Source organism: Salegentibacter salarius (assembly GCF_900168265.1).
Classification (GTDB): Bacteria; Bacteroidota; Bacteroidia; order Flavobacteriales; family Flavobacteriaceae; genus Salegentibacter; species Salegentibacter salarius.
Map to the genome: position 1 here is coordinate 1 of NZ_FVZF01000015.1, position 57671 is coordinate 57671.

Consider the following 57671-nt stretch of genomic DNA (forward strand, 5'->3'; position numbering starts at 1 on the left):
CTAAAGGTTTTAGCGCAAGGCATTTTTTAAAAAATCATTCTCCACTTTAAGCTCCCCAATGACTTTAAGAAGCTGGTCTTTCTTTTCCTCTGCTTCCGATTTTTTTGATTTTTCACCCTTGGAAAAAACAGTATCGGCCTCCTTTAGGAAATCGCGTTTCCAGGTGCCTATTTGCTGAGGGGTGATTTCAAATTTTTGTGCAAGCTCCTTGACAGTTTGCCGCTCCTTCAAGGCTTCAAGGACTACTTTCGTTTTAAACTTGGATGTGAATTTTCTTCGTGTCATAATACAGTAAAATTAAGGTTATTTTTGAACTTAACTTACTGTCCTAATTTTTGGGGGATGATCAATTCTCTCAAGAGGTTTCCAGGAAGATCAGCTGATATTATCTATGAAGAGATTATTTAAAAATGGCACACATCAAGATTATCAGATAGTGAATTCTGAAGGTAGTAATTTCTTTAATCCTGATTTATTTACAAACATTGAGATTAATGGATTTCATTTCAATGATGTTTTGATATTTAATACTGAGCTTACCTCCTCTATAAATCGAGTAATTTATTCTCCAGAAAATGGTATTGAATATATAGATTTCGATGATGGTAGATATTTAAAGTTGGATAGATAATAAGCTTGGCGCAATACCTGTGTATATAAATTAGATTTTTATAAAAAACGTTTAATTTTAGAAACCAGGAAATAAAATGGATCATCCGAAAAATCCTCATTCCAACTACCAACTGCAAAATGCTCCAATAACATCTTATCTTTCTTGTGATTAGCTAACTAAAGATAAAGAAAAGAAAGAATTGTCGGGTCTTAAATTTGTGCTCACTCGAGTTTCAGGTAATAAGAAGTGCTTCGTCCGCCGCCCTCTTTAACAAGAATTCCTTTTTCATAAAGATCTTGGAGATCTCTGGTGGCAGTAGCTTTCGAGGTTCTATTCAAAGAAACATATTTTCTTGCATTCATACCACCTTCAAAACCTTCCGGGCCTGCTTCGAACATCCTTTTTAGAGCCTTTAGTTGTCTTTCGTTAAGTTTATTTTTGAACCGGTCGAAAAACTTAGTTTTTTTCAGGGTAAAAGCAACTAAAGATTCGGCATCTTTTTGAGCAGTAATTGTTGTATTTATGAAATAAGTTATCCAAGGAGTAATTTCATTCTTTCGTTGAGCTCGTTGTAATTCGTCATAATAATCCTTCTTATTGTTTTCAATGGTCTTAGAAAGACTAAGTAATACTGGCCTTCGCATAAATTGTGAAAGGGCTTTTTCTGAAATGGCTCTTCCAATTCTTCCGTTGCCATCTTCAAAAGGATGTATTGATTCAAAATAAAGGTGGGCAACGGCCGCTCGAATGATAGGTTTTCTTATTTCTGTTTTGCCTCCCTGGGCTGTGTCATTAAACCATTGAATAAACCCTTTCATTTCAGAAGGAACTACGTTAGAAGGTGGAGCTTCGTAATGGATTATTTCTCTACCCAAGGCACCCGAAACTATTTGCATGGGTTCCTTGTGACTACGCCATTTTCCCGCTTCAATTCTGCTATTTCCTTTCATAAGCATCTTGTGCCATGTTAAAAGACTGTTTTTTGTTAATGCCTGTTGATAATTTTGCTGAGCATCTACCATTAATTCAGAAATTCCCTGTGCACGAAGATCTTTAGTTGTATGCTTTGTATAAAGCCCCAGATTATTTTTAATGGAGGACATCACGTCTTTCCTGTCAAGATATTCTCCCTCAATTTCTGAGGTTTTTATTGCTTCCGAAACCAAAACTTCAATTATGGATTCCATTTTAATATCCTGGGGTAATCCTTCTAATATTCCATTAATTCTTCCGCTTCTTTCAGAAAAATGAAAAAGGAGATCCTCTACATGTTGTGTAGAATACTGAAATTTTGGCCAGTCAGGTTGTTGCCAATTGTATTTCATGAGCCGAATATATTAATTAATCGGCTCAAATATACGTAATTCTTGATTTGCTTGTTTTACTAATCGGCTCAGAAATATTGGTGATAGGTGCATGTGTCTCAAAATTTTTCAAGAACGAAAATCATCCTTTTTTTTGAGTATCTTCAAACTGGGGTCTGGGCACTTTAAGCTTTCCGAAAAAACCACCCACTTAAAGTAAAAAATATTACTTTTATGAACTGGTCTTTAAATTAAATTCTAATGTTAGAACTGGGAAAAGTTTATTTACCAACATGGCTTTCTTATGACCCGAAAACCAATATGATTTCTCTGGATTTACCTGAAATTCATACTCCAGATTATTTTAAGAACGTTTTCTATTCTTTACAATTGGCTTTTAGTGGGACTCGTGTTACAGTTATGTACTATGGTGAGGATGACACTTACCTCTCACAGGTTCTTTACTTTGAGGATTGGGAGATTGCCGGGGGAGATTTAGAATCAGAAAGTTTCGGTAAAATTCAGGAAAGAGCCTTGAAGGCCTTGGGTAATTATATTCCAGACCTTAATAGGGAGGTATATGATCTCTTTAATGAAGAATAGACTCTATTAAATTGTGAAAGCCTTTGACTAAGAATAGAAAAAAGGACGCCCTATTTTTCCTTCTTAGAGTTGTTTTTTTCTGAGTCTTTAGCAGCCTTTTCTTCTAATATCTTTCTCAACGCTTTCATATCATCACTAATTTTTCTATCCACAATTTTTGCGTAATGTTGGGTTGTTCTTAAATCTTTATGACCTAGCATTTTGCTTACAGATTCTATAGGCACTCCATTAGTTAATGTAATAGTGGTTGCAAATGTATGGCGAGCAAGGTGCGTGGTAAGGTTTTTTTTAATTCCACACAACACAGCAATCTCTTTTAAAAAAGCATTATAGTTTTGATTTCTGGGAACGGGAAGAATTAAGTCCTCGTCCTTTATTTCAGGATGATCTTTATAACGCTCAATAATCTCTTCCGCTATTGGAAGTAAGGGGACGCTGGTTATAGATTTAGTTTTCTTTCTTTTTGTTCTTATCCATCTTCCACCATCTATACCTTTAATAATATCCTTTTCAGAGAGTTTTTCTAAATCACCAAAAGCCAAGCCGGTATGACAACTGAAGACGAACATATCCCTCGCAATTTTTAAACGGTCAAAATGAAGTTCTTTTTCCACCAGGGCTTTCACTTCATCTTCATTTAGGAATTCCCGATCCACGGTTTCATATTGAACCTTATAATTATAAAATGGATCCCTGTCCATCCATTGATTAGCTAGTGCAATTCGAACTATCTTTTTAAAATTATTGACATATTTCAAGGCTGAGTTATGATTACACTTTCTTGTAGTTTTTAAAAAATATTCAAATCTTGTAATAAACTGGTAGTCTATATCTTTCATTCGGAAATCCTCGGTTTTATAAACCTCGTTTATGAATTGCTCAATGTGGTTATAACAGGTCCAATATCGCTTAGCGGTGCTCTTAGAGATACTTTTACCAGAAAGGCGATCCATTTGTTCATTGTGCTCTTTAAATACCTCTAAGGTCATTTTAGATTTATGTTTGGTTTCGCCTTTTAGCTCTTTAATCATTCTGGAAGAAGTGATCATTTCATCATTATCAGATAATACCTGATGAATTTTATTAAGCCTGTGCCGAATATTGTTGATATGGGTATTGATCTCTTGGGAGATGTGATTTTTTCCCATCACTTTCTCAAGTTTTGAATTCCATTTTTCGGGTTCTATCCTTCTGGTAATACTATATTCTTTTCTCTTACCATTTACGGTAAGCCTAAGATATATAGGGGCTAAGCCTCTTTTGTTGATCTTTGAATTTAATAGGTGAAAATGTAAGTGAAAGTCAGTTCTCATAATAATGAATTTTTTAGGTCTCGATTCGTAATAAATATACCTAAAAAAGGGTCTCGATAGAAAATTTTAACTTTGCGTAAAGATTTGTAAAATAGGGGTTTATGTGTCAATCGAGACCTATTTTTCAATTTTGAAATAGGTCACCGAATTGGTCTCGATTTATTTGATATAATTTGGGTTATTTTGATATTCTTAAAAACAAAAAACCCCGTAAATCCTAGGATTTCGGGGTTTTTGAAACATTTTGAAATGTTAAAAGTGGAGTCGGAGGGGTTCGAACCCTCGTCCAAACAAGCAATTCAGATGTTTTCTACACGTTTAGTTTTCACTTAAATTGTCGGGAAAAAGTCTGGCCGAAAACTACCTAACTTCTTCCGTATCCTCAATTAGATTTTAGAACTGCATCAAGGTCCTACAGTTCCTATATTTACTTTATCGGTGCCCCTAATGCGAATGCCGTAAATCAAGGCCTTCGCGGGACATCTTGGCTCCCTGTCTTACAGGGACTAAGCAATCCTACTGTGATTCGGATTATGCAGCCAAGGCGTAGTTATCTTCGCCGTTTAAAAAAGTGTGAAATATGAGATTTACGAGCTATATCCCAGCGCTCGACGTGCTTACAACTCAATTAGACTCGCTGTCAAAACCAAGTCGACCCCATAAATAAAGAACATCGTCATTTCCGCAAAGACGGAAATCCAGTCAGTCTTAACTGATCTGAGCCTACAAAGATACAATTTTAAATTCATACCTTTGAAAGGCATTCATAAAAGAACAAAACCCATACCAGAAATGATAAAATTTGCACTGATTAAAGAAGAAAAAACGCCACCAGACCGTCGCGTGGTTTTTTCGCCTAACAAACTGAAAGAACTCGTAAAAAAGTTTCCGGAAGCTAATTTTAAAGTGCAAAGTTCTGATATTCGTATTTTTACCGATCAGGAATATCGCGATGCCGGTTTTGAAGTTACTGAAGATGTTTCAGATTGCGATGTTTTACTGGGTGTAAAAGAAGTTCCATTACCGGCGCTAATTCCGAATAAAAAATACTTTTTCTTTTCCCATACCATTAAAAAGCAACCTCATAACCGCGATTTGCTTAGGGAGATTCTTAAAAATAATATCGAATTATACGACCACGAGGTAATTGTAAATCAAAAAAATCACAGGCTTATTGGTTTTGGCCGATATGCCGGCCTCGTAGGAACTTACAATGGATTTAGGGGAATTGGTTTAAAAGAAAATTTATATAGTTTACCTAAAGTAGAATCTCTGCCAGATCTAGATGCCATGTTGGCAGAACTCGATAAAATTAAAATTCCGCCAATTAAAATATTATTAACCGGGGCAGGAAAGGTGGCCCGGGGCGCAAAAGAAATTTTAGATCATTTAAAAATCAGAGTGCTGAACGTGGAGGATTTTCTGAATTTCACAGGAGAAGAGCCGGTTTATTGCAATATAGATGTGCTTGATTATAATAAAAAGAAGGATGGCTCCGCGGGCAATCAGAAAGAGTTTTTTAAAGAACCAGGCAAGTATGATTCTAACTTTTTGCGTTTCGCTAAATGTAGTGATTTCTTTATATCGGGACATTTTTATGGAGATGGAGCGCCGGTGTTTTTTACTGCTGAAGATGCGAAATCTAAAGATTTTACTATAAAATATATAGCAGATATTTCTTGTGATATCAATGAGCCTATTGCCAGTACAATTAGGCCTTCAACCATAGCTGAGCCTTTTTATGGTTACGATCCTGCAACTGAAACCGAAGTAGATTTCCGCGAGAAAGAGAGTATTCTCGTTATGGCGGTAGATAACTTGCCTTGCGAATTACCAAAAGATGCTAGCGAAGGTTTTGGCGAAATGTTTATGGAACACGTAATCCCGGCTTTCTTTAATAATGATAAAAATGGAGTCTTAGACCGAGCGCGAATGACTCAAAATGGCAGGTTAACTCCAAAATTCAGTTATTTACAAAATTATGTAGATGGAGTGTAGGTTCTGTTTATAAGAATTTTTATTATAAAACAGGCTTAAATTCCGATTATCTCTGTTGATGGTCTAAAGATGTAATTTGAGAAAATAGTCTTTTTTTCTTATGTAGCTTATGCATTTTCAATGTCTAAAGATTTTATCTCTTCCTGATATTCTGAAGGTAGGATCAGCGATTTAAGAAGTCCGTCTATTTTTAAACTTCTGCTAATTTTATAAATAGTAATCACGGGGTTTAGGAAAGAAAACTTTCGCAAATTTAAATAGTTACGAACGCTAACTGGCGTAATAAGGCTTTGTGTTTCCAGTAATAACTTGTAACGCATTAACCCCAGGTGTTTGCTATATTGTTGGTAAAGGTCTTTGGTATATTCTCCATACTTAAGATTTTGCTCCAGGTGTTCTTGTCGCATCTTTTCAAATTCCTGGAAATTTTCTGGTAGATCTTTTAAATTCATTCTTTTACCTACCCGGAAAAAAACATCAAAAACTTCTTCCTTTTCAGAAAGTTCTAGGTTGCGTTCCAGGATCTCAAAAGACCTGATAGAATAATCTATAAGCATAAAAAGTACGTCCCGGTAAGCCCAGTCTGGAATATTTTTACCGCGTTTATTTTCCAGCGAAGCGTGAATTGAATTTATATGATCTATAGCCTTAAGTGCGGACGATTTTTCAGCAAAAACAATTTCCCGGGCATAGGAAACCGTTGAGAAAAGCCTGCCAAGTGGATCTTGAGGTAAACGGCCGGTATAATAAAGCCAATCAACAGCTTTGTTGAGCGCAAATTCAGCCGAAGCCCCGGCGAAAATAAAGAGAATGGTATCGCCTTTGCCCCAAATTTCCCGAACTATAGAGTTTTTGTCTACAAAATTTTGCATTGATCGTTTTTGAAATATTCTTCTGCTAATTTTTTAACTTCCGGCAAAAGGAGTTCCAAAAACTCCCACAGCAAGTTCTGCCCAAATCATAAAAAATACTGCAAGAATAATTCCACCAATTATAAGTCGGTTTTTACTACTGGAAACCTTTGTCAATACAAGGTCAATTCCCAGTCCGGTAACCAGGAGTAAAATTCCCATAATAATAAAATCTGAAGCAGTCCAAACCACTTCGTTGCTAAACTGCATCGCGATTAACGGTATTAAAAGCAGCATTCCCACAATCAGAAGAATAATTAAAAAATTGTTGCGTTTTCCTGCCATATTTTTTCTATTAATTTAGTGAATTATGCAATTGGAATTTTGAAAATTCCGAACTTTATCAAAAATCAGAATTATGATAAACCGAACTTTCTTCCTTTTATTGCTTTTCATTTTTACGGGAACTACTCTTTTTAGCCAGGAGATGGAAGTGATGAGTTACAATATTAAATATGCTAATGAAAATGATGGTGAAAATTCCTGGTCTAACCGAAAGGAGCATATTACCAACCAGATAAAGTTCTATGAGCCTGAAATTCTTGGAGTTCAGGAAGCTTTGGTAAGTCAGTTAAAACATTTTGAATCTGAAATTAAAAATTATAAATATGTTGGAGTAGGGCGAGATGATGGGAAAGAAGCCGGTGAGTTTAGCGCTATTTTCTATAATGCTGAAGCGTTTGAAGTGCTGGAACATAATACTTTTTGGCTTTCGGAAACGCCAGCTGAAATCTCGGTAGGCTGGGATGCGGCAATGGAGCGTATTTGTACTTATGCTAAATTTAAAGATAAAGATTCAGGGAAATTATTCTGGGTTTTCAACACCCATTTTGATCATGTGGGAGAAAAAGCCAGAGAAAACAGTGCAAAGCTCATTTGGGAAAAAATTTCAGCATTAAATAAAGAAAATCTTCCGGTAATATTAATGGGCGATCTTAACCTGGAACCGCAAACCAGTGCAATTCAATTTTTATCCGAAAAAATGAACGACTCCAAAACTCTTGCTGAACTTGATTTTGGGCCTGAAGGTACTTTTAACGGCTATAATTTTAAAGAAGCCGTGAAGAGAAGAATTGATTATATTTTTGTTTCAGATAATATTGAAGTAAAAAAATATGCTGTTTTAAGCGATTCAAAAGATTTAAAATATCCATCAGATCACCTGCCAGTTATGGTGGAAATTCAGCTAAATTAATCTCAAAAAAGATTATAAAAATCAATAAAAAAAACCTGCCGGTCTTCTGGCAGGTTTTTTCAAATAAAATATTGGTCTTATTTAGATATCCATAATGGAATTTCCGGTTTTTCACCAAATAATTCTTCGGTTACGCTTCCCACCAGGAGGTTCGATATATTGTTAGCTCCTTTATCGGCAACAATCAAAATGTCTACCTTATTTTTCTTGGCATGCTCCAATAAATTACTGGCTACACTAGAATCTCTTCCCGGAATAATTAGCGGTGTTACTTCCCCGTCATAATCAAGTTTACTTAAAAACTTTTCACTTTTTTGCTTCGCATGTTTCTCGATCTTAGGTGCCATGGCTTCTTTAGATACATAAGGTGAAAATTGAACAGGAACAGAGTATACATAGGCTGCAGTAACCGGCGCCGAAGTTGCTTTTTGCAACATTTGGGCAACATTAAAGATTTTTCGTGATTCCCTGGAAAAATCAGTTCCAGCCCAGATATTTTTAATTTGCGGTGTGAAATCTCTTGGAACAGAGAGGATATCGCATTTTAATAACCTGAGCAATTTTGTGCTTACTACACCGGTTCCCTTATGTCTTTTCTTATTACCCATAACTACCAGGTCTATATAGTATTTATTAGTAATATAATTAATAAGAGATTCCGTATAAGGGTCTTCTGAAATAAGGACTTCCCACTCTGCTTTCCCCTTAAACCGGCTTTCTACTTTTTCGTTTAATTCATCGCCTATAACTTCATCTAAATTTATGTCTTTCATTTGCTCATCGAAAAGCGATGAAATTTCATATGTTTTGATGTTATGGACAAAGTAAACCTTTTCTAAATTTAAAGTATCAGCCAAAAAGGAGGCGTAATCTATAAGGGTATTGTCTATGTCTGAAAGGTCTAAGGCAACCAGAATATTATTGAATTTCTCCATGATCCCTATTTTTTATTGTTGTTCTTTATTTTTTGAGATATTTCTTTTCTTAACGATGTCGTTTACGATCTCCTCGTAGTTTTCCATCTCTTTTTGCTCTTTCTTATCCTGAAGTTCTAAATGATCTTCTTTTAAGCCTTTATAGAGAGAATAACACATAATGAGGAGTATGACCGCAAATGGGAGACCGGTGACAATTGTAGCTGTTTGTAGTGCCTGTAGACCGCCACCAATAAGTAATACTGCGGCTACGGTTCCTTCGGTTACAGCCCAAAAAATACGCTGCCCTTTAGGAGCATCAATCTTTCCTCCTGAAGTTAAACTATCAATTACCAGTGAACCGGAATCGGAAGAGGTAATGAAGAAACCTGCGATAAGAATTACGGCTACCACGTTTATTACCATAGATAGCGGATAATCTTCAAAAAAGACAAAAAGCGCAGTGGCGATATCATCGTTTACCGCATCTACAATACTCATGTCACCACCCATGGCATCCTGGATAGCCACACTACCAAAGGCAGACATCCAGAAGAAAGTTACCAGAGATGGAACAAGTAATACGCCCAGTATAAACTCTCTGATAGTTCTACCTTTAGAAATACGGGCAATGAACATTCCTACGAATGGAGACCAGCCAATCCACCAGCCCCAATAAAACACGGTCCAGTCGTTTTGCCAGGAGCCACCTGTAAAGGTTTCACTCCAGGTAGAGATTTCAATGAAATTAAATAAATAACTTCCAGTATTTTCTACAAAAGATCTAAAAATAAAGATGGTAGGTCCTAAAATAAGCGCCAGACCAAGTAATACTAAAGCTACACGCATATTCCACTCACTAAGGAATTTAACTCCCTTATCTACCCCTAATACTACCGAAATGGTAGCTACCAGGGTAATTCCGGCAATTAACATTACCTGAGTGGTTATACCGCTAGGGATATCAAAAACGTGATCAAGACCTGAAGCAATTTGTTGAACTCCAAAGCCTAGTGATGTTGCCAACCCAAATAAGGTGGCCAAAACTGCAAAAATATCTATCGCATCTCCAATTTTTCCGTAGATTTTATCACCCAGGAAAGGATAGAAAATAGAACGAATGGTTAGCGGTAATCCACGGGTATAGGTGAAATAGGATAGTGCCAGCCCTACTAGTGCATAAACTCCCCAGGCGTGAAAACCCCAGTGTAAAAAGGTGAAATTCATAGCCTCTTTTGCTGCAGCTGCAGTTCCGGCTTCAGCGGTTGGAGGTGTATTAAAGTGCATTATGGGTTCTCCCACACTAAAGAACAATAGCCCAATTCCCATACCTGCACTAAATAACATCGCGAACCAGGAGAGTGTTTTAAACTCCGGTTTGGCTTTTAGGCCACCTATCCGCATTTTGCCAAAAGGGCCCAAAGCAAGATAGATAAGAAAGACCAGGAATATATTTACACACATTACAAAAAACCAGTCGGCGTTGTTGGCCACTGCGTTTTGAATATCTGAAAATACTGATTCTGCCTGTTTTTTAAATATTAGGGTTAAGACGATACTTACAATGATGATAAAAGAGGAAATGAAGAAAACGGGGCCGTTTACTTCCAATCCAAAGATTGACTTTTTCTCATCGCTTCTGGTAACTTTTTTTGCCATATAATTGGTTTTCAGAAATTAAATTAAAAATAGTATCCTATGTTGATATTGAATCTTGCTTCCCATTTTGCATCAGGAATACCTTCTGCGAAATCATCTACAAAATCGCCTCCCAACCAGGAGTGGTTATAACCGGCAGCATAATCTATATAGGTATAAACCTGCCCGGCGGTAACCAAAACTCCCGTCACGTTCATATAAGAATCGGTGAAATTATTATTATGCTTTTGCATATAACCAAAATCATTGTAGAATTCCAAATTTGAAACAGGTCCCAGGTTAACAGGGACGTTTCTTGAAATTGCCAGGGAGTATAAATTAAAATCGGCAGCAACCTCATAAGGAAAACCGTATGCTCCAAAAGTTAAGGATTCTCTGGTTTCACCTTCAGCATTAATAGGGTTGTGCGCAGCTGTTAAAACTTGTGCTTTTAAATTCCACCGGTTTTGAGTGATCTCGTAATGTGCAGCGAGTCCGTAATGGTCTCCTGTTTCTTTGGTATCTAAATTGTAAAGACCACCGTATTGCGCAGAAACTCCTAGACGATTTGCTGCTTTCTCGCCAAACTTATAAACGAATTTTCCGTTGAATTGATTGATTTCCTTATTTCTTCCAATTACATCATAAGAATAACGGCTCGCCGAGGATTCGGTATTACTTCCAAAAGCTAATTCTTCGGCGCCTTTAAAGAAAGCCAGGTGATATTCATATTTTTCACCGGCATGAATATATTTTACTCCCATATCGTGATCATCTTCGAGCCCTACATAATAAGTAAGGTTAAAAAACCAGTTGTGAGAATTATATTGCTGAATGCCAAAGGGAACCTGGGTTAGCCCAATTTGTATTTCGTCTAAATCGTTAAATTTGTAACCCATCCATCCTTGCTTCATCACACCACCACCAAAGGCATCAGAGTATAAACGATATTCGGCATTTAGATAAACTCCTTTATATTTTGCATCGAAATTTATTCTGAAAATATCATAACCAAAATCGCCACCACGGTTTTTTTGGCCATCCTTCCAGGAAGATAGATTATAATTGTACCTAAGAGCACCACCCACAGAAACTTCGGGTTCATTTTGCGCAGTTAGAGGAGCTACTATAAAAAAACTGATAATAGCTAAAAACGAATTAAAAGAGAAGTGATTCCCTGAAATCCTTTGGTTTCTCATTAAGATAATATTGCTTGGTTAATTGCCAAATTAACTTAATTTAAATCGAAAAATTTTAAACTGAGCTTGTATTAACATTTATTTAATTAAATAAAAGAGCCGTTAAGAGAGCTATAGGTTTTGTTTACTACTACGGTAAAATCAAAAATGAAGGGGAATAAAAAACCTTCCAAAGTTTTGGATTATAAGAGATTCAATTGGAGAAAAACAGTCTTAGATTTTGATGAATATTAATAACAACTCCGTGTAATAAAAATCAAACCAGGAGCTTATGCAACGGTTTTTTAATAAAGTAAGTGGTAGTTAAAAGAAAGTCTGCTTTAGGCCTTAGAAAATTATAATTTATTTACAGTTTTTCTTATTGTAACTAAATTACTTAATAATATTTCCAGGTAATTAAGGTCTAACATATTAGCACCATCACTTTTGGCGTTGGCCGGGTCAAAATGAGTTTCTATAAATAGGCCGTCAACTTTATTTACCACGCCTGCACGGGCAATGGTTTCAATCATATCTGGTCTTCCGCCGGTCACACCGCTGCTTTGGTTTGGTTGCTGGAGGGAATGGGTGACATCTAAAACCGTAGGAGCAAATTCGCGCATTGTAGGAATTCCTCTAAAATCTACAATCATATCCTGGTAGCCAAACATGGTGCCGCGATCGGTAACCATTACCTGCTCATTATTACAATCGGTCACTTTCGTTACCGCGTGTTTCATACTTTCAGGACTCATAAATTGTCCTTTTTTAAGGTTGACTACTTTTCCGGTTTCTGCCGCGGCAACTACCAGATCTGTTTGCCGAACTAAAAAAGCGGGGATTTGAAGAATATCTACATACTTAGCAGCTAATTTCGCATCGCTTACTTCGTGAATATCGGTAATGGTAGGAATTTCGAAAGTTTCAGAAACTTTTCGAAGAATTTTCAAAGCTTTTTCGTCTCCAATTCCGGTAAAACTATCAATTCGGCTGCGGTTTGCCTTTTTAAAAGATCCCTTGAAAACGTAGGGAATTTCCAGTTTGTTAGTGATTTCTACAACTTTCTCGGCAATTCTTAGTGCCATTTCTTCGCCTTCTATAGCGCAAGGCCCGGCAAGTAAAAAGAAGTTGTTGGAAGCTGTATGTTTTAACTGCGGAATTCTGTCAAGTTTCATAAAAAAGGAATTGGTTGCGCAAATATAATAGAATTAAGCGGTAGGAACAATTCCAAAAATACGTGTTTTCCCGAGGGCTTTTTGCTTTTAAATCCTAAGGAGTGATAAGTTTTTATTGTAATTTACCCTGTTAATTTTAAAATTATGGAACTTCAAAACATACTAATATCTGAGCTTCAACACGAAGTAGTGATTACTGAAAAATTCCTGAAACGAATTCCTGCTGATAAAATGAATTGGCGCCCGCATAAAAAATCTATGAGTATTAGGCAACTGGCTAATCACCTTGCTGAAATTCCCAGTTGGATCACCGGAACTATGGAAATGGATGATATGGATATGGCTGGTTATAAAGCTCCTGATTTTGCTAGTGTAGAAGAAATCCTTGAAGTTTTACGAAATAATACTGCTGAAGCTGAAGCTGCTCTACGAAAGCCAGATAAGGAATATGAAAAGAACTGGAAAATGATCCAGGACGGGAAGGTTTTAATGGATATGCCAAAATATAGCGTTTTAAGAATGATGGTGTTTAACCAGTTACCGCATCACAGGGCGCAATTGGGAGTTTATTTTCGGTTATTGGATATCCCGGTGCCGGCCACTTATGGTCCTTCGGCCGACGAAAGTTAAAGATTGCTTTTAAATTCATAGCTTTGAAAAAAATTAAAGCTATGGGAAGTATTACAGAACAGTTTAAAAATTATTACACCGCTAAGCGTTTGCTGGTGAATGCGCTAATAATGACCGCAGCTACCATTTTCTTCATTTACCAAAGACCTGAAGAACCTTTACTGGGAATAGGTTTTGGAACTATTGCTCTAATTTATTTCGGTTTTTTCGTTTACAAAAAGCTAAAAGTAAACTCCTGATTTTATAAAATATCTTCACGGAAATTAAACTTTTGATTTACAGATAGTTTGGGTTAAAATATTTTATTTTGAATAAGTAGCAATAGATACTTGTTTCTTTAAAAATAGCCGTACATTTGCAGCCTTAAAAATGAGGCGCTTATATGACAGCTATTAAAAACATCGCGATTATCGCGCACGTAGACCACGGTAAAACTACCCTGGTAGACAAAATTATGTATCACTGCCGTTTGTTCAGGGACAACCAGAACACCGGAGATCTTATCCTGGATAACAACGATCAGGAGCGGGAGCGTGGTATTACTATTACTTCTAAAAACGTATCGGTAGTCTATAAAGACACCAAAATCAATATTATTGATACTCCTGGTCACGCCGACTTTGGTGGTGAAGTAGAACGAGTATTGAATATGGCCGATGGGGTTTTACTTTTAGTAGATGCCTTTGAAGGTCCAATGCCGCAAACACGTTTTGTGTTACAAAAAGCTATAGATCTTGGGTTAAAACCATGTGTTGTAGTAAATAAGGTAGACAAGCCTAACTGTACTCCAGATGAAGTACATGAGAAGGTTTTTGACCTTATGTTTGAGTTGGGTGCTGAAGAATGGCAGCTTGATTTTCCAACGGTTTATGGTTCCGCCCTAAACAATTGGATGAGCGACGATCCTAATGAAAAAACAGATAATATAGAGCCACTTCTTGATATGGTATTGGAACATATTCCTTCGCCTAGAGTTCAGGAAGGTTCTCCACAAATGCTTATTACTTCTTTAGACTTCTCTTCTTTTACAGGAAGAATTGCAATTGGAAGAGTGCAAAGAGGGCATTTAAAAGAAGGAATGCAGGTTTCACTTGTTAAGAGAGACGGTAGCATTAAAAAAACAAAAATTAAAGAACTTTTTACGTTTGAAGGTCTTGGGCGTAAAAAAGTAGAAGAAGTTCAGCCAGGTGATATTTGTGCTATTGTTGGTCTTGAAGGTTTTGAGATTGGTGATACTGTTGCCGATATTGAAAATCCTGAAGGTCTAAAAACCATCGCAATTGATGAGCCTACAATGAGTATGCTTTTCACAATTAACGATTCTCCTTTCTTCGGGAAAGACGGAAAGTTTGTGACTTCAAGGCATATTAAAGAGAGGCTTACCAAGGAATTAGAGAAAAACCTTGCCCTTAGGGTAATGGAAACTGATAGTGCCGATAAATTTTTGGTTTATGGTCGTGGAGTAATGCACCTTTCTGTTCTTATCGAAACGATGAGAAGAGAAGGTTACGAACTTCAAATCGGTCAGCCACAGGTTATTATTAAGGAGATTGATGGTGAGAAAAGTGAGCCGGTAGAGGAACTAACTATAGATTTACCTGAAGAAGTTTCAGGAAAAGCTGTAGAAATGGTGACAATGAGAAAAGGAGAAATGCTAAGCATGGAAACCCGTGGCGAGCGAATGATTATTCAGTTTATGATTCCTTCAAGGGGAATTATAGGTTTGCGTAACCAGTTGCTTACCGCTACTGCAGGTGAGGCTATTATGGCACACCGTTTTAAAGAGTATCAGCCGTTAAAAGGTGGAATTCCACAAAGACAGAACGGTTCTTTGATTTCTATGGAACGCGGAAAAGCAATTCCTTATTCTATAGATAAACTTCAGGATAGAGGGAAATTTTTCGTAGATCCGGGAGAAGAAATTTATGAAGGCCAGGTAATTGGTGAAAATTCACGTCAGGATGATATGGCGGTAAATATTACCAAAACTAAAAAGCTTTCTAACGTACGTTCTTCTGGTGCAGATGATAAAGCGAAGATTGTTCCAGCACTTAAGTTCTCTTTGGAAGAAGCTTTAGAATATATTCAGAAAGATGAGTATGTTGAGGTTACTCCAAGTCACTTAAGATTGCGTAAAATCTATCTTACAGAAAACGAGCGAAAAAGAAATAAAATAGTTTAATCACTCAACTTTAAAGAGTTTGTTTGGAGGTTGTTTTCTCCGTCACCCTGAACTTGTTTCAGGGTCTAAAATGTTAGATTCTGAAACAAGTTCAGAATGACGAGTTCGATAACTTTTCAAACAAACTCTTCTTTTTTATATGGAATTTCTGGGAATTAGTCTTACAGAATGGATAGGTTACCTTTCCTCTTTTTTTGTAGCGATTTCATTCTTTATGAAGAATATCATAAAGCTTAGAGTCGTAAACAGCCTGGGCTGTGTCTTCTTTATTGTCTACGGAGTTTTAATAGATTCCTGGCCGGTAATTATTACCAACGCAGTAATTGTATGCGTTAATTTCTACTATCTCTTTATCAATAGAAAACCGCACAGGGTAAAAGCTGATGAAGTTCAGCCTTAAACCGATTTTTGAACAACTTCAAAAACACGTTGCCCATCACACTTTAAAGTTTTTGAAGGATATTTTAGCAATAAAGCATAATCGTGTGTAGCCATTAAAATGGTTTTCCCGTTTTTGCTTATATCCTGAAGTACCTCCATAACTTCTACCGAAGTTTGTGGATCCAGGTTTCCGGTAGGTTCATCGGCAAGAATAAGCTCGGGATCATTTAAAAGTGCACGTGCAATTGCAACACGTTGCTGCTCCCCGCCAGAAAGTTGATAAGGATATTTAAAGCCTTTAGATTTCATCCCTACTTTATCTAAAACTTCATCTATTTTATGTTCCATTGCTTTTTGGTCTTTCCAGCCGGTAGCTTTTAAAACAAAAAGTAGGTTGTCTTTAATATTCCTGTCGGTTAAAAGCTTAAAATCCTGGAAAACCACGCCTAGTTTTCTTCTCAAGAAAGGAATGTCTTTTTCTTTAAGCGTTCGTAAATTATAATCTACAATTGTCCCTTCGCCTTCGGTAAGTGGTAAATCGCCATAAAGTGTTTTCATAAAACTACTTTTTCCGGTACCGGTTTTACCAATAAGATATACAAAGTCACCTTTATTTACTTCTACATCAACTTCAGATAAAATAAGGCTTTCTCGCTGGTAAATAGCAGCATTCTTTAATTCCAGGACGGTATTGGACATAAATATTTAGGCTTAGTTTGGGATAAAATTATTGGTAAATATACATTTTTCAAAAGCTGCTGGTTTACTTTTTTTTACATTAACATAATTATCACTTTATATGGGCGTTATTAAAGCAAGGTTTAAATTATCTTTGAATCATCAACTTAAAAATCTATAAATGACACCTAACAAAATTTTACTGTTTGTTGTTTTAATCTTCTTTTCTTTTAACGGAATTTCCCAGCGATCGGCTACTTATACGCACGATCTCGCCGAATTTAACAAAGCCCTTGAACTTTATAATAATCAGCAATTTTTGGCTGCTCAAAATTTATTTGATGAAGTTAAAGAGCAAACCGAAGACGAGAAAATTGAAGGCGATTGCGCTTACTATATCGCCAACGCCGCTGTAAGGTTAAATCAGCCCGGCGCCGACAGACTAATGGAGCGTTTTGTGAGTAGATACCCTACCAGTACCAAGACAAATTCAGCTTATCGAGATGTAGCCGATTATTATTTTCAAACCGGGAAATATTCATTGGCCCGCAAATGGTATGATAAAGTTGATGAAAACAGTATGAGCCGGGCAGAACGACAACGCTTTTACTTTAATAACGGGTACGCTTATTTTAAAGCGAAACAATATGATCAGGCTCGAACGTATTTAGAAAGAGTCCGGGATTCTAAAGAATTTGGTTCCCAGGCTAAATATTATATAGGTTATATGGCTTATGAAGGCGACGATTATGAAGCGGCCAATGAAAATTTTGAAGCGGTAAGCGGTAATGATCGTTATAGCGAAGACCTTTCTTACTTCCAGGCCGATATGAACTTCAAGTTAGGCAAATTTGAGGAAGCTATTAAACTGGCCAAAGAGCAATTACAAAGTGCTAATCGCTTAGAGCGTTCTCAACTCAATAAGATAATAGGGGAGAGTTATTTCAACTTAGAACAATATGAAGAGGCTTTGCCATATTTGAAGGAATATGATGGTGAACGCGGAAGATGGAATAATACCGATTATTATCAACTGGGTTACGCTTATTATAAACAGGGAGATTATGAAAACGCGATCTCTGAATTCAATAAGATCATAGACGGGAAAAATCAAATTGCGCAAAACGCTTATTATCACTTAGCGCAATCTTATTTAGAATCCGACCAAAAGCAGCAGGCTTTAAATGCTTTTAAAAATGCCAGCGAGATGAACTTTAATCCAAAAATTCAGGAAGACGCGTATATGAATTACGCTAAACTGAGTTATGAGATTGGGAATAGTTACGAAAGTCCTTCGCAGGTCTTGATTAATTTTATCGAAAAGTATCCAGATTCAGAGAACAGGGCAGCTATGGAAAGTTTGTTGATCGATTCTTTCCTTACTTCGGGTAACTATGAAGAAGCGATGCGTTTACTGGAGAATAACCGAAATTTTAGTGATAAGCAAGCTTACCAGAAAGTAGCTTACTATTACGGGCTTCAGCTTTATGAGGATGGTGATTATGCAAAAGCCATCACTAATTTTGAAAAAGCACTTTCTGAACCGAGAGATCAGGAAATAACTGCAAAAGCAACCTTTTGGAAAGCCGAAAGTGAATATAATATTAACCGAATTGACGATGCTATAATTGGATATCGTGAATTTGCCGGTATGAATGCTGCAAAAGGCACAGAAGAATTGGAAAACCTGGATTATAATCTTGGGTATGCTTACTTTAAAAAGAATGAATATTCTCGTGCCATAGAGTTCTTTAAACGCTATTCTGAAAATAGCTCTAATGAAGTTGCTCGTAGAAATGATGCTTTATTGCGTCTTGGTGATACCTATTTTGTAAGTAGCCAGTATTGGCCGGCAATTGAAGCTTATGATAAAGCACTTTCGCTAAGTGGTGATAACGACTATGCTGCATTTCAAAAGGCGATGAGCTATGGTTTTATAGATAGAAGAGACACTAAAATATCTGAGCTTAAAAGCTTTATAAATCAATATTCGCGATCTTCTTTTAGAGACGATGCTATGTATGAGTTGGGGAACACCTATGTTTCTGCCAATAATACCGGCGAAGCTTTATCTGCTTACGATAGGCTAATTAGAGAAGTGCCACAAAGCGCATTTGTTCCTAAAGCAATGTTGCGCCAGGCCTTAATTCATTACAATGCCGATAATGGAAATCGGGCTTTAGAAAGATTGAAGAAAGTAGTTAATGATTATCCAAATACGCCGGAAGCTAAGCAGGCAGTTTCTACTGCCAGAATGGTTTATGTAGATCTTGGCCGTACAGATGAATACGCAAGCTGGGTACGAAATATAGATTTTGTTGAAGTAACTGATGCCGATCTAGATAACACTACTTATGAATCTGCTGAAAATCAATATTTCAATAATCAATATGACCGCGCAATTAGTGGATTTGAAGATTACCTGCAACGTTTCCCTAACGGAATACATTCTATAAACGCTAATTTTTATTTAGGTCAGTTATATTACAGAGGTGGAAATAAAGATAAAGCGGCAGCGAATTATCGTTTTGTAGCCGATAAGCCTAAAAATGAATTTACCGAGCAGGCGCTTTCAAGATTATCTGAAATCTTGCTGGAAAATGAAAACTATCGTGAAGCGGTTGGTTACTTAGAGAAGCTTGAGAAACAAGCCAGCTCTGAGCAGAATACAATTTTCGCACAGTCCAATCTTATGAAATCTTACCTGGAGTTAGATCAACCAGATAAAGCGGCAAACTATGCTGACAAGGTTTTGGCTAATTCAGAGTCAGATTCAGAAGCGCGAAATGATGCTCGTGTAATTGTAGCTCGTGCTGCTTTTGCTTCAGGGAATATGAGTAAAGCAAAAAGTGCTTATTCAGAAGTACAAAAAACAGCTAAAGGAGAATTGGCTGCTGAAGCTTTATATTATGATGCTTATTTTAAAAATGAAAGCGGAAATTACGAAGCTTCCAATGCTGCAGTTCAAATTTTGGCTAAAGATTTTTCTGGCTATAAACGCTGGGGTGCTAAAGGTTTGGTTTTAATGGCAGATAATTTCTACGAGTTAGACGATACTTACCAGGCCACTTATATTTTGGAAAATGTAATTAAGAACTTCCAAAATTACCCTGAGATTGTGCAGGAGGCCAAGCAGGAACTTTCAAGAATAAAGACAGAAGCTGCAAAAACCAATTCTTCAGTAGAAGCAAATAATTAATTCAACTTTCAACCTAACATTTAAGAATTTCTATATGCAAATGTTTTCAATAAAAAAGAGCCTTTTTTTAAGTATGTTTTTAATTGGCGGGGTTCTTTTTGCTCAAGATCCTATAGATAGTGAAACCGTGACTGTGGTAAAACCATATACGCCTACGGTAAAAGACGCTAACAAAATAAAGCAAACCCCTAGCCAGTCAGATTCTGTGAGAACAGAAAAACGACCTGTGCAGTATAGTATATTTTCAGTTCCGGTGGCTTCTACTTTTACCCCGGCAAAAGGGCGTGCTACCACTGTTGAAAGAGAAAGACGCGTAAAGGTTTATGATAATTATGCAAGTCTTGGTTTCGGAAATTACGGGAATCTTTTAGCTGAATTTTACAGCAACCTGGAAGTAAACCGAAGCGATAATTTTGGAATTTATTTAGATCATAATTCATCTCAGGGCGGGATAGATGGTATTGCATTAGATGATAAGTTTTATGATACCGAGCTTAACTTAAGCTATAATTCTAAAACCCGCGATTTAGGTTGGAAGACCGAAATTGGTGCTCAACACCAACTCTTTAATTGGTATGGTTTACCGCAAAATGAGAACTTTAGTAACGATGAAATTAATGCTATAGATCCTTCTCAGAATTACTTTTCAGTATATGCAGGAGGAGAAATAGAGCTTTACGATTCGTTTTTCGACAATGCCAGGGCAAAGTTTAGGCATACCGGCGATTCCTATTCAACTTCAGAAAATCATTTTGATGCACGCGGTACTTTTGAAGTAAATATTGCAGATGAGTTAATTACAACCAATGTTTATACTGATATTGTTCAGGGGCAAATGGGAGAAGAGTTTCTGGGATTCGGAAACTATGATTATACTTTTATGAACTTCGGGATAAACCCAAGTTTATTAATTCTAAGAGATGATCTTACCCTTGATCTTGGTGTAGCTTTCTATTATAGCCAGGATGTTGAAAATAGTGATGGTAATTTTTATATCTATCCAAAAGTAACCGCAAGTTATAGACTGGGTGGTGATTATTTTACGCCTTACGCCGGCCTGGAAGGCGGCTTGCAACAAAATACCTATTATAATTTTATACAGGAGAACCCTTATGTTTCTCCAAGTATAGAAATAAGGCCAACAGATAATGAGTACAATGCTTATGTTGGTGCAAAAGGGAAATTGAGTAATGCAGTTTCCTATAATTTTAAAACTGGTTATCAGTCTCAATTTAATAAAGCCTTGTTTAAGAAGCGTAATCCCCGGGCAAATGATATAATGACAGAAAATTATGCCTATGGGAATTCTTTTGAAGTTGTTTATGATGATGTAAAAACCCTGTCTATTGCCGGTGAACTAAATGTTGATGTGAACCAAAATTTTAGATTGGGAATAAATGCTGAATATTTTGATTATAATACTGATGAGGAAGCCGAAGCCTGGAACCTACCAGATCTTAAAGCTTCGTTGAACGCCGATTATCAAATTAACGAACAATGGTATACCGGCGCTAATTTATTTTTTATAGGAGAGCGCTTTGACCAGGAAAGAATAGTGGCTTCAAACGATCCAGTCTTAAATACCATTACACTGGATAGTTATTTTGATGTAAATGCTCATTTAGGTTATCGTTTTAACGATAGGCTTTCTGTATTTGCAAAAGGAAGTAACTTGTTAAATAACGATTATGAACGTTGGACTAATTTTAGAGTTCAGGGATTACAAGTTCTTGCAGGAGCTACTTATAAGTTCGATTTTTAATAAATAAATCCTTACAAAATCTCAAAAAGCACCTTTTTAAGGTGCTTTTTTGTATTATTATCAACGCAATTTATCAACTAAAATTACTTGAAGTATTTAAATTCAGTCTATTGTGGTTTTGTTTTGTCGAAAATTCCTTAACAATAACACAACATTGAAAATTCAAAATTAACAATAGAACTAATTAATATTGTATCCAATTTTTGAGGAGGAATTACCACACCTTAAAATTTAAAATATTTAAAAAAATAAAAAAGCTACTTAATGGCAAAAGGTAAAAAGTTTCAAAGGAGTGACCGGTCCCGTCCATATTTGAATATTCTGGACTTTATGGTTCAGGAAAAAGCTTTTCTTGCAATTGTAATTGTTGGTATTATTATGGCCGGAATATTTACCGGCAATAAAACTGCCGCTATGTGGCTTGGTTTTTTCTTTGCTGCTTATGCAACAGTAGCGAATGATAGTATCCAGTCTCTTGGAACTTTTATTGAAAGTAATAAGGCTAAGCGTTGGTGGATTTTATGGCTCTATGTGGGAACTATTTTCCTTGGAGTGGTAAGCTTTAGTTGGTTCTACTTTGATGGAGATGTTACCTTTCAACGCCTTCTCAAGCCCGATGGAACCTCTCCATATCCACACCCGGAGTCTTTCAGCTTTTTTCAAATTATAGCGCCATTAGTCTTGTTAATTCTAACCAGGCTTAAGATGCCGGTTTCTACCACTTTCCTTATTTTAAGTGTTTTTAGTGCCGATACCTCGGGGATTACCTCGGTGGTTTGGAAGAGTTGGACAGGTTATATTATGGCCTTTATACTGTCATTTTTGGTATGGTATCTTTCCTATAATTTTATTAAAAAGTACTTTAAAAGTAGGAAATTCAATAATAGTTGGACCGCCGTTCAGTGGATTGTAAGTGGTACGCTCTGGGGAGTTTGGGTAATGCAGGATGGCGCCAATATAGCCGTATTCTTGCCACGAAGCCTTGATGCTTTTCAATTTGTAGTCTTTGCACTTACCATTTTTGGAGGTTTAGGACTTTTGTTTTACCTGAGAGGAGATAAGATCCAGGAAGTAGTTAGTGAAAAATCTAGAATATCAGATATTCGTGCAGCAACTTTAGTAGATTTAACTTATGTAATTCTACTTATCTATAAATTGTTTATCAGTACAGTGCCTATGAGTACTACCTGGGTATTCCTTGGTATTATTGGCGGTAGAGAAATAGCGATAAGTTTGGCCAGAAACAAAAAAGGTAAGAAGCACCGTAAGAAGGCTGGTAAGATGATCTTTAAAGATTTTGCTTACGCAATGATTGGTCTATTCGTTTCGGTAGCGCTTGCTGCTGCAGCTAATAAAAGTATACGTGATCAAATTATTAATGCGGTCTTTTAAATTCGCTTAATAAATTAAATAATTGAATAAAATGCGCCTTTACCGGGCGCATTTTTTATTTTTATCTAAAATTATAAATAAATGAAAAACATATTACTTTTTTGCTTTTTAAGTATCGCCTTAATTTCCTGTAATTCTGAAAATAAAGCAGAAGCCGATCTATTGGTTTATAATGCTGAAATTTATACGGTAGATGATGATTTTAGTACTGTGGAAGCTTTTGTGACAAAAGATGGAAAATTTCTTGAGATAGGAACAGCTGAAGAACTTCAGGAAAAATATAAAGTCTCAGAAAAACTGGATGCCGGTGGCAAAAGTATTTTCCCGGGTTTTATAGATGGTCATGCTCATTTTTATAGACTGGGGCTGCAACAACAACGTGTAGACCTTGCCGGGACCAGGAGTTTTAAAGAGGTAGTGCAGCGCATTGTTGATTTTCAGAATAAGCGAAATGTGGAATTCATAACCGGTAGAGGATGGGACCAAAATGATTGGGAGAATAAAGAGTTTCCGAATAAAGATACTTTAGATCAATTATTTCCCGATACCCCTGTTGCTGTAACTCGAATAGACGGCCATGCGCTTTTAGCCAACCAGGCTGCTTTAGATAAAGCCGGGATTACCACCGAAACATCTTTTAGCGGTGGAGATATTGAACAGGAAAACGGAGAATTAACCGGTATTATTATAGACAATCCTATGGGGCTTGTTTCCAATGCCCAACCTGCTCCTTCTACCAAAGAGCAGGTAAACGCTTTAATGGATGCGCAAAAACTCTCGTTTAAATACGGATTGACCACAGTTGTAGACGCTGGGATAGATAAAGAGACCATAGAGCTTATCGATAGCCTTCATAAAGATGGAAGCCTTAAAATTAGGCTCTATGCTATGATTAGTAATACAGAGGAAAATCTTAATCACTATTTAGATAAAGATCCTATTAAGACCGAAAGATTAAATGTACGCTCTGTGAAGTTTTATGGTGATGGCGCTCTTGGTTCAAGAGGCGCTGCTTTGAAGGAAGAATATAGTGATCGTGCCGGCCATTTTGGAGCTTTGCTTTCGCCTGTTGAAGATTTTAAAGAAACAGCAGAACGTGTAGCTGCGTCAAAGTTTCAGCTGAATACACACGCTATTGGAGATTCGGCAAACTACATGGTTTTAGAAACTTATGATCAACTTTTAGCGAATGATGAAAATCGAAGATGGAGAGTGGAACATGCGCAGGTAATAGATGAAGAAGATTTTAAATATTTTAGCAAGAATATTATTCCTTCTGTTCAACCTACCCATGCAACCAGCGATATGTACTGGGCCGAAGATCGTTTAGGTGAAGAAAGAATACAGGGGGCTTATGCCTATAAGAAATTATTAGATCAAGCCGGAATTCTCGCTTTGGGAACCGATTTTCCCGTGGAAGAGGTAAGTCCGTTTCTTACTTTTTATGCTGCGGTTGCAAGACAGGATACCGATAATTTTCCCGAAGATGGTTTTATGAAAGAACAAGCCCTTTCAAGGGAAGAAACCTTAAAAGGAATGACCATTTGGGCGGCTTATGCAAATTTTGAAGAAAAAGAAAAAGGAAGTATAGAAGCCGGGAAATTTGCCGATTTTATTATTTTGGATAAGGATATTATGAAAGTTAAGAATTCAGAAATCCCTGAAATTAAAGTTTTAGAAACATATTTAAATGGAGAAAAGGTATATTAAAAGCATTAGACTAAAAATGGATACCTTTGCCTCTCAAAAAATATAAGAAAATGAACGACGGATTATACGCTAAATTTTATACTACTAAAGGCCAGATTTTAGTAGAATTGGAATACGAAAAAGCACCGGGAACGGTTGGAAACTTTGTTGGACTTGCCGAAGGTAAAATTGAAAATGATGCTTTTCCTCAGGGAAAACCTTATTACAACGGACTTAAATTTCACAGGGTGATTCCTAACTTTATGGTTCAGGGCGGTGACCCACAGGGAACAGGAGTTGGCGGTCCCGGTTATAAATTTGAAGATGAAATTCACCCGGAACTAAAACACGATGCTCCCGGAAAACTTTCTATGGCAAATGCCGGTCCCGGAACTAATGGAAGTCAGTTTTTTATTACTCATACAGAAACTCCCTGGTTAGACGGGAAACATACTGTTTTTGGTAGCGTGATTCAGGGTCAGGATGTAGTAGATAGCATTCAGCAGGGTGATGAAATTGAAAAGCTAGAGATTATTAGATCTGGTGAAAAAGCAGAAAATTTTAACGCTGTAGAGTCTTTTAGACAATTTGATGGCGCCAAAGCCAAAAGAGAAGAAGCCGCTAAGAAAAGGGAGGAAGAATTATTGGGAAAACTATCCCAGGGTTTTAAAACCACAGAAAGCGGACTTCGATATAAAATTGAAAAAAAGGGAGAAGGAGCAAAACCTGAAAAAGGTCAAACCGTTTCTGTACATTACAAAGGAATGCTAACCGATGGTAGCGTTTTTGACTCTTCTTATAAAAGAAATCAGCCGCTGGAATTTCCGGTAGGAGTAGGGCACGTAATTAGCGGATGGGACGAAGGTATTCTACTTTTAAATGTGGGAGACCAGGCTCGTTTCGTAATTCCTTCGCATTTGGCATACGGAGAACGTGGTGCCGGTGGTGTTATTCCACCAAATGCAGCCCTTGTATTTGATGTGGAGCTAGTTGCAGTGAAATAAAAGCCCCCTAACCCCCGAAGGGGGAACTTAAATAAAAAAATACCTCACAAGTTTCAAAAACCTGTGAGGTATTTTTTTATGACGTCATCCTGAATTTATTTCAGGATCTAAGTTGTTGCAAATTATAAAAGCTTAGAATCTCGATGTAAATTCAGGATGACATACAAAAGTAGTTCGTCTTACTTAGAATCCGGCTGTGGCGTCATTCTAAGATATGGTTTTACCTCTTTAAAACCTTTTGGGAACATCTTCTTTGCATCTTCATTAGAAACCGAAGGGCTAATCACTACATCTTCTCCCTGCTTCCAGTTAGCCGGTGTGGCTACTTTCTGGTAGGCGGTAAGTTGTAACGAATCTATAACCCTAAGTAGTTCATCAAAATTTCTACCTGTACTCGCCGGGTAGGTGATCATTAACTTGATGGTTTTGTCTGGTCCAATCACGTAAACTGACCGTACCGTAAGCGTATCATCGGCTTTTGGATGAATCATTCCGTAAAGATTAGAAACTTTTTTGTCTTCATCTGCAATAATTGGAAAATTTACCGTGGTATTCTGGGTTTCATTAATATCGTCTATCCAGCCTTTATGTGATTTTACACCGTCTACACTTAAAGCCATTACTTTAGTGTTACGCGCTTCAAATTTATCTTTATATTTTGCCACCGTTCCTAATTCGGTGGTGCAAACCGGTGTATAATCTGCAGGGTGCGAAAATAAAATTCCCCAGCTATCTCCTAAATAATCATAAAAATTGATTTTTCCTTCTGAAGTTTCGGCATCAAAATTTGGTGCTTTATCTCCTAATTTTAATTCGCTCATAATATTGTCTTTTTTAGTGATTCGTACTATAAAATTAAAGAATAATATTCAGTAAAACCTATTATACCAATAGGATTTACTTGCTTTGTGATAAGATTAACTGATTGTAATTTTTTAGTAATTGAAACTGAACAAAGTTTTAAATTTAGGATTCCGGCGCATACTTCCATTTAATATTACAGCCCATACTGGGTTTTTGATTTTCGGGGACTTTTTTATTAGAAAGTACAGCATCCATAGCATCGCGCAAATGTCTTCCGTTTACCGGAATTCCATTTCCTGGGCGGGAATCGTCTAATTGGCCGCGATAGATTAGTTTTAATTTATCATCAAAAAGATAGAAGTCTGGCGTACAGGAAGCTTTATAAGCTCTTGCGACATCCTGAGATTCGTCGTAGAGATAGGGAAAAGAATACTGGTGTTTTCTGGCAACCTCGTTCATATTATCTGGATGATCTGCAGGATAATTTTCTACGTCATTACTCATGATTGCAGCAAACCCGAAACCTAAAACACGATAATCACCAGCCAATCTCACTATTTCTTCGTTTACATGTTTTACAAAAGGGCAGTGGTTACTAATAAACATAATTAATGTGCCCTTCGAGCCCCTAATATCTTTAAGAGAATACCTATTGCTTGTAATTACATCTACGAGGTTGAAATCTGGTGCCGGTGTACCCAAAGCGATCATATTTGAAGCAGTTCTGGCCATAGTTTTTTCTTTTAAATTTACTCGATAATCGAGATTAAATGCTCCGAGGCTTTCCTCAAAATTAAAATATTATTTCATATTTATTTCACACTGGCTCGCTCCAGGTAATTTACGAATTCACTGCGGAATACCCGCTTTTTTTCTAAATTGGGCTTAAAAATTACGTAATGAAAATTTCCTGGAAGGATTTTGAAAAAGTAGAAATGCGAATTGGAACCATCACTGAAGTTTCAGATTTTCCTGAAGCTAAAAATCCGGCTTATAAAATGCTTATAGATTTTGGAGAAAACATTGGCGAAAGAAAAACTTCAGCTCAAATCACCAAACGCTATAAAAAGGAAGAATTGTTAGATCGCCAAATCGTAGCGGTGGTAAACTTTCCGAAGAAACAAATCGCAAATATTATGAGCGAATGTTTGGTTTTGGGTGCAGTAGGAGAAGATAATGATATCGTGCTACTAAACCCCGATTTTAGAGTGCAAAATGGACTGCGAGTAGGATAAAAACCTAATTTTCTATCTTACTATATTTACTACCACAGGCTTCAACGCATCCTGGATTATGTGGAGTAACAAATAACTTACCTTCTTTCAATTCGTAGCTTAGTTCAACATTTCTGTCAGCACAATTTGAGCTAATCATTTTCTCTGAATCATCGAAAATAGCTTCATTAATTTCCTCACCGTAACAGAAACTTGTAGAAGAATAAACCATTCCATTTTCATCAAATTCCAGGGTCCTGCCGTTTTCTACTGTTTGCCAGGTACCGCTTCCATCACCGGGATCGGCAAGAGCTTCTGTTAATTGCCATTTCCCGGTAATTTCTTTAGTGTCAAGGTCTGCCGGACTATTAAAAGTGGTAGAGCAGCTTGTTATGGTTGCAAATAAAAATATTAGAAATAAGTTTTTCATCTTTTTGAAGGTATAGGTTCTATCCTATAGATGCAACAATGCCATAATGGTTGCGTGATGTGAACCAAAAATTACATTTCGTCGCCAAAAAAGATAGCATTCATCAACAATTTATTAGTGCCGTACCAAAAAGCCCTGAAATTAGTATTATCGGTAAATAGAATTACATTACCGCGTCCCATTCCAGTATGTTTAAATGGTACTGTACCTGCAATAGCTTCTAACCTGGGAGCGCTAATGTAACCACTCAGTAAAGGGGTTTCGGTATATTGGATTGGGTTGTTATAGCTTTGTTCATCGGCTTCTACAAAAATTGTAGTGTTTCTAAACAAGGCAAGTTTATCATTGCTGTAACCAAAGTTTACCGGGTGTGAGCGATCTATATTTGCTTCAAAGATAGCGCCTCCAATACCCTGGGCGCCTCTAAAATCTCTTCGTTCTTCAAAACTAATATTTTCGGCTACCAGGCTATCTTTTTTAATTTCCAGATCCATAAAATCTTCTTTTTCAAAAAAGCGTGCTGCATTGCGATAACCAATTAAAGTTCCGCCTTCACGAACCCATTCTTTAAGTTTTTCTATATCACTTTTTTCTAAAGCACTACCCCAGGAGTTTGGCAGAATAATATCGGTATATCGGCTTAGATCTGCGCGAGAAAACCTTCTTGTGTCCAATTTTGTAATTTTCATATTATAACGCTGGTCAAATAAGTGCCATATCTCTCCGGCATCGTAGGGCGTGATTCCATCGCCAACAATTAAAGCTACTTTTGCAGGTTCAAGTGCTTTAAACTGGTTACTTCCAAGGTTTACGCCCTGGGTTAATCCTGTGTTTATTGCCTCAATTTGCACATTAGATTTTTCAGAGACTTTTTGCAGAAATTCATACATTTTATCTGAATCTAATTTTTGATTTTGAACCGGGATTAGAATTGTTCCATAATCATATTCTGAATTCGCTAAAGTAAAAGGCTGCATGCCTACTTTTGTACGAAGTCCTTTTTCCAGGATCATATTTAAAGCTTTGGGCGAATAGTAATCGTGCCATTGCATAACATAAGCATAGCTGCTTTTTTCCAGGGGCTGGATTTCCGGTTTTGAGAGCTTTTCTATTTTCTCTCCGGCATCCTTTATTTTAATATCTTCAGCAAAATCCAGGTTGAAGGCTAGCGGAAGCGTCCAGGCCGAAACATCGTAGAATAAACTGTCTTCAAATTCGGTGCGGCGTTCAAACATCGCTTTTACAAGCCTGTGTTGCCGTTGATCTTTAGAAACTACATAAGCCGAATTCTTTCTAAAAGTTTCGCCTTTGGTTTTTAAATCCTCTTCTAATTTGTGTATCTCTACTTTGTGTTTCTTAAGTATTTTTGCCAGTTCATAAGCTGCCGAAGCATCTTTGTCACTTCCAAAAACATAGGCGCCATTTTCAGCTGAATTGCGAGCATTTTTATAGAAATTACGCTGATAGTTCAGGATTTCTTTCCGCATATTTTTAGCGGCTTCTAAGGTTGAAAGCGCTGCCGTAAACTGGTTTCTAATGGTAAATGGAAAGGTTAAAACACCATTATCGGTTTCCTGGGCGTGGCCTCGTGAACTTCCCTGTTCAAAAAGAATTCCTATACTTCCGTTAATATCGGGGAAAGTAGAACCTTTTCCGTAATAAAAATCGTCGTAGTTTTCTTCGGTATAATAAAAGGAGCCTAGTTGGTCAAAAGCTTCAGCGTGGTAAGTGCCTATTTCTTTGGTAAGTTCCTGGTTAAGATCTGGAGTTAACGGATGCGTTCTTGAAGGAATTCCCGGCTGGAAGAAAAAGCTGGAATTAGAGCCCATCTCGTGATGATCTGTCAAAATATTCGGCATCCATTTATGAAAAGTTTCAATGCGAGCCTGGGATTCTGGTAGCTGTACAGGCAGCCAGTCGCGGTTCATATCAAACCAATAATGATTAGTTCTGCCGCCTGGCCAAACTTCGCTGTATTCCCGGTCTTGTGGATCGGGATTTATATTTTCGCTTTTATTGGTGTTGGCCCAATACGCAAAACGCTGTAAACCATCGGGGTTAAAGACAGGATCAAAAAGAATTATAGTATTTTCTAATAATTCATGTATTTCTTCACCTTCAGCAGCAGCCAGGTAATAAGCAGCTAAAAGTGCGGCGTTAGAGCCGCTGGCTTCGTTTCCATGAATAGAAAATCCCTGGTTTACCACAATAGGCATTTCCTCTACATTTAAGGAAGAGGCATTCTCCTGGGTTAATGCAAGGTGATTTTTGCGAATTTCCTCTAAATTCTCGTGGTTTTCTTCTGAAGTAATAGTGAGTAAAATAAGTGGACGCCCCTCATAGGTTTCCCCGCGGTTTTCAATACTTATTCTTGGCGAAACCCTGGCGAGTTCCCGCATATAATTTAAAAGTAGATCGTGGGTAACGTGCCATTCTCCCGGGATATAACCAATAACATCCTGGGGTTTGGGAATTTCTTCGTTATAGCTTACATCTTGAGGCAGGTAATATTCAAGACTAAGATCTTCAAATTCTTGCTGAGCAATTGAGTTAAAACAAATACAGAAAATTAGAAAAGGTAGAAGTTTTTGCATGTGGTTTTTTATTTGGGATATAAATATAAAAAAACCGTCCTGAATATCTCGGGACGGTTTTGTATAATCTTGAAGCTAAAATTTAAATGTCGTCAAAACTCACATCGGTAAACTTCTCTGGCGAAGCGCCCTGTGCGACTCCATTTTCAGAAGTTTCATATTCCTTTTTGAAATCTTTCTGGTGACGTTCACTAATTACTTCTTCTCCTTTTTCATTGAGGATAAAATCTGTCATTTCTTGCAGAATTTCATTGAAGCCTGCAAAATCCTCTTTGTAAAGGTAGATCTTGTGTTTTTTGTAGAAGAAAGAACCATCGTCGTTGGTAAACTTTTTGCTTTCAGTAATAGTTAGGTAGTAATCGTCAGCACGAGTTGCTCTAACATCAAAAAAGTAAGTCCTTCTTCCGGCTCTCAGCACTTTAGAGAATATTTCTTCTTTCTCCATCATTCCCTTGTCGCTCATAAAATAGATTCTTTAAATATTTTGGTTTAGTACTGCTCAAAAATCTAAAAATTTTTAACATCTAGCAAAAAATTTTCACATTTCTTTTTCATTTAACTGTTTTGCGTACAATTCTTTGTAATAGCCTTGCTGGTTTAATAATTGGGAATGAGTGCCTTGTTGTACAATGGCGCCGTCTTCCAGGATAATTATTTTATCGGCATTTTTTGCTGAAGAAATTCTATGGCTTACAATTATAGTTGTTTTCTCTTTTGAAATTTTAAAGAGGTTATTTAGAATTTCCTCTTCTGTTTCGGTATCTACGGCTGAAAGGCAATCATCAAACAATAAGATCTTAGGATCGTGAATAATAGCACGAGCAATAGAAACCCTTTGTTTTTGTCCGCCGGAAAGTGTTATTCCACGCTCTCCCAGAACGGTATCATAACCTTTGCTGAAGCCAATGATGTTTTTATGTACTGAAGCATTTTTAGCGGCTTCAAATATCTCATCATCGCTGGCACTGGTTTTCCCGAATTTGATATTGCTTTTAATAGAATCACTAAATAAAAATGCATCCTGCGGAACGTAACCAATGCTATTTCTTAAACTATCTAGATTAAGGTTTTCAATATTTCTATCGTCTATACTAATTTCTCCGCTTTGCACATCATATAACCTTCCTATAAGTTCCAGGATGGTAGATTTCCCTGCACCTGTTTTTCCAATTATTGCCAGCGTTTCCCCGCTCTGAACTTCAAAAGAAACATTTTTAAGGGCAGTGATGTTTGTATCATCATAGGTGAAGCTTACATTTTTAAAGGCAATGCTACCGTGAATTTCATCTGGTGTCTCCTTTTTATTGGTTATTTCGGGCTTTTCCTTTAAGAATTCGTTGATGCGCTCTTGGGAAGCTTCAGCTTGTTGCACTAAAGAAGTTACCCAACCAATAGAGGCGATGGGCCAGGTAAGCATATTTACATACAGAAGAAACTCTACAATAACCCCAATATTTTCAATTTCGCCACTTATATATTGATTACCACCAACGTAAATCACCAACACATTGCTAATCCCGATTAGCAAAACCATAAGCGGAAAAAAGAACGCCTGTACTTTAACGAGGTCTATGTTTTTATCGCGACTTCCATTAGCGAGATCCACAAAATTATGGTTGATCTGCTTTTCCATTCCGTAGGATTTTATCACAGCGATTCCGCTAAAACTTTCCTGTGTAAAAGTGTTAAGCCGAGAAAGATATTGCTGCACTACAGTACTGCGTTTATGAATGGCAACACTAATTTTATAGATAGAAAATGCTAAAACCGGAAGTGGAGCAACCGTATACAAAGTGAGTTCTGGCGCTGCCTGAACCATAAAAATTAAAACAACAACGGTAGAAGTAAAGGTAGTTACCGTATACATAATTGCCGGCCCAAGGTACATTCTTACTTTACTAACATCTTCGCTAATTCTATTCATTAAATCGCCGGTACGGTTCTTTTTATAGAAATTAAGCGAGAGTTCCTGGTAGTGTTTATAGATCTCGTTTTTAAGATCAAACTCAATATCTCTGGAAACCACAATAAAGGTTTGGCGCATTAAAAAGGTAAGAAATGCTGCAATTAAGGTAGAGCCTATAATTAGCGCAATATTAACCGCAAGCTCGGTTTTAAGTACTTCCGTAGTACTTATTTCGCCATTTATAAATTGCTCTATCGCGTCAGTAGAATCTCCGATTAACGGAATATAATACAGCGCGAAAATACGGGCCACAATAGTAATCACGAGACCAATTAATAGTTTCCATTTATATTTAAGGAAATATTTATTTAGGTGCTTAAGGTTTTTCATTTAAGGGTAAAAAAAGCTAAATTTTGAGGATATGTTATTTTAACACGTTTTAAAAACCTCTTTGTTGAAATATTCTTTATTTTTGCACAGTGATTTTCAGAAAAAATGAAAACGCTAATTTATAAAACGTAACAAGTTATGCAAGTTGATGTTCTAAATGCAAATGAACTAAAAAAGTCTGCACCAGTATTTGGTCAGCTCTCTTTTGATAACCACGAGCAAGTAGTTTTTTGCAACGACAAAGATACAGGTTTAAAGGCAATTATTGGTATCCATAACACGGTTTTAGGACCAGCACTTGGAGGTACCAGAATGTGGAACTACAGTACCGAATGGGAAGCGTTAAATGATGTTTTACGTCTTTCTCGCGGGATGACTTTTAAAAGTGCAATTACAGGACTTAATCTTGGTGGCGGTAAAGCTGTTATTATTGGCGACGCTAAAACACAAAAAACTCCAGAACTAATGAAGAGCTTTGGACGTTTTGTAGATTCGCTTAGCGGAAAATATATCACTGCTGAAGATGTAGGAATGGAAACTGCCGATATGGACACTGTACGTGAAGTTACTAAATACGTAACCGGTATTTCTGAAGATAAAGGTGGTGCCGGTAATCCGTCTCCAATTACAGCCTATGGTGTTTTTATGGGCCTAAAAGCCGCTGCAAAACATAAATTTGGAAGTGACGATCTAGAAGGAAGAACCGTATTGGTTCAGGGGATTGGACACGTTGGTGAAACCCTGGTAGAGCATTTAACCCAGGATGGTGCAAAAGTTTATATCAGCGATATTAACGAAGAAAGACTTGAAGCAGTAAGAGATAAGTACGGAGCTATAATTTTTGAAGGTTCTGATGTGTATGGTGCCGAAGTAGATATTTATGCACCTTGCGCTCTTGGAGCAACCATTAACGATGAAACTGTAAAGCGCATTAAAGCTAAAGTAATCGCCGGTGCCGCAAACAACCAGTTAGCCGATGAACTTACTCACGGAAAAATTCTTAGAGAAAGAGGGATTGTTTACGCTCCAGATTTCTTAATTAATGCCGGCGGAATTATAAATGTTTACGCTGAACTTGAGAATTACGATAAGAAGGAAATTATGCGTAAAACAGAAAATATTTACAATACAACATTAGAAATTCTAAGCAAAGCAGATAAAGATGATATGACCTCACACTTTGCTGCACTTAAAATTGCACAGCAACGAATTGATGATAGAAAAAATCAGAATTTGAAGTAGTCAATTTCAAAAGTTTGGTATTTTTGCAAGGCGAAAGAATATTCTTTCGCCTTTTCTAATTCTAAAAAGTTCTTTTACACTTATGTTGACAAGAAGACATATTCGGGTTAAAGTAATGCAGTCACTTTACGCCTTTAACCAAAGCCAAAACGACAACCTGGGAACCGAGGAAAAATTCCTGCTTAAGAGTATGGAAGAGATGTACGATCTTTTTCTGGTTCAATTAAGCCTAATTGAAGAGTTGAAAGGCCAGGCCGAAAACTTTTTAGAAAAATCTCAACAAAAGCACCTTGCTACCAGCGAGGAAAAAGATCCCAACAAAAAATTTATTTCCAATGCTATTTTTGAGATTTTCAAAAATAACGAGAGTTTACAGGATGCCCTGGAATCAAGAAAAATAACCCATTGGAAAAGGGATGATGATTATGTGCAGATTATCTGGGAAGCATTAAAGAAAAGCGATATCTATGAAAATTATATGGAAACTCGCGAATCCAGTTTCAAGGAAGATAAAGAGTTTATCATCGCTGTTTTTAAAGAAATTATTGCTCCTAATGAGAAGCTTTACGATTACCTGGAAGATGCAAAACTTACCTGGATAGACGATCTACCCATTGTGAATACTGCAGTTTTAAAGTTCCTTCAGAAATTAAAGCCAAATTCTGCTGAAAATATGAAGCTTGGGAATCTCTATAAAAATGATGATGACAAGGATTTTGCTAAAGAGTTATTCAGAAAAACTTATTTGAATGATGATGTATTGGCAAAAGAAATGCTGGGTAAAACCCCAAACTGGGATAAAGACCGAATTGCAGAAATTGATATGATCCTTATGAAAATGGCGATCTGTGAATTCCTTAAATTTCCTTCAATACCGGTAAAGGTTACTATCAACGAATACCTGGAGCTGGCAAAGGAATACAGTACTCCAAAAAGCAGTATTTTTATAAATGGAGTTTTAGATAAATTATCTAAAGAATATAAGGAGGATAATAAGTTAAATAAAGTAGGGCGAGGCCTTATGTAATGAATAAAATTTCTTAATTTTAAAAATTAAATTATAAAGTTCACTATTATGAAAAATGGAATCTTAATGTTAGCTGCAGTGGGGGCGCTGCTATTTACTTCTTGTAAAGATAACAACAATAACGCCTCAGAAAAAGTTAAAGCTGAAAATGTAGAAAGCGCTGCAGAACGTGATGCGCAGGCTACTGTTTATCCAAAAATGGAGTTTGAAGAATCTGAACATGATTTTGGGAATATTCCAAAAGGTGAAAATGTAGAGCATACTTTTACTTTCACCAATACCGGCCAGGCGCCATTGGTAATTACAAATGCAAGAAGTACTTGTGGTTGTACAGTACCATCTTATACTAAAGAACCAATTCAACCGGGAGAAACTGGTGAAATGTTGGTGAAATTTAATGGTTCTGGAAACGGGCAGGTAACTAAAACAGTTACAGTAACCGCAAATACAGAAGCAGGTACAGAGCGTCTTAGAATTAAAGCCTTTGTAGAAACCGAACAAAACGCTAGTTAGTAAATGGATCAATTAACCCAGTTTGCCCCAATAATATTAATGTTTGTGGTGGTGTATTTTTTTATGATACGCCCACAAATGAAGAAAGCTAAACAAGAACGTAATTTTGCTTCCGAATTAAAACGCGGAGATCGTGTGGTAACCAAAAGTGGTATGCACGGAAAAATCGTTGACTTTAGCGAAAAGAATAATGCGGTAATTATAGAAACCGGAGCAGGAAAAATAACTTTTGATCGTTCTTCCATTTCTATGGAAATGAGTAAAAAACTCAACGAACCGGCCAAGCCAGAAAAAGAAAGTAAGGCAAAAGCCATTAAAGAAAAGAAATAATTTTTCTGCTTTAATATAGAATCTAAAATCCCCAGCGCTAAGGCCTGGGGATTTTTATTTTTTAGAACGCCCTTAAAGAGTTATTTCTTACGTCAACCTGAACTTGTTTCAGGTTCTAATATCATAGATTCTGAAACAAGTTCAGAATGACGGCTATCTTATTTAACAGCTCTTATACTTATCGTGAAGTCCTTGGCCCTTATTGATCATTGGTTTAATTTTCTCCAAACGGGATTGTTTTGTGGATTCTCTTTTTGCCTCGGCAATATAATCGGCGTATTCTCTTTGTTTTCCTTTTGTTAATTGCTGAAAGGATTTCTCCAAATCCTTATCTTCTTTAAAAGCAGCTTTTAATTCTGAAGGAACAACTAATTTGTTCGAAGTGACCGGTTTTATTTCTTTGCCTTCCCGCTGATTTTCAATAGATTCGACAACGTATTTTTGAAGAATTTCAGGTTCTATTTTATCACCCTTTTCAAACCTTATTTGTCTTAGTGCTTTGGTTTTCCCTTCCTGGGCGTTGTGGAGTAAAATCGTGTTTTCTTTTAATAGAGCGCCATTAAAAAACCAAAGCGCGCAATGATTTTTAAATGCTGCTATACCTGTAACATATTTTCCTTGCAGTGCATAAACTGGTGCGCCCCATTTTATGCATTCTTCCAGTTCTGTATTTTGCATTATGGCTCTTAAAGATTCTAACTCCTTTCGCCAGGAAGGATGAGTCTCAATATATTCCTCTACAGATTTTACAGCCATTTTTCTGCCTATTAAATAAGCGGTTTATTTGTATTTCTTTGAAGTCATTTCTGCGATTTTCACGATTACTTCAGTGGCTTTTTGCATACTTTCTACCGGTACATATTCGTATTTTCCGTGGAAATTATGGCCTCCGGCAAAAATATTAGGGCAGGGTAGTCCCATATAACTTAGTTGAGCTCCATCGGTTCCGCCACGAATTGGTTTTAGTAATGGTTCAACATTTGCTTCTTTCATGGCTTCTTTAGCAATCTCTATAATATGCATTACCGGTTCAATCTTTTCTCGCATATTAAAATACTGGTCGCTAATTTCAACTGAAATACAGTCATTCTCATATTGAGAACAAATCTCTGAAGCCAGATCCTGCATCATTTCCTTTCTCGCATTAAAATGTCCCAGATCGTGATCTCTAATTATATATTCTAGCTGCGTTTCTTCAACGTCACCTTTCATGCTACTTAGATGAAAAAATCCCTGCCGATCTTCGGTATGTTCGGGTGTCTCTAACCTTGGTAATGAGTTGAGGAAATCTACGGCGATATACTGGCTGTTTACCATTTTATCTTTGGCATAACCGGGATGCACGCCCTTTCCACGTACTTTAACAATAGCTTTAGCGGCATTAAAATTTTCAAATTCAAGCTCTCCAATCTGGCTGCCATCCATAGTGTACGCCCATTCAGCGCCAAATTTTTCTACATCAAATTTATGTGCCCCGCGACCAATTTCTTCATCTGGAGTAAAACCTACGCGAATCTTTCCGTGCGGGATTTCAGGATTATCCAGCAAATATTGCATCGCGGTCATAATCTCAGTAATCCCTGCTTTATCATCGGCGCTTAAAAGGCTGGTACCATCTGTTGTGATTATGGTTTGACCTTTATACTGTTTCAGATCATCAAAATATTCAGAAGAGAGAATAATATTTTTCTCTTTGTTCAGCACAATATCTTTTCCGTCGTAATCTTCAATAATTTGCGGCTTGATATCGGTAGCATTAAAATCGGGAGAAGTATCAAAATGAGAAATAAAGCCAATAATCGGAACCTGGTGTGGCACATTTGCGGGCAGCGTAGCCATCACATAAGCGTGATCGTCTATACTAACCTCGGTCATCCCCATTTCCTGCAATTCATCTGCTAATTTCCTGGCTAGAACCCATTGCTTCTCGGTACTTGGTGTAGTCTGGCTTTCTGGATCGCTTTGGGTATCTATAGTTATGTAACTGATAAAACGATCTATGATGCGCTGTTTGTTAATCATTGGTTAGTAGTTTACTCGATAATCGAGATTTAATCCCGAAAAATATCGGGACTCCGAGGCTGTCCTCGTATTTTTATTTTTTTAAGTTATACCTCACGTGCTAACACTAAGGTTCCTGATTTTCAAAATTAAACATTCGTATTTCAGCCTCAAAACCTTTTAAGAATTTGGGCTGGTTTTTTATGATTTCCTTCTATTTTTGCACAAACCAACTTTTATGTACAAATCTTCAATTAGGCCTTTGTTATTTCGATTTGATCCGGAATGGGTGCATCACTTCACTTTTAAAACCTTAAAAAAACTTGGCAAAATTCCTGCTTTCAGAAATATTATAAAAAAGAAATTTCAAGTTGAAGATCCGCGACTGGAACGAGAAGTTTTCGGTTTAAAATTTAAAAACCCGGTGGGTCTTGCTGCAGGATTTGATAAAGATGCGAAGCTTTTTCAGGAACTTTCAGATCTTGGATTCGGCTTTATTGAAATAGGAACCCTTACTCCAAAACCGCAACCGGGAAATGAAAAAAAGCGACTTTTCAGGTTAAAAGAAGACAAGGCGATTATTAACCGAATGGGTTTTAATAACGATGGTGTAGAAGCAGCTGTTGAGCGTTTAAAAAAGAATAAAAATGTACTTATTGGCGGAAATATTGGGAAGAACAAGATCACTCCAAATGAAAATGCAGTAGAAGATTATAAAATGTGTTTTGAGGCGCTTTACGATTACGTAAACTATTTTGTGGTGAATGTGAGTTCCCCAAATACGCCAAATTTACGTGAGTTGCAGGATAAAGAGCCCCTAACTAATTTGTTGAATACCCTGCAAAACTTAAATGCTAAAAAACCAAAGCAGAAACCTATCTTACTCAAAATAGCTCCCGATCTTACCGATGCTCAACTTTTAGATATTATAGATATTGTAAAGGAAACAAAGATTGCCGGGGTAATTGCGACTAACACAACAATCTCTCGGGAAGGTTTGCAATCTGAAAATAAGAACGAAACGGGAGGACTAAGCGGTAAACCTTTAAAGAATCGTGCTACAGAGGTAATTCGTTTTCTTTCAGAAAAAAGCAATAAGGCTTTTCCAATTATTGGGGTTGGCGGAATTCATACTGCTGAAGACGCCCTGGAAAAACTTGATGCAGGTGCCAGTTTAGTGCAATTATATACCGGCTTTATTTACGAAGGCCCGGGCTTGATTAAAAAGATAAATCAAGCTATTCTAAGTCGAAAATAATAAATAAATGAAGAAATTCTACCTTACTTTTTTAGCCCTGGTTTTAATTAGCCTGGATGCTTATAGTTTTTCTAATGCTACCCCTCAAGTTCAGCAATCAGTGATCATCAATGGAATTAGCTTTGGTACTGTAATAGCCGCAATTACTTCGTGGACTCGTAACCGGTCGGTTTTATTAATGGTTATACACGGGATTTTTAGCTGGTTTTATGTACTTTATTTTGTGTTGACGAGAAAGAAATCTGAAAGACGCTAAATTTTGTTAGAACAACTTATTCCGTTTTTAACCGCTTCGGCGATACTAACTATCTCTCCGGGACCAGATATTTTTTATGTGATGGTTCAGGGGATGGTTAATGGTAAAAAGCATGGCTTTGTAACCGCTCTTGGTCTTGCAACCGGGATTATTATTAACACCAGCCTGGTCGCATTTGGGGTTTCAGTAATAATTAAAAATTCTGATACGCTTTTTTTTATCATCAAACTATTTGGGGCAATTTACCTTCTATATCTTGCCTGGCAGGTTTTTAAAACCGATCCGGAGATCGCCTATTCTGCGGAAGGAATAAAAGAAAAATCCTTGTTTTCTCTTTTTAAGCAGGGATTTATTATGAATGTGCTTAATCCAAAAGTGACTATATTTTTTCTTGCTTTTTTTCCCGGTTTTCTTTGGGAGCCAAACGGCAATACCGTGATACAATTCTATATTTTAGGTGCGTTCTTTATGCTTTTAACTATTCTTATCTTTGGAAGTGTAGCCTTATTGGCGGGAAAAATCTCTAACTACCTTAAAAGGCATAAGCATTCTGGGGTTGTATTAAAATGGCTGCAAATTGTAGTTTTTGTTGGGATTGCAAGTTTTATACTCATTTAGAAGATTTTGATCGTATAGGCTTACAGGAAAATTAATAGTACGCTGTTTTAAATGCTATCAATTTAATAAAATGAATTATTTTGCATTGGTTTTTAAATATTCCTTAAAATACTATCTTTGGAGATATGGATAAAATCAAGCTTATTGAGTGTCCGCGAGACGCGATGCAGGGAATAAAAACCTTTATTCCTACGGAAAAAAAAGTACAGTATATTCAGTCTTTGCTCCGTTGCGGATTTGATACCATAGATTTTGGAAGCTTTGTTTCTCCTAAAGCGATTCCGCAAATGGCTGATACTGCTGAGGTTTTATCCAAATTAGATCTGTCTACTACAAAAAGCAAGCTGCTGGCTATCGTTGCGAATACCCGTGGGGCGCAAGATGCCTCGGTACATCCCGAAATTGATTATTTGGGTTATCCTTTTTCTATTTCTGAAAATTTCCAAATGCGTAATACGCATAAGACCATAGCCGAATCTGTTGAGATTTTAAGTGAAATCCTTGAGATCGCTGAAAGCTCGAATAAAAAAGTGGTGGCTTATCTCTCTATGGGGTTTGGCAATCCTTATGGCGATCCCTGGGATGTGGAAATTGTAGGGGAGTGGACTGAAAAGTTATCGGCAATGGGTGTGAAAATTCTTTCTTTATCTGATACCATTGGAACTTCTTCTCCGGATATTATTGAGTATTTATTTTCAAATTTGATTCCTAAATATCCTGAAATTGAATTTGGAGCACATCTTCATACCACACCTGCAAAATGGCACGAGAAAATTGATGCGGCTTACAAAGCCGGTTGCAGAAGATTTGATGGAGCAATCCAGGGATTTGGGGGTTGTCCAATGGCTAAAGATGAGCTTACCGGTAATATGCCTTCAGAAAAAATGCTCTCTTACTTCAACTCTAAAAAGGCAGATTCCAATATTAAAATGACCAGTTTTGAGTCTGCCTTCAATGAAGCTTCTAAAATTTTCAACGTCTACCATTAATAGTGTTTATTTTAATTTTAAAGACTATTAGAAAAAGTTATTTAAAATTAATCTAAATAAACTTGCCCTAAAGAAAATGGGTTTTTATATTTGCTGCTCAATAATTTTAATCAGTCTAAATAAAGCAATATGAAAAAGCTGTTTTTCTCAGCAATCTTAGGCGGGCTTACGCTTGCCTCTTGTTCATCTGATGATGATGTTACACCAGAAAATACGGAATTAGAAATTCCTGCAACCTACAATTTTGAGCGAGAAGGTGCTTCTACAGTAAGCTATTCGGGGCAAACTACGAGACTTCAAATGACTTCTGAAATTCTCTCTAAGTTTACCGACTTTGAAAATGGAAGTGAAGATCTTTTGCTTAATATGTTTGCAAATGAAAATGCTCCTTTTGAAAATGCACGCCTTAACGAATCTTCTAAAAGTGTAAAATCTAAAGTAGCTGCTTCTAAATTGTATTTCTCAGCAAATACGGTTGAAAGTGCAGAAATAAAAAGTGATTTCGATTCATATATTACAGAGCAGTTTACTGCGGTAAAAAACAATAGGAATGAGTTGGCTGAAGCTGGAATGGCGGGCCAGATTGCTCAGGGTACAAGTGTTAGATATATAAATGCAAAAGGGTTGGAAATGAACCAGGCCTTTGCAAAAGGTTTAATCGGTGGCTTGTTGGCCGATCAAATCTTGAATAACTACCTTTCTCAGGCAGTTTTGGATGAAGCTGATAATCGTGCGAACAATGATGCCGGTTTAGTTGAAGAAGGAAAAGCTTATACTACCATGGAACACAAATGGGACGAAGCTTATGGATATCTTTATGGAGATCCTTCTATCCCGGCAGAAGATCCTAACTCAGTTTTAAACGATAATAATGATGCGCTATTATTTAAATATATGGGTAGCGTAGATGGTGATAGTGATTTTGAAGGTATTGCAGAAGAAACTTTTGAGGCCTTTAAAACCGGTAGAGCCGCAATCGTTGCGGGAGATTATCAAACCCGTGATGAGCAGGTGAAAATTATTCGCGAGAATATTTCAACCCTTATCGCTGTTAGGGCGATATATTACCTGCAGGCCGGTAAAAATCAATTGGCAGATGGCCAGAATGGAGCTGCTTTTCATTCCCTGTCTGAAGGTTACGGTTTTATTTATAGTCTTAAGTTTACTCATAACCCAGAGACTGGCGCACCGTATATTTCTGCTGGAAATGTAGAGGGTTATTTAGAACAGTTAATGAATGGAAACGGTTTTTGGGAGGTAACTCCAGAAACCCTGGATAGTATCTCTGAAGAGATTGCTGCTCCTTTTGATTTTACTGTAGCAGATGTTTAATTAAGAAAATTAGCCGGAGTAAGACCTTGTCTGCTCCGGTTTTTAATATTTATAGCTATGATTAAGATTTCAAAATTTTTATTGATTGCAACTTTATTATTTGCTGTTGCCTGTAGTACAGAAGATGGTGGCGATAATGGAGGTGATTCTAATGGCGGCGATAATTTTGACAGAGGTGAAATGCTGGCAAATTGGGCAGATAATATTATTGTGCCTTCTTTTGTAGCTTTCCTGGAAGAAAGTCAGAAATTGGAAGATATCGCAAAAGCTTTTGCTGAAAATCCCGGAACTACCGAGCTAAATGTTCTTAAAGCGCAATACAAAGTAGCTTATCAGGAATTTCAAACCGTTGAAATGTTCCAGATAGGAAAAGCTGAAGAATTGAATTATCGCAGCTTTCTTAATACCTATCCTACAAAAACAGAAAATATTGAATCTAAAATAGCTTCCGGAAGTTATAATCTTGAGCTACCATCAAATTTTGCAGAACAAGGATTTCCGGCTTTGGATTATTTACTGTATTCCTATGGATCAACAGAAGAAACCCTGGAAGTGTTCAATGCAAATCCAGAGTATATTAATTATATCATAGCAGTTGCCGAAAGGATAAATGCTTTAACTACTGAAGTTACAGCTTCCTGGGAGGGTGATTATAGAGATACTTTTGTAAATAACACGAGCTCTTCTAGCACAGGATCTGTAGACCGATTTACCAATGATTATGTAATGTATTTTGAGAAGATCCTAAGGTCTGGGAAGATCGGCTATCCGGCCGGTGCTTTTACCGGTTCTCCTTCCCCAACAAATGTAGAGGCTCTTTATGCCGGTGATATTTCCAAAAACCTGTATTTACAAGCTTTAAATAGTTTTGAAGATTTCTATTACGGCGTTAAAATTAATGGAGGCGAAAATGGTCCCAGTTACTATCAGTATTTAAAATATATGGAAGACGGGACAAGTTCAGAAAGTATAACTGCTTCTATAGCTGATCAATTTTCAGCAATAAGAGCTCAAAGTTCAGAATTGGATAGCAACCTTAAATCGCAAGTAGAATCAGATAATTCTAAGATGTTAGCTGCTTTTGATGAACTTCAAAAAGAAGTGGTGCTGTTGAAAGTAGATATGATGCAGGCACTTTCTATTAGCGTAGATTATGTAGATTCTGACGGAGATTAAATAGTTGATGCAACTTTCTCTGAGCAAATATCTAAAAAAGACTACGGAAGCCGCCCCTTTGGCGGTTTTTCGTTTGTTTTTTGGTATTATGATGTTTGCCAGTATAGTTAGATTCTGGCTAAACGGCTGGATCGAAAAATTATATATCGCCCCAAAATTCTTCTTTTCTTATTATGGATTTGAATGGGTGAAACCCCTGGGAGATTTCACTTATTTGCTTTTTATTCTTTGTGGTATTGCAGCTTTAATGGTGGCTGCTGGCTATAAATACCGCTTGGCTATCATTTTATTTTTCCTCAGTTTCACGTATATCGAACTGATGGATAAAACCACTTATCTAAATCATTACTACTTCATCAGTATCCTTAGTTTTCTGATGATATTTTTACCGGCAAATGCCTATTTTTCTATAGATGCCTGGCGAAATCCTGCCAGGGCCTTTCAAAAGATACCGCAATGGTGTATAGATGCAATAAAACTATTGCTGGGAATTGTGTATTTCTATGCGGGACTTGCAAAAATTAATTCCGATTGGCTTTTCAGAGCTATGCCTTTAAAAATATGGCTGCCTTCAAAATATGATCTTCCTTTACTGGGAGATCTAATGCAGCAGGAATGGGTGCATTATGCATTTAGCTGGAGCGGTATGCTTTATGATCTCTTTATCCCTTTTCTATTGCTATGGAAAAGAACCCGCTTTGTTGCTTTTTTGATGGTGATTGTTTTCCATTTGCTTACACGTGTGCTTTTCCCAATAGGGATGTTTCCATTTATTATGATCGTTAGCGCATTGATCTTTTTTAGTCCGCAGGTTCACCATAAAATATTGAATTTTGTATCGAAATGGTTCAGCATATCAAAACAAAGATTTGATAATTTAAAAATCTATCAATTTTCAGGAATAAAGAAAAAAGTTAGTATTGGAGTGCTTTCGGTCTTTTTTATTATTCAGCTTTTATTTCCGTGGAGGTATTTATTATACCCCGGAGAATTATTCTGGACTGAAGAAGGTTTTAGATTTTCCTGGAGGGTAATGCTTATGGAAAAAGCCGGCTACGCGCAGTTTAAAGTGGTAAATGCAGAGACCGGAAATCGGTTTTATGTAGATAATTCAGATTTTCTTACTCCCTTTCAAGAGAAACAAATGTCTTTTCAGCCAGATTTTATTCTTCAATATGCTCGTTTTTTAGCCGATCATTTTGAAAAGGACGGTCCCGAAAACATAGAGGTCTATGTAGATAGTTATGTGGCTCTCAATGGAAGAAAGAGCACTCCTTATATAGACCCGGAAGTTAATTTGCTTAATTTCGCGGACTCTTTTAAACATAAAACATTCATTTTACCATTTGAAGATGAAATTAAAGGTCTTTAGTATATTATTCTTTTTGGGATCATTCGTTTACGCCCAGCATACGTTTAGCGGAAAGGTGATTTCCGCAGAAACCGGGGAGCCCATTCCCAATGCTGAAGTTTGGAATAAAACGGAATCTGAAGTAACTGTAGCCAATGAAAATGGTGATTTTGAATTTACAGATATTAGCTCAGGCACTTATGATTTTGCTGTTTTTAGTTACGAATATGCTATCCTGGAAAAGCAAATAACTATAAATGGAGATCTTGAAATGGAATTTAGCCTTTCGCCTTTAGCCGAAAGTTTAAGCGAAGTGATGATCACTAATAGGAGGGAACAGCTTTTCGCTTTACGAAAACTTAGAAAGGTAGAGGGAACTGCGATCTACGCAGGGAAAAAAAGTGAGGTGGTGGTAATGGATAAGGTCTCCGGGAATCTCGCTGCAAATAATGCCAGGGAAATTTACAGCCAGGTGGTTGGTTTAAATATTTACGATAATGGTGATGCTGGGCTTCAATTAAATATTGGTGGTCGTGGTCTTGATCCTAACCGAACTCAGAATTTTAATACCCGCCAGAACGGTTATGATATCTCTGCAGATGTACTTGGATACCCGGAAAGTTATTATACACCACCACCGGAAGCACTGAGAGAAATCCAGGTGGTTCGTGGCGCTGCATCGCTGCAATATGGAACACAGTTTGGCGGACTCATTAATTTTAAATTTAAAGAACCTCCTCACGATAAGAAATTGGAGTTGGTTTCCAGGCAATCGCTTGGTTCTTATAATCTTTTTACCAGTTTTAATAGTTTGGCAGGCACTATTGGGAAATTCAGCTACTATACCTATTATAATTATAAATCGGGAGAAGGATTTAGGCCAAATTCAGAGTATGATTCTAATAACTTCTTTTCTCATCTTGCCTGGGATTTTAACGATAGAACCAAGCTTAGTTTTGAATATACTTATTTAGATTATCTGGCTCAGCAACCCGGTGGTCTTACCGATGCACAGTTTTATGAAAACCCAGATTATAGCAATAGGGAAAGAAACTGGTTTGACGTAAACTGGAATTTATATGCATTAAAATTTGAGCACAGTTTTTCTGATAAAACAGATTTTAGCCTGAATGTATTTGGTTTAGATGCTTCCCGAAAAGCTGTTGGTTTTAGAGAGAATAGAGTTTCACAGCCAGACGATCTTTCTGCACCACGGGAATTATTGGTAGACGATTTTTCTAACTGGGGAGCAGAGGCGAGGTTGCTAACAAGGTATAATTTATTTGATGAAGAATCGGTTTTACTGGTTGGAAGTAAATATTACGATGCTAACAATTTTCAGAAACAAGGTCCCGGAACTACTTCAGCCAGGCCGGAATTTACATTTACTAACGACCAATTCCCGAATTACCCAAGGCAATCAGAATACAATTTCCCAAATAAAAACCTGGCGTTCTTTGGAGAGAACATTTTTAATCTCACCAATAAACTTTCTATTACTCCGGGCTTTAGAATAGAATATATTAATACGCAGGCAAACGGTTCTTACAAAGAAATAATTCTTGATCTGGCCGATAATCCTTTAATTAACGAAACCAGGGAAGAGGAAAAAGATCTGGAAAGGAGTTTTGCTTTATTAGGTGTTGGAGCCAGTTACAACCTGGATGCTTCGAATGAGTTATACGGGAATTTTTCTCAGAATTATAGGTCGGTTACCTTTAGTGATATTAGGATAGTAAATCCCAGTTTTGTGGTAGATCCAAATATTTCAGAAGAAAGAGGTTTTACTTCAGACTTTGGAATTAGAGGAAGGTTGAAGAATTATTTGTCTTATGACGCCAGTATTTTCGGTTTATGGTATCAGGATAGAATTGGAGAAGTACTGGGGGTTGAAGATGGTTTTATAGTAAGAAAACGCGGAAATATTGGAGATGCATTTATCTATGGTGTAGAGACTTTTGCCGATTGGAATATTCGCAATACCTTTTTTGAACAAGCTGAAAATTATCGATTGAATCTTTTTGTAAACACGGCTTTTACAAATTCTGAATATACTGCTTCTGGAGAAACTAATGTGGAAGGGAACCAGGTGGAATTTATCCCTTATGTGAACCTTAAAACAGGTTTGAATTTTGGATATTCTAATTTTCTAGCCGGTTTTCAGTATACCCACCTATCAAAACAGTACACAGATGCTACGAATGCCCCGCAGGATATTAATGATAATCAACGTGGAATAGAAGGAAGTATCCCGGCTTACGGTATTTTAGATTTTTCGGCTTCCTATAGTTTTGGGAAGTTTAAATTGGAAACCGGGGTTAATAATCTTTTAGATAATTCATATTTCACGAGGAGGGCTACAGGTTATCCAGGTCCAGGGATTATTCCGGCGCAACCAATTAGCTGGTATTCAAGTCTTCAGTTTAAGTTTTAAAGATTTTTTTCGGCTTAATTTATTTTAAACCCGGTCATAAGGCTGGATCACAAAAGCGATAATAAATTGAATGAAATTAGATGAGAGTTAAACCCGGAAAACTCCTCTATTTCAGTTTTTAACCGTATATTTGCACGCAATTAAATCTTTAATTGCTATGATCGCACACGAATCCAAAATCTTAGGAGAAGGCCTTACCTACGACGACGTATTGCTTGTTCCTGCTTATTCTGAAGTACTACCCCGAGAAGTAAGCATTCGCACAAAATTCACTAAAAATATTTCAATAAACGTTCCTATTGTTTCGGCAGCTATGGATACGGTAACCGAATCCAGGATGGCTATTGCTATGGCGCGTGAAGGTGGAATTGGTGTTTTGCATAAGAATATGACTGCTGAACAACAAGCGCTTAAAGTGCGAAAAGTGAAGAGAGCAGAAAGCGGAATGATTATAGATCCCGTGACCTTGCCGATCACAGCTAATGTGAGCGATGCAAAAGCGAGTATGCGCGAGCATAGTATCGGCGGAATTCCTATTGTAGATGAAGACGGAAAATTGTTGGGAATTGTAACGAACAGGGATTTGCGTTTCGAGAAAAATCTTAAACGTCCAATTGCTGAGGTTATGACTTCAGAAAATTTGGTAACTGTTGCAGAGGGAACTTCCCTGGATCAGGCAGAAGATATTTTACAGGAATATAAGATTGAAAAACTTCCCGTAGTTAACGATAATTATAAATTAGTTGGACTTATTACTTTTAGGGATATTACCAAACTTACGCTAAAGCCTAATGCGAATAAAGATAGCTTCGGAAGGCTTCGCGTAGCAGCCGCCGTTGGTGTAACTGCTGATGCTGTAGACCGTGCTGAAGCTTTGGTAAATGCAGGTGTAGATGCAATAATTATTGACACGGCACACGGACATACCAGGGGAGTGGTGACCGTTTTAAAAGATATTAAATCTAAATTCCCAGATTTGCAGGTGGTAGTAGGAAATATAGCTACTGCAGAGGCTGCAAAATACTTAGTTGAAGCCGGGGCAGACGCGGTTAAAGTAGGAATTGGACCAGGTTCTATTTGTACTACCAGGGTAGTTGCGGGGGTTGGATTTCCACAATTCTCAGCTGTGCTTGAAGTAGCCGCAGCGCTAAAAGGTAGTGGCGTTCCCGTTATTGCTGACGGTGGAATTCGTTATACAGGAGATATTCCAAAAGCATTAGCCGCAGGAGCCGATTGTGTGATGTTAGGTTCATTACTTGCAGGAACTAAAGAATCTCCGGGTGAAACCATTATTTACGAAGGAAGAAAGTTCAAATCCTATCGTGGAATGGGGTCTGTAGAGGCGATGCAAAAAGGCTCTAAAGATCGTTATTTCCAGGATGTAGAAGATGATATTAAGAAATTGGTACCTGAAGGTATTGTTGGACGTGTTCCATATAAAGGCGAACTTGAAGAAAGTATTCACCAGTTTGTTGGCGGTCTAAAAGCCGGAATGGGTTACTGTGGAGCTAAAGATGTAGAAACCTTAAAGGAGACTGCAAAATTCGTGAAAATTACCTCTTCGGGAATTAGTGAAGGGCATCCGCATGATGTTACCATTACTAATGAATCACCTAATTACAGCAGGTAGACGTATTGTCTTATAAATTGAAAAGCCCTCTCAAATTTTATAATCTGAGAGGGCTTTTATAATACATCATCCTGAATTTATTTCAGGATCTAATTTCTTGCTATTCTTCTTCAGCTGCAACAGGAATTTCAATTCCCATTTTATTCATTACTTTTTCGGTAATATCATATTCTTCTGCAGAGAAAGCAATGCTATTTCCGCCGGCGTGTAGAATTTGAGTAAATCCTTCTTCGTCTATTACAGCTCGCATTGCAGCGTCAATTTTTTTGTAAAGTGGATTAGTAAGCTCATTTCTGCGCATTTGCATCATTAACTGGGCTCTTTGTCTAAACTGCTTGATCTGGTTCTCAAGTTCAATAATTTTAGACTCACTTTCCTGGCGGGCTTCTGCAGCAAGGCTTTCGGCATTAGCCTGGTAAGTTTTTACCAGGGTATCGTATTGCTTAACATTGGCCTGGAAATCTTGTTGTAGCTCCTTATCGTAGGTTTCTAAACCTTTATTTACAGCTTCCATTTCGGGCATTTGCGAAAGAATGTAATCGGTGTCTATAGTTCCTACTTTAGTTTGTGCGCTTGCAAAAATGCTAAAAGTTAAAAAGGCAATTAATAAACTGCTTCGTATCATAATTAAATTGTTTTTAGCAAATATAATAGCAGCTTTTAATTATTCATATTAAAACTTAAAACTATTTCTTGTTTAAAACACTTTGGTCGTTTTCTACAAAATTTTTAAAATCTTTCATATACTGGTAAGATTGTTTTCTAAAGGCGCCCGGCATAAAGAGGCCCATTAATTTCATAAAGCCACTAAACCTAAATTCGTTGTGAGAAATCCAAAGTGTATGCCCTTCTGGAGTTTCCTCAAAAAAGTTTTCCTGAATATTGTAAACGCCTTTTGCTGAATAATTTGCGTGAAACTGCGTTGGAAGATCGTTTTTAATAATTTTTTCTTCCATTTCAATATCCCGCTTTCCCATTTTATATTTCAGCATATTCTTTGAGCCTTCTTCTCCTAAATTTCCACTAATAGGTTCCATAGAAATAAACCCGCGTTGCCAATGTTTCATATTATCTGGATTGCTAAATTTCTCAACAACTTCTGTACGTGGCTTTATTATCTTAATTTCAGTAGTATATTTCATATCAATCGATTTTTAAAGAATTCAAAAAAATACTTTTTAAAATTCATTTAAAGATACTTAAGATAAAACAATTATAATTTTTAACTGGCTGTAATCGTTTAAACATAAGCTTGTGGAACCTAAATGAATTCTTATTTTTGCTTACTGGCAAATTACAGGCGTTTAGTCATTTGAAAATGGTATGTAAATTGCTATCTCAATAACTGATGATTTTGAAGATATCAACTGTTTTTATATGTTTTTTGCTGGCCGGTTTTATGCTTGCGGGTTGCTCTTATCTTGAAAAAGAAGAAGATCGTACAGTTATAGTAAGGGTTAACGATGCTTATTTGTATGAAGAGGATATTAACGCGCTAATAAACGAAAATACTTCCCCGGAAGATAGCGCTATTATTGTTTCTAATTATATAAACCGCTGGGCCACGCAACAATTACTTATAGACAGGGCGCAATTGAATCTTCCCGAAAGTCAACAAAAAGAGTTTAGAGATCTCATAGAAAATTATAAAAATGAGCTTTATACAAGTGCTTACAAAGACGCGGTAGTAAGCAGGCAGTTAGATAGTACGGTGCCAGTGGAGGAGATGGAAGCTTATTTTGAAGAAAATAAGGGCAATTTTAAGCTTACCGAAGATCTATTGAAATTAAGGTATGTAAGCCTGGCCGAAAATAACACCAATATAAATGAAATAAAATCTTACCTAACCAGCTTTGATGAGGAGGATATTGAAGAGCTAGACAAAATTTCTCTTCAGTTTAAAAATTATTCTTTTAATGATTCGGTTTGGGTTAAGTTAAAAACGGTTTACGATAAAATCCCTGCTTTAACTTTAGATCATAGGGATAAACTCTTAAACAAATCTAATTTTCTTCAGGTAGAAGATTCATTAGGTGTATATTTGATCTATGTAAAAGATGTGTTGGAACGAGGGCAGGATGCTCCTTTTGAATATGCCGAACCAACCATAGAAAAGATTTTGCTCAACAAGCAAAAATTAAATTTGATAAAGGAACTTGAAAAAGATATTACAAAAGATGCAATTAAAAATGAACAATTTGAAATCTATAATTAATACTACCGGCTTTCTTTTAGCCATTTTACTTGGGTTTAGCGGTTACTCTCAAGATGTGATCGTGACTGATAGTACTTCTATCCAGCCTGAGGATGAGATCGCAAAAAATACCGTTACCGAAAAAAATAACTCAGAACGTAGAAAAGTAGATGGAATTGCGGCTGTAATTGGTGATTATATTATTCTTGACAGCGATGTAGATATGATGTACAAGGATATGCAGAGCCAGGGAATGTCTACCGCTGATGTTACCGATTGCCAGCTTGCCGGTTCTTTAATGGAAAACAAACTTTATGCGCACCACGCTATTCAGGATAGTATTATTATTATGGATGCTGAGGTGAACAATTATATAGATCAGCAAATTTCTGAAATGGTTCGCCAGGTAGGTTCAATGGAAAAAGTACTTGAATTCTACAACAAAGAAAATGAAGCTGAATTTAGAAGCGAATTGTTCAAACTTAATAAAGAGCGCCAGTTAGCCAGCCGTATGCAACAACGCATTATTGAAACGGTAGAAATTACTCCCGAAGAAGTGAGAGCATATTATGAAAGTATTCCTGAGGATGAGCGCCCGGTTTTTGGAGAAGAAATTGAACTTTCTCAAATTGTTATAAAGCCTGAAATTCCAGAAAGTGAAAAAGAAAAAGTGATAGAGCGTCTAAATGAATTTAGAGCCGATGTTCTGGATAACGACGCAAGTTTTGCTACTAAGGCTGTTTTGTATTCACAAGATCCTGTAAGTGCCAGGGATGGTGGTAGAATTTCGCTTTCCAGAAAAGATAATTTTGTAAAAGAATTTAAAGATGTTGCCTTTAGTCTTCAGGAAGGAGAGGTAAGTAAACCTTTTGAAACTGAATTTGGATACCACATTATTCAGGTAGATAGAATTAGAGGTCAAAATGTAGATTTAAGACATATCTTGCTTATTCCAGATGTAACAAATGCCTCTGTTGAAGAAGCTAAAGCAAAAATTGACAGTATTAGAAAGAGGGTAAACGAAGGCGTTTTGGATTTTGCCGAAGCTGCTCGTGAGTTTTCTGATGAAGAAGAAACCAGGGCAGACGGTGGGAAACTAATTAACCCAAGAACAGGGGACACTCGTTTTGAGTTATCTAAAATAGACCCTAAGTTATATGATGAGGTAGGAGAGTTACAGGAAGGAGAACTTTCGCTAAGATTGCGTGACCAGGATAGAACCGGGCGCCCATATTTTAAGCTGATAAAAGTAAACGATAGAATTTCTGAGCACGAAGCCAATTATGCTACAGATTTTTCTAAAATAAAAGAGCTGGCACTACGCGACAAGCAGCTGGAAGCTATTGAAGAATGGCAAAAAGAAAAAATTGGTGATACTTATATTAAAGTGAACGGTAAGTTTAAAGATTGTGAGTATAGTAGTAACTGGTTAAAAAATTAGTAATTTATCAATGTCAGATGTTGCTCTTGTAGAAAAACTGGTAGTTAAACACCAGGATTTAAAAAAAGAAATTGCTAAAATTATTATAGGGCAGGATATGGTTGTAGACCAAATCCTGCTTTCTGTTTTTTCAGGAGGACATTCTTTGCTTGTGGGGGTTCCCGGTTTAGCAAAAACATTGATGGTAAACACTATTTCTCAAGCCTTAGGACTTGATTTTAAAAGAATTCAATTCACGCCAGATCTTATGCCAAGTGATATTCTTGGTGCAGAGATACTGGACGAAAACAGGAATTTTAAATTTATAAAAGGTCCGGTTTTTTCAAATATAGTTCTGGCCGATGAAATTAACCGAACTCCTCCCAAAACACAGGCTGCTTTACTGGAAGCTATGCAGGAAAGATCTGTAACTGTTGCCGGGCATAATTACCGTCTAGCCAATCCTTATTTTGTGTTGGCCACTCAAAACCCAATAGAACAGGAGGGAACCTATCCATTGCCTGAAGCGCAATTAGACCGGTTTATGTTTTCTATTTTACTGGAATATCCAAGTTTTCAGGAAGAAGTAGACGTGGTAAAAAGCACAACTTCAGATAAAACCCAGAAGATTAATGCTTTATTTTCTGCGGAAGAGATCGTAGAAATTCAGCAATTAATTCGTAGAATTCCTGTTGCCGATAATGTGGTGGAATACGCGGTAAAACTGGTAGGAAAAACCAGGCCGGATGCTGCCGAAGCACCGCAATTTGTAAAAAACTATCTGGATTGGGGTGCAGGGCCAAGAGCGTCTCAAAATCTTATCCTTGCCGCAAAATCTCACGCAGCGGTTAACGGAAAATTCTCCCCAGATATTGAAGATGTGCAAGCCGTTGCTATTGGAATTTTACGCCATAGAATTATTAAAAACTACAAAGCTGAAGCCGAAGGAATTTCCGAAGAAAAAATAATTCGAGACCTATTTTAATGATGCATACCTTTATTAAATACAGGGTTTTAGTTAGCGTGATTTTCTATATTTTGTGGGGAAGCGATTTTGTTGCTAATGTTCTTGATTTAAATAAAGAAACAACTAGTTTTATTAACTGGACAACAGTAGTCATACTTTTTATATTCTGGTTATTCATACTTATTGATATGATCAAGCAGAATTTAAAAGATAAAACATTCTGGATTCTTTCTATGTTTTTTGTGCCCTTCTTCGCGCCGGTGGTTTATTTATTCCGAAGAAACAAGTTGCTTCATCTTCAAAATAATATGTTTAGGAAGGCTAAATAATCTTCTGGAAACTGTTCTTATCAAGAATGGGTTTAAATTCTACTTTCTTTGTCGCTTTAGATTAGATTTTTTATAATCTGGTTCATTTAATTTATGAAATTCATAATTTTCAACCTAATTATTAGGCTTAGCTAAATTTAAACCATTGATAATTGCGAATTGTAAAATTATTTTCATTAAATTTTGATAATCACTTCTTATTTTCAAAATCCACTCGAAATCCTTAAATTTGCTAGACTTTTTTAGAACTAAATATATAATAATATGGCATACGATATTGATATGATCAAAAAGGTGTACAGCCAAATGGCCGAACGTGTGAATACTGCACGCGAGGTGGTTGGAAAACCTTTAACCCTTTCAGAAAAAATTCTTTATTCGCATTTATGGGATGGTGCTGCCAAGGAGGCTTACCAAAGAGGAAAAGACTATGTAGAATTTGCGCCAGACAGGATTGCCTGCCAGGATGCAACTGCCCAAATGGCTTTATTGCAATTTATGCAAGCCGGGAAAAAGCAGGTTGCAGTACCAACTACAGTGCATTGTGATCACCTTATCCAGGCCAAAATGGGAGCTGCAATAGATTTGCGAGCTGCTAATAAATCTAGTAGTGAAGTTTTTGATTTCTTGGAATCTGTTTCTAATAAATACGGAATAGGATTTTGGAAACCGGGAGCAGGAATTATTCACCAGGTGGTATTGGAAAATTACGCATTCCCGGGTGGAATGATGATTGGTACTGATTCTCACACGGTAAATGCCGGTGGTCTTGGAATGGTTGCCATAGGTGTTGGTGGTGCTGATGCAGTAGATGTAATGGCCGGAATGCCATGGGAGCTTAAATTCCCAAAACTTATTGGAGTTAAATTAACCGGAAAACTTTCGGGATGGACTTCCTCTAAAGATGTTATTTTAAAAGTAGCCGGCATCCTTACCGTAAAAGGTGGAACCGGATCAATTATAGAATATTTTGGCGAAGGAGCTCGCTCTATGTCAGCTACCGGAAAAGGAACTATTTGTAATATGGGAGCCGAAGTTGGTGCAACCACTTCAACTTTTGGTTACGATGAGTCGATGTCGCGTTACTTAAAAGCTACAGATCGTGCAGATGTTGCAGATGCTGCTAATGAAATTAAGGAACACCTTACCGGAGATGATGAGGTTTATGCAAATCCCGAACAGTATTTTGACGAGGTAATTGAGATTAATCTTTCAGAATTAAAACCTCACCTTAACGGTCCATTTACTCCAGATTTGGCTACTCCGATTTCAGAAATGGCCGCAAAAGCGAAGGAAAACGACTGGCCAATTAATGTAGATTGGGGATTAATAGGATCCTGTACCAACTCTTCTTACGAAGATTTAACCAGGGCTGCCTCAATCGCAAAACAGGCGGTTGATAAAAAAGTAAAGGCAAAATCAGATTTTGGTATTAATCCTGGATCTGAACAAATTAGGTTTACTGCAGAGCGCGACGGCTTGCTAAAGATTTTTGAAGATCTTGATGCTACAATTTTCACCAATGCCTGTGGACCTTGTATTGGCCAATGGGATAGAAGTGACAGAAAGGGCGAAGAGAAAAACACAATTGTGCATTCCTTTAACCGAAACTTTTCAAAACGTGCCGATGGTAACCCAAATACTCACGCTTTTGTAGGTTCTCCAGAAATGGTTGCCGCAATTGCAATTTCAGGACGTCTTGATTTTGATCCAACTCGCGATAAGTTGATGAATGAAGATGGTGAGGAAGTAATGTTGGATGAGCCAACAGGAATTGAATTACCTTCAGATGGCTTTGATGTGGAAGAAGATGGTTATGTACCACCAAATGAAGATGGAAGCTCTGTTGAAGTAAAAGTAGCTGAAGATAGCGAAAGACTTCAGTTGTTAACTCCATTTGAGCCATGGGATGGTAAAAACCTTACCGGCGCTAAATTGCTAATTAAAGCCTTCGGAAAATGTACAACTGACCATATTTCTATGGCCGGACCTTGGTTGCGTTACAGAGGACACTTAGATAATATTTCTAACAACTGTCTAATTGGAGCAGTTAATGCATTTAATAAAAAGACGAACTTTGTGAAGAACCAGCTTACCGGAGAGTATGATGGTGTTCCAGCGGTACAAAGAGAGTACAAAAAAGAAGGTGTTCCAACGGTAGTTGTTGGAGATCATAACTATGGTGAAGGTTCTTCTAGAGAGCACGCGGCGATGGAGCCTCGTCATCTGGGAGTGAAAGTTGTATTGGTTAAATCTTTTGCCCGTATTCACGAAACAAACCTTAAAAAACAGGGTATGTTAGGATTGACTTTTGCTAATGAGGCCGATTATGACCTTATTCAGGAAGACGATACCTTCAACTTTATAGACCTTGAAGATTTTGCTCCAGACAAGCAAATTACGGTAGAAATCGTACATGCCGATGGTAGCAAAGACACTATTAAAACAAACCATACTTATAACAAACCTCAAATTGAGTGGTATAAGCACGGTTCAGCACTTAACTTAATTAAGAAGCAAAACGCTGCTTAAATTAGTTTAGGGTTATATTTTATAAAGAGGCTGATTAATATTTGATCGTTTCGTCATTCTGAACTCGTTTCAGAATCTAAAATTCTTAGGAGTTAGACCCTGAAACAAGTTCAGGGTGACGTGGTGAGAAATAAATATTAATCAGCCTCTTTTTTATGCCCAAAATTCAGATGTTAAGTACCTTTGCTTTTTACGTCTAAGTATTAAAATTTGGTAATGAAGAAGCTTTTCAAGAATCAATGGAGTAATATTATCTTTATTGTAATTATCCTCGCGATGATTATTCCCCAAACTCGCAAACCCATTCAAATTGTAGTAAATAAGATATTTGCATTCAGCCCTTCTGTGACCGATGAAGAAGATAGAAAAGAGCTTGAAACCTATAATTGGACTTTAGAAACAGAATCGGGTAAAAGAGTAGATTTTGCCGAATCTAAAGGGAAAGTGATTATTGTAAACTATTGGGCCACCTGGTGTCCTCCCTGTATTGCTGAAATGCCAAGTTTCCAGGAACTTTATACCGATTATAAAGATGAAGTGGAATTCTATTTTATTTCTGGAGAAGATCACGAAACCACTAATAATTTTCTGAAGCGTAAAGGCTATCGTTTTTCCAGTTACCGAATGCTTTCTGAAGATCCAAAACCTTTAGATGGCTATACGCTGCCTTCTACCTATGTAATTAATAAAAATGGAACTATTGTAGTGGATAAAAAAGGCGCAGCAGATTGGAATAGTCAGAATTTTAGAAATTTATTGAATCAGCTTGTAGCTGAATAATGCTAAAAAGTTTTTCTGAAAAAAGACGCGACAAAGTCGAAACTATAAAGAGACAACATAATTTTTAGATCTTCTGAAACTGAAGTTTCCTCGTCTAGATACCTGAAAATATCCTGGGGAGAATTTTTAGTGTAGAATTTTGTAAAAATCTCTTCTCCCTTTTGGTTGTTCTGCGCGAGCACATCTAAAAAGATC

General features: G+C 37.0%; 54 protein-coding genes and 1 other RNA gene (1 of these 55 running past the window's edge). 33 read left to right on the forward strand and 22 right to left on the reverse strand.

The genetic code is table 11. The annotated features are described in order from the left end of the window. Positions 1–9 precede the first annotated feature (9 nt). Complete coding sequence (locus tag B5440_RS09370) at positions 10–285, reverse strand: transposase (protein ID WP_070055119.1); 276 nt, start codon at positions 283–285, stop codon at positions 10–12. A 106-nt stretch (positions 286–391) separates the two neighbouring features. Here B5440_RS09370 and B5440_RS09375 point away from each other — a divergent pair, with 106 nt between their 5' ends. Next, complete coding sequence (locus B5440_RS09375) at positions 392–631, forward strand: hypothetical protein (RefSeq protein ID WP_070053440.1); 240 nt, start codon at positions 392–394, stop codon at positions 629–631. A gap of 203 nt (positions 632–834) precedes the next feature. Here B5440_RS09375 and B5440_RS09380 read toward each other — a convergent pair whose 3' ends face one another. Beyond that, the gene (locus tag B5440_RS09380; RefSeq protein ID WP_070053439.1) at positions 835–1938 is read right to left on the reverse strand and encodes a Fic family protein; all 1104 of its coding nucleotides are present in this window, start codon (positions 1936–1938) and stop codon (positions 835–837) included. Between the two features lie 240 nt (positions 1939–2178). Between B5440_RS09380 and B5440_RS09385 the strand changes: the two genes are divergently transcribed. After that, complete coding sequence (locus B5440_RS09385) at positions 2179–2520, forward strand: hypothetical protein (protein WP_070053438.1); 342 nt, start codon at positions 2179–2181, stop codon at positions 2518–2520. Between the two features lie 50 nt (positions 2521–2570). On the opposite strand, the gene B5440_RS09390 is transcribed toward B5440_RS09385, so the two are convergent. Together B5440_RS09390 and ssrA are read right to left on the reverse strand one after the other, a co-directional pair. Then, entirely contained in the window at positions 2571–3833 is a 1263-nt protein-coding gene (locus tag B5440_RS09390) for a site-specific integrase (protein WP_070053437.1), read from the reverse strand. 256 nt (positions 3834–4089) lie between these two features. Continuing rightward, positions 4090–4492: a transfer-messenger RNA gene (ssrA, locus tag B5440_RS09395) on the reverse strand. Between the two features lie 133 nt (positions 4493–4625). Between ssrA and B5440_RS09400 the strand changes: the two genes are divergently transcribed. Then, positions 4626–5831 carry an NAD(P)-dependent oxidoreductase gene (locus B5440_RS09400; protein WP_070053436.1) on the forward strand — a complete coding sequence of 402 codons (1206 nt, stop codon included), beginning with the start codon at positions 4626–4628 and terminating at the stop codon, positions 5829–5831. 107 nt (positions 5832–5938) lie between these two features. Here the strand turns inward: B5440_RS09400 and B5440_RS09405 are convergent, their stop codons facing one another. Continuing rightward, positions 5939–6703: an oxygenase MpaB family protein gene (locus tag B5440_RS09405; RefSeq protein ID WP_070053435.1), complete on the reverse strand. Its 765-nt coding sequence runs from the start codon at positions 6701–6703 to the stop codon at positions 5939–5941. Positions 6704–6736: 33 nt separating this feature from the next. Then, positions 6737–7027, reverse strand: coding sequence for a hypothetical protein (locus B5440_RS09410; protein ID WP_070053434.1), 291 nt, complete (start codon positions 7025–7027; stop codon positions 6737–6739). Positions 7028–7100: 73 nt separating this feature from the next. Between B5440_RS09410 and B5440_RS09415 the strand changes: the two genes are divergently transcribed. After that, the gene (locus tag B5440_RS09415) at positions 7101–7937 is read left to right on the forward strand and encodes an endonuclease/exonuclease/phosphatase family protein (RefSeq protein ID WP_070053433.1); all 837 of its coding nucleotides are present in this window, start codon (positions 7101–7103) and stop codon (positions 7935–7937) included. Positions 7938–8014: 77 nt separating this feature from the next. Here the strand turns inward: B5440_RS09415 and B5440_RS09420 are convergent, their stop codons facing one another. From B5440_RS09420 to kdsA, 4 genes are all read right to left on the reverse strand, one after another. Continuing rightward, positions 8015–8872: a universal stress protein gene (locus tag B5440_RS09420; RefSeq protein ID WP_070053432.1), complete on the reverse strand. Its 858-nt coding sequence runs from the start codon at positions 8870–8872 to the stop codon at positions 8015–8017. 12 nt (positions 8873–8884) lie between these two features. Beyond that, positions 8885–10510 carry a BCCT family transporter gene (locus B5440_RS09425; protein WP_070053431.1) on the reverse strand — a complete coding sequence of 542 codons (1626 nt, stop codon included), beginning with the start codon at positions 10508–10510 and terminating at the stop codon, positions 8885–8887. 23 nt (positions 10511–10533) lie between these two features. Next, a complete protein-coding gene (locus B5440_RS09430; RefSeq protein ID WP_070053430.1) occupies positions 10534–11688 on the reverse strand; it encodes a hypothetical protein in 1155 nt (384 codons plus the stop codon). Positions 11689–12023: 335 nt separating this feature from the next. Continuing rightward, positions 12024–12842, reverse strand: a complete 819-nt coding sequence (kdsA, locus tag B5440_RS09435) for a 3-deoxy-8-phosphooctulonate synthase (RefSeq protein ID WP_070053429.1) — start codon at positions 12840–12842, stop codon at positions 12024–12026. Between the two features lie 144 nt (positions 12843–12986). Here kdsA and B5440_RS09440 point away from each other — a divergent pair, with 144 nt between their 5' ends. From B5440_RS09440 to B5440_RS09455, 4 genes are all read left to right on the forward strand, one after another. Continuing rightward, positions 12987–13472 (forward strand): DinB family protein, encoded by a 486-nt coding sequence (locus B5440_RS09440; RefSeq protein WP_070053428.1) that lies wholly within the window; start codon positions 12987–12989, stop codon positions 13470–13472. Positions 13473–13495: 23 nt separating this feature from the next. Beyond that, positions 13496–13711, forward strand: coding sequence for a hypothetical protein (locus B5440_RS09445; protein ID WP_070053427.1), 216 nt, complete (start codon positions 13496–13498; stop codon positions 13709–13711). Positions 13712–13854: 143 nt separating this feature from the next. Continuing rightward, positions 13855–15654 carry a translational GTPase TypA gene (gene typA / locus B5440_RS09450; RefSeq protein WP_070053426.1) on the forward strand — a complete coding sequence of 600 codons (1800 nt, stop codon included), beginning with the start codon at positions 13855–13857 and terminating at the stop codon, positions 15652–15654. A 139-nt stretch (positions 15655–15793) separates the two neighbouring features. After that, positions 15794–16054 carry a YgjV family protein gene (locus B5440_RS09455; protein WP_070053425.1) on the forward strand — a complete coding sequence of 87 codons (261 nt, stop codon included), beginning with the start codon at positions 15794–15796 and terminating at the stop codon, positions 16052–16054. Here B5440_RS09455 and B5440_RS09460 read toward each other — a convergent pair. After that, positions 16051–16734, reverse strand: coding sequence for a cell division ATP-binding protein FtsE (locus tag B5440_RS09460; protein WP_070053424.1), 684 nt, complete (start codon positions 16732–16734; stop codon positions 16051–16053). The two genes, B5440_RS09455 and B5440_RS09460, sit on opposite strands and share 4 nt — an antisense overlap. A gap of 160 nt (positions 16735–16894) precedes the next feature. Here B5440_RS09460 and B5440_RS09465 point away from each other — a divergent pair, with 160 nt between their 5' ends. The 5 genes from B5440_RS09465 to B5440_RS09485 all read left to right on the forward strand — a co-directional run bounded on the left by B5440_RS09465 (position 16895) and on the right by B5440_RS09485 (position 25759). Then, positions 16895–19912, forward strand: a complete 3018-nt coding sequence (locus B5440_RS09465) for a tetratricopeptide repeat protein (protein ID WP_070053423.1) — start codon at positions 16895–16897, stop codon at positions 19910–19912. 40 nt (positions 19913–19952) lie between these two features. Further along, positions 19953–21674: a TonB-dependent receptor domain-containing protein gene (locus B5440_RS09470; RefSeq protein ID WP_317039368.1), complete on the forward strand. Its 1722-nt coding sequence runs from the start codon at positions 19953–19955 to the stop codon at positions 21672–21674. A gap of 264 nt (positions 21675–21938) precedes the next feature. After that, the gene (locus B5440_RS09475; protein WP_070053421.1) at positions 21939–23066 is read left to right on the forward strand and encodes a hypothetical protein; all 1128 of its coding nucleotides are present in this window, start codon (positions 21939–21941) and stop codon (positions 23064–23066) included. Positions 23067–23147: 81 nt separating this feature from the next. Beyond that, positions 23148–24776, forward strand: coding sequence for an amidohydrolase (locus B5440_RS09480; protein WP_070053420.1), 1629 nt, complete (start codon positions 23148–23150; stop codon positions 24774–24776). Between the two features lie 50 nt (positions 24777–24826). Continuing rightward, positions 24827–25759 carry a peptidylprolyl isomerase gene (locus tag B5440_RS09485; protein ID WP_070053419.1) on the forward strand — a complete coding sequence of 311 codons (933 nt, stop codon included), beginning with the start codon at positions 24827–24829 and terminating at the stop codon, positions 25757–25759. A 179-nt stretch (positions 25760–25938) separates the two neighbouring features. Here B5440_RS09485 and B5440_RS09490 read toward each other — a convergent pair whose 3' ends face one another. Beyond that, positions 25939–26580 carry a peroxiredoxin gene (locus tag B5440_RS09490; RefSeq protein WP_057481231.1) on the reverse strand — a complete coding sequence of 214 codons (642 nt, stop codon included), beginning with the start codon at positions 26578–26580 and terminating at the stop codon, positions 25939–25941. Positions 26581–26725: 145 nt separating this feature from the next. Then, positions 26726–27295 (reverse strand): thioredoxin family protein, encoded by a 570-nt coding sequence (locus B5440_RS09495; RefSeq protein ID WP_070053418.1) that lies wholly within the window; start codon positions 27293–27295, stop codon positions 26726–26728. Between the two features lie 167 nt (positions 27296–27462). On the opposite strand from B5440_RS09495, the gene B5440_RS09500 reads away from it, so the two are divergent. Next, the gene (locus B5440_RS09500; protein ID WP_070053417.1) at positions 27463–27798 is read left to right on the forward strand and encodes a tRNA-binding protein; all 336 of its coding nucleotides are present in this window, start codon (positions 27463–27465) and stop codon (positions 27796–27798) included. Between the two features lie 4 nt (positions 27799–27802). Here B5440_RS09500 and B5440_RS09505 read toward each other — a convergent pair whose 3' ends face one another. The 4 genes from B5440_RS09505 to B5440_RS09520 all read right to left on the reverse strand — a co-directional run bounded on the left by B5440_RS09505 (position 27803) and on the right by B5440_RS09520 (position 33097). After that, the gene (locus B5440_RS09505) at positions 27803–28207 is read right to left on the reverse strand and encodes a hypothetical protein (RefSeq protein ID WP_070053416.1); all 405 of its coding nucleotides are present in this window, start codon (positions 28205–28207) and stop codon (positions 27803–27805) included. Between the two features lie 71 nt (positions 28208–28278). Continuing rightward, entirely contained in the window at positions 28279–30801 is a 2523-nt protein-coding gene (locus B5440_RS09510; protein ID WP_070053415.1) for a M14 family metallopeptidase, read from the reverse strand. A gap of 82 nt (positions 30802–30883) precedes the next feature. Beyond that, positions 30884–31264 (reverse strand): PUR family DNA/RNA-binding protein, encoded by a 381-nt coding sequence (locus B5440_RS09515; RefSeq protein WP_070053414.1) that lies wholly within the window; start codon positions 31262–31264, stop codon positions 30884–30886. Between the two features lie 75 nt (positions 31265–31339). Further along, complete coding sequence (locus tag B5440_RS09520) at positions 31340–33097, reverse strand: ABC transporter ATP-binding protein (RefSeq protein WP_070053413.1); 1758 nt, start codon at positions 33095–33097, stop codon at positions 31340–31342. A gap of 138 nt (positions 33098–33235) precedes the next feature. Between B5440_RS09520 and B5440_RS09525 the strand changes: the two genes are divergently transcribed. The 4 genes from B5440_RS09525 (at position 33236) to yajC (ending at position 36209) form a co-directional block, all read left to right on the forward strand. Further along, on the forward strand, positions 33236–34339 hold the full coding sequence (locus B5440_RS09525) for a Glu/Leu/Phe/Val family dehydrogenase (protein ID WP_070053412.1): 1104 nt from the start codon (positions 33236–33238) through the stop codon (positions 34337–34339). Between the two features lie 82 nt (positions 34340–34421). Further along, positions 34422–35366 carry a transcription antitermination factor NusB gene (gene nusB, locus B5440_RS09530; RefSeq protein ID WP_070053411.1) on the forward strand — a complete coding sequence of 315 codons (945 nt, stop codon included), beginning with the start codon at positions 34422–34424 and terminating at the stop codon, positions 35364–35366. 48 nt (positions 35367–35414) lie between these two features. Further along, the gene (locus B5440_RS09535; protein ID WP_070053410.1) at positions 35415–35879 is read left to right on the forward strand and encodes a DUF1573 domain-containing protein; all 465 of its coding nucleotides are present in this window, start codon (positions 35415–35417) and stop codon (positions 35877–35879) included. A 3-nt stretch (positions 35880–35882) separates the two neighbouring features. Then, positions 35883–36209 carry a preprotein translocase subunit YajC gene (gene yajC / locus B5440_RS09540; protein ID WP_070053409.1) on the forward strand — a complete coding sequence of 109 codons (327 nt, stop codon included), beginning with the start codon at positions 35883–35885 and terminating at the stop codon, positions 36207–36209. A 162-nt stretch (positions 36210–36371) separates the two neighbouring features. Here yajC and B5440_RS09545 read toward each other — a convergent pair whose 3' ends face one another. Both B5440_RS09545 and pepT read right to left on the reverse strand, forming a co-directional pair. Then, positions 36372–36965 (reverse strand): YdeI/OmpD-associated family protein, encoded by a 594-nt coding sequence (locus B5440_RS09545; RefSeq protein WP_070053408.1) that lies wholly within the window; start codon positions 36963–36965, stop codon positions 36372–36374. A 24-nt stretch (positions 36966–36989) separates the two neighbouring features. Next, positions 36990–38231: a peptidase T gene (pepT, locus tag B5440_RS09550; protein ID WP_070053407.1), complete on the reverse strand. Its 1242-nt coding sequence runs from the start codon at positions 38229–38231 to the stop codon at positions 36990–36992. Between the two features lie 217 nt (positions 38232–38448). Here pepT and B5440_RS09555 point away from each other — a divergent pair, with 217 nt between their 5' ends. The 9 genes from B5440_RS09555 to guaB all read left to right on the forward strand — a co-directional run bounded on the left by B5440_RS09555 (position 38449) and on the right by guaB (position 49254). Beyond that, positions 38449–39468 (forward strand): quinone-dependent dihydroorotate dehydrogenase, encoded by a 1020-nt coding sequence (locus B5440_RS09555; protein WP_070053406.1) that lies wholly within the window; start codon positions 38449–38451, stop codon positions 39466–39468. Positions 39469–39475: 7 nt separating this feature from the next. Further along, positions 39476–39724 carry a hypothetical protein gene (locus tag B5440_RS09560; protein WP_070053405.1) on the forward strand — a complete coding sequence of 83 codons (249 nt, stop codon included), beginning with the start codon at positions 39476–39478 and terminating at the stop codon, positions 39722–39724. Positions 39725–39727: 3 nt separating this feature from the next. Further along, positions 39728–40342 (forward strand): LysE family translocator, encoded by a 615-nt coding sequence (locus B5440_RS09565; protein WP_070053404.1) that lies wholly within the window; start codon positions 39728–39730, stop codon positions 40340–40342. 125 nt (positions 40343–40467) lie between these two features. Further along, on the forward strand, positions 40468–41331 hold the full coding sequence (locus B5440_RS09570; RefSeq protein WP_070053403.1) for a hydroxymethylglutaryl-CoA lyase: 864 nt from the start codon (positions 40468–40470) through the stop codon (positions 41329–41331). A gap of 129 nt (positions 41332–41460) precedes the next feature. Beyond that, complete coding sequence (locus B5440_RS09575) at positions 41461–42663, forward strand: DUF4856 domain-containing protein (protein WP_070053402.1); 1203 nt, start codon at positions 41461–41463, stop codon at positions 42661–42663. Positions 42664–42720: 57 nt separating this feature from the next. Continuing rightward, a complete protein-coding gene (locus tag B5440_RS09580) occupies positions 42721–43839 on the forward strand; it encodes an imelysin family protein (RefSeq protein WP_070053401.1) in 1119 nt (372 codons plus the stop codon). A gap of 7 nt (positions 43840–43846) precedes the next feature. Further along, the gene (locus tag B5440_RS09585) at positions 43847–45211 is read left to right on the forward strand and encodes an HTTM domain-containing protein (protein WP_070053444.1); all 1365 of its coding nucleotides are present in this window, start codon (positions 43847–43849) and stop codon (positions 45209–45211) included. Further along, positions 45192–47624, forward strand: coding sequence for a TonB-dependent receptor (locus tag B5440_RS09590; protein ID WP_070053400.1), 2433 nt, complete (start codon positions 45192–45194; stop codon positions 47622–47624). The genes B5440_RS09585 and B5440_RS09590 overlap by 20 nt, the downstream gene beginning before the upstream one ends. Before the next feature lie 157 nt (positions 47625–47781). Next, the gene (guaB, locus tag B5440_RS09595; RefSeq protein WP_070053399.1) at positions 47782–49254 is read left to right on the forward strand and encodes an IMP dehydrogenase; all 1473 of its coding nucleotides are present in this window, start codon (positions 47782–47784) and stop codon (positions 49252–49254) included. 100 nt (positions 49255–49354) lie between these two features. On the opposite strand, the gene B5440_RS09600 is transcribed toward guaB, so the two are convergent. Then, positions 49355–49879 (reverse strand): OmpH/Skp family outer membrane protein, encoded by a 525-nt coding sequence (locus B5440_RS09600; protein WP_070053398.1) that lies wholly within the window; start codon positions 49877–49879, stop codon positions 49355–49357. Between the two features lie 61 nt (positions 49880–49940). Further along, positions 49941–50396: an SRPBCC family protein gene (locus B5440_RS09605; RefSeq protein ID WP_070053397.1), complete on the reverse strand. Its 456-nt coding sequence runs from the start codon at positions 50394–50396 to the stop codon at positions 49941–49943. A 206-nt stretch (positions 50397–50602) separates the two neighbouring features. Here B5440_RS09605 and B5440_RS09610 point away from each other — a divergent pair, with 206 nt between their 5' ends. The 6 genes from B5440_RS09610 (at position 50603) to B5440_RS09635 (ending at position 57476) form a co-directional block, all read left to right on the forward strand. After that, entirely contained in the window at positions 50603–51469 is an 867-nt protein-coding gene (locus B5440_RS09610) for a peptidyl-prolyl cis-trans isomerase (RefSeq protein ID WP_234996375.1), read from the forward strand. Beyond that, the gene (locus B5440_RS09615) at positions 51432–52889 is read left to right on the forward strand and encodes a peptidylprolyl isomerase (RefSeq protein ID WP_070053396.1); all 1458 of its coding nucleotides are present in this window, start codon (positions 51432–51434) and stop codon (positions 52887–52889) included. The genes B5440_RS09610 and B5440_RS09615 overlap by 38 nt, the downstream gene beginning before the upstream one ends. A 10-nt stretch (positions 52890–52899) precedes the next feature. Further along, positions 52900–53853 (forward strand): AAA family ATPase, encoded by a 954-nt coding sequence (locus B5440_RS09620; RefSeq protein ID WP_070053395.1) that lies wholly within the window; start codon positions 52900–52902, stop codon positions 53851–53853. Next, on the forward strand, positions 53853–54164 hold the full coding sequence (locus B5440_RS09625) for a PLDc N-terminal domain-containing protein (RefSeq protein WP_070053394.1): 312 nt from the start codon (positions 53853–53855) through the stop codon (positions 54162–54164). Before B5440_RS09620 ends, B5440_RS09625 begins: the two co-directional genes overlap by 1 nt. Positions 54165–54428: 264 nt before the next feature. Next, positions 54429–56696, forward strand: coding sequence for an aconitate hydratase (locus B5440_RS09630; RefSeq protein ID WP_070053393.1), 2268 nt, complete (start codon positions 54429–54431; stop codon positions 56694–56696). Positions 56697–56912: 216 nt separating this feature from the next. Then, positions 56913–57476: a TlpA family protein disulfide reductase gene (locus B5440_RS09635; protein WP_070053392.1), complete on the forward strand. Its 564-nt coding sequence runs from the start codon at positions 56913–56915 to the stop codon at positions 57474–57476. Between the two features lie 2 nt (positions 57477–57478). Here B5440_RS09635 and B5440_RS09640 read toward each other — a convergent pair whose 3' ends face one another. Further along, positions 57479–57671, reverse strand: partial view of a lycopene cyclase family protein gene (locus B5440_RS09640; protein ID WP_070053391.1) — the end only. It continues 944 nt past the right edge of the window; 193 of the gene's 1137 nt are visible here — the last part of the coding sequence; its start codon lies beyond the right edge, outside the window; the stop codon is at positions 57479–57481.

Bases quoted from the DNA above. Each gene is read 5' to 3' on its own strand.
- B5440_RS09490 (WP_057481231.1), bottom strand. From the start codon at position 26,580: ATGAGCGAATTAAAATTAGGAGATAAAGCACCAAATTTTGATGCCGAA.
- B5440_RS09425 (WP_070053431.1), bottom strand. From the start codon at position 10,510: ATGGCAAAAAAAGTTACCAGAAGCGATGAGAAAAAGTCAATCTTTGGA.
- B5440_RS09400 (WP_070053436.1), top strand. From the start codon at position 4,626: ATGATAAAATTTGCACTGATTAAAGAAGAAAAAACGCCACCAGACCGT.
- B5440_RS09555 (WP_070053406.1), top strand. From the start codon at position 38,449: ATGTACAAATCTTCAATTAGGCCTTTGTTATTTCGATTTGATCCGGAA.
- B5440_RS09605 (WP_070053397.1), bottom strand. From the start codon at position 50,396: ATGAAATATACTACTGAAATTAAGATAATAAAGCCACGTACAGAAGTT.
- B5440_RS09370 (WP_070055119.1), bottom strand. From the start codon at position 285: ATGACACGAAGAAAATTCACATCCAAGTTTAAAACGAAAGTAGTCCTT.
- B5440_RS09405 (WP_070053435.1), bottom strand. From the start codon at position 6,703: ATGCAAAATTTTGTAGACAAAAACTCTATAGTTCGGGAAATTTGGGGC.
- nusB (WP_070053411.1), top strand. From the start codon at position 34,422: ATGTTGACAAGAAGACATATTCGGGTTAAAGTAATGCAGTCACTTTAC.
- B5440_RS09615 (WP_070053396.1), top strand. From the start codon at position 51,432: ATGCAATTAAAAATGAACAATTTGAAATCTATAATTAATACTACCGGC.
- kdsA (WP_070053429.1), bottom strand. From the start codon at position 12,842: ATGAAACTTGACAGAATTCCGCAGTTAAAACATACAGCTTCCAACAAC.
- B5440_RS09415 (WP_070053433.1), top strand. From the start codon at position 7,101: ATGATAAACCGAACTTTCTTCCTTTTATTGCTTTTCATTTTTACGGGA.
- guaB (WP_070053399.1), top strand. From the start codon at position 47,782: ATGATCGCACACGAATCCAAAATCTTAGGAGAAGGCCTTACCTACGAC.
- B5440_RS09575 (WP_070053402.1), top strand. From the start codon at position 41,461: ATGAAAAAGCTGTTTTTCTCAGCAATCTTAGGCGGGCTTACGCTTGCC.
- B5440_RS09410 (WP_070053434.1), bottom strand. From the start codon at position 7,027: ATGGCAGGAAAACGCAACAATTTTTTAATTATTCTTCTGATTGTGGGA.
- B5440_RS09635 (WP_070053392.1), top strand. From the start codon at position 56,913: ATGAAGAAGCTTTTCAAGAATCAATGGAGTAATATTATCTTTATTGTA.
- B5440_RS09590 (WP_070053400.1), top strand. From the start codon at position 45,192: ATGAAATTAAAGGTCTTTAGTATATTATTCTTTTTGGGATCATTCGTT.
- B5440_RS09380 (WP_070053439.1), bottom strand. From the start codon at position 1,938: ATGAAATACAATTGGCAACAACCTGACTGGCCAAAATTTCAGTATTCT.
- B5440_RS09390 (WP_070053437.1), bottom strand. From the start codon at position 3,833: ATGAGAACTGACTTTCACTTACATTTTCACCTATTAAATTCAAAGATC.
- B5440_RS09375 (WP_070053440.1), top strand. From the start codon at position 392: ATGAAGAGATTATTTAAAAATGGCACACATCAAGATTATCAGATAGTG.
- B5440_RS09440 (WP_070053428.1), top strand. From the start codon at position 12,987: ATGGAACTTCAAAACATACTAATATCTGAGCTTCAACACGAAGTAGTG.
- B5440_RS09480 (WP_070053420.1), top strand. From the start codon at position 23,148: ATGAAAAACATATTACTTTTTTGCTTTTTAAGTATCGCCTTAATTTCC.
- B5440_RS09420 (WP_070053432.1), bottom strand. From the start codon at position 8,872: ATGGAGAAATTCAATAATATTCTGGTTGCCTTAGACCTTTCAGACATA.
- B5440_RS09545 (WP_070053408.1), bottom strand. From the start codon at position 36,965: ATGGCTGTAAAATCTGTAGAGGAATATATTGAGACTCATCCTTCCTGG.
- B5440_RS09560 (WP_070053405.1), top strand. From the start codon at position 39,476: ATGAAGAAATTCTACCTTACTTTTTTAGCCCTGGTTTTAATTAGCCTG.
- B5440_RS09505 (WP_070053416.1), bottom strand. From the start codon at position 28,207: ATGAAAAACTTATTTCTAATATTTTTATTTGCAACCATAACAAGCTGC.
- B5440_RS09525 (WP_070053412.1), top strand. From the start codon at position 33,236: ATGCAAGTTGATGTTCTAAATGCAAATGAACTAAAAAAGTCTGCACCA.
- B5440_RS09485 (WP_070053419.1), top strand. From the start codon at position 24,827: ATGAACGACGGATTATACGCTAAATTTTATACTACTAAAGGCCAGATT.
- B5440_RS09620 (WP_070053395.1), top strand. From the start codon at position 52,900: ATGTCAGATGTTGCTCTTGTAGAAAAACTGGTAGTTAAACACCAGGAT.
- B5440_RS09475 (WP_070053421.1), top strand. From the start codon at position 21,939: ATGGCAAAAGGTAAAAAGTTTCAAAGGAGTGACCGGTCCCGTCCATAT.
- B5440_RS09610 (WP_234996375.1), top strand. From the start codon at position 50,603: ATGATTTTGAAGATATCAACTGTTTTTATATGTTTTTTGCTGGCCGGT.
- B5440_RS09535 (WP_070053410.1), top strand. From the start codon at position 35,415: ATGAAAAATGGAATCTTAATGTTAGCTGCAGTGGGGGCGCTGCTATTT.
- B5440_RS09625 (WP_070053394.1), top strand. From the start codon at position 53,853: ATGATGCATACCTTTATTAAATACAGGGTTTTAGTTAGCGTGATTTTC.
- B5440_RS09500 (WP_070053417.1), top strand. From the start codon at position 27,463: ATGAAAATTTCCTGGAAGGATTTTGAAAAAGTAGAAATGCGAATTGGA.
- B5440_RS09430 (WP_070053430.1), bottom strand. From the start codon at position 11,688: ATGAGAAACCAAAGGATTTCAGGGAATCACTTCTCTTTTAATTCGTTT.
- pepT (WP_070053407.1), bottom strand. From the start codon at position 38,231: ATGATTAACAAACAGCGCATCATAGATCGTTTTATCAGTTACATAACT.
- B5440_RS09510 (WP_070053415.1), bottom strand. From the start codon at position 30,801: ATGCAAAAACTTCTACCTTTTCTAATTTTCTGTATTTGTTTTAACTCA.
- B5440_RS09460 (WP_070053424.1), bottom strand. From the start codon at position 16,734: ATGTCCAATACCGTCCTGGAATTAAAGAATGCTGCTATTTACCAGCGA.
- B5440_RS09570 (WP_070053403.1), top strand. From the start codon at position 40,468: ATGGATAAAATCAAGCTTATTGAGTGTCCGCGAGACGCGATGCAGGGA.
- B5440_RS09630 (WP_070053393.1), top strand. From the start codon at position 54,429: ATGGCATACGATATTGATATGATCAAAAAGGTGTACAGCCAAATGGCC.
- B5440_RS09465 (WP_070053423.1), top strand. From the start codon at position 16,895: ATGACACCTAACAAAATTTTACTGTTTGTTGTTTTAATCTTCTTTTCT.
- B5440_RS09585 (WP_070053444.1), top strand. From the start codon at position 43,847: ATGCAACTTTCTCTGAGCAAATATCTAAAAAAGACTACGGAAGCCGCC.
- B5440_RS09455 (WP_070053425.1), top strand. From the start codon at position 15,794: ATGGAATTTCTGGGAATTAGTCTTACAGAATGGATAGGTTACCTTTCC.
- B5440_RS09515 (WP_070053414.1), bottom strand. From the start codon at position 31,264: ATGAGCGACAAGGGAATGATGGAGAAAGAAGAAATATTCTCTAAAGTG.
- B5440_RS09385 (WP_070053438.1), top strand. From the start codon at position 2,179: ATGTTAGAACTGGGAAAAGTTTATTTACCAACATGGCTTTCTTATGAC.
- B5440_RS09495 (WP_070053418.1), bottom strand. From the start codon at position 27,295: ATGGCCAGAACTGCTTCAAATATGATCGCTTTGGGTACACCGGCACCA.
- typA (WP_070053426.1), top strand. From the start codon at position 13,855: ATGACAGCTATTAAAAACATCGCGATTATCGCGCACGTAGACCACGGT.
- B5440_RS09600 (WP_070053398.1), bottom strand. From the start codon at position 49,879: ATGATACGAAGCAGTTTATTAATTGCCTTTTTAACTTTTAGCATTTTT.
- B5440_RS09580 (WP_070053401.1), top strand. From the start codon at position 42,721: ATGATTAAGATTTCAAAATTTTTATTGATTGCAACTTTATTATTTGCT.
- B5440_RS09470 (WP_317039368.1), top strand. From the start codon at position 19,953: ATGTTTTCAATAAAAAAGAGCCTTTTTTTAAGTATGTTTTTAATTGGC.
- yajC (WP_070053409.1), top strand. From the start codon at position 35,883: ATGGATCAATTAACCCAGTTTGCCCCAATAATATTAATGTTTGTGGTG.
- B5440_RS09520 (WP_070053413.1), bottom strand. From the start codon at position 33,097: ATGAAAAACCTTAAGCACCTAAATAAATATTTCCTTAAATATAAATGG.